This is a genomic window from Mesorhizobium sp. A623 (assembly GCF_054489405.1).
This window is the reverse complement of sequence record NZ_JBTMXB010000015.1, coordinates 54,769-109,341: the sequence shown is the minus strand read 5'-3', so window position 1 is coordinate 109,341 and position 54,573 is coordinate 54,769. Positions and strand designations below refer to the sequence as shown.

Sequence of the window (54,573 nt, the reverse complement as noted above, 5' to 3'; positions counted from 1 at the left end):
GAAAAGCAGGCCGCATGACGCCACAAATCAATCTCCGGATTCTCCAATAGGCTGGAGGAAACACGGGTCTCAGGTCAATCCCGATGGCGGCTTAACTAGGCAGAAACCCACTTAGCGATACCTCAGAAACTGTTCAAACAAACAGAGCCACCTCTGCTTGCGGCAGATCCGGTTCTCCGCAAATCCCTCCCAACCCGTTGGGGGGACGGGCGGGAGGGGCCGTCTTGAGGCCGGGGAGGGCCGGACGGATTGCTTTCGAGCAATGCCTATCGACGGGCGCGAACCCGTCAAAGCAGCATCAATTGCGCATTCTCCTTCACCGACGCGACGAACTGGTCGGTCCGCAGCGTTCGCCTTTCCACATTCAGGCCGAGCCGCTTGGCGGCAATCTCGAAGCGCCGGCCGATCTGCCAGGCATAGGGACCGGCGCCCTTCATGCGCTTGCCCCACTCCGAATCGTAATCCTTGCCGTCGCGCATCGAGCGGATCAGCGACATGACATGCCGGTAGCGATCCGGGTAATGGCGCAGCAGCCAATCCTTGAAGATCGGCGCCACTTCCAGCGGCAGGCGCAGCACGACATAGCCCGCCTCGCGCGCGCCGGCGGCCCGCGCCGAGTCCAGGATGCGCTCCATCTCCGGATCGGTAAGACCGGGGATGATCGGCGCGACCATCACAGAAGCCGGGATGCCCGCATCTGAAAGCTGCCTTATCGCTTCCAGCCGCTTGGTCGGGGTCGAGGCGCGCGGTTCCATCGTGCGCGCCAGCATGCGGTCCAGCGTCGTCACCGACAGCGCCACCTTGGCTAGTCCGCGCTCGGCCATGCGCGCCAGAATGTCGATGTCGCGGGTGACCATTGCCGACTTCGTCACGATGCCGACCGGGTGGCCGCGCGCCTCTAGCACTTCGAGGATTTCTCGCATGATGCGGTACTGTTTCTCGATCGGCTGGTAGGGATCGGTATTGGTGCCGATGGCGATGGTGCGCGGCTGGTAGCCTTCCTTCGACAATTCCTTGTCCAGCAGGCGCGCGGCGTCCGGTTTGGCGAACAGCTTCGATTCGAAATCCAGTCCCGGCGAAAGACCCATGAAGCTGTGCGTGGGCCGTGCGAAGCAATAGACGCAGCCATGTTCGCAACCGCGATAGGGATTGATCGAGCGGTCGAAGGAAATGTCGGGAGAGGAGTTGCGCGTGATGATGGTGCGCGGCTTTTCCACCTGAACCTCCGTCTTGAACGGCGGCAATTCCTCCAGCGATTCCCAGCCATCATCGAAGACATGACGGCTGACCGGCTCAAAGCGGCCCGACGGATTGATCCCGGCTGCACGGCCGCGATTGCGGTCCGGCCGCACCCGCATTCCGCTCTGTTCGATCATCGCATTGGCCATCTCTGCTCTTCCAACCCCAAAGGCTGCAATGTCCGCGCGCGCGATCTGTTCCATTTTCGCCCTCTCGAAAGGGTTGTCTTCTGTTTGGCGAATCGCTGTTATCATGAAATTATTCCTATCCCTGACATGAGAACAAATCAAGAACTTTAACTCGAAGCTAGCGCCGCGCACGCCCTTCGGCTATGCGGGACGCATGCTCAGTGTGATTATCGAGACGGAAAATGACGAGGAGGGGCTGGCGCGCACGCTTGCCTCGCTGGTCGGCGGCTCGGTCGAGGGCGTCGTGCGCAAGGTGATCGTTTGTGACAAGGGCTCGACGGACCGAACGCGCGAAATAGCCGATCATGCGGGCTGCGTCCTGGTGGCAGGCGGGCTTTCGGCGGGCCTGGACACGATAAGCGACGAATGGGTGCTGCTGCTTGAGCCGGGCGCACGGCTTGCCGAAGGCTGGACCGAAAGCGTGGTCGGGCATGCGGCAAGACTGAAGGCGAGCGCACGGTTTTCAAGGGCAAAGGGCAGCCGGGCACCGTTCTTGTCGCGCCGCTTCTGGCATCCGCATGCGCTCGCTCAAGGGCTTTTGATCCTCAAGCGGCAGGCAGTCGTATTGTCGAAGAGAGCCTCCACCGCAGAGGCCCTTGCGCGGGGGCTGGCCGTAAGGACGCTGCGGGCCGAAATCTGGCCGGCCGCGCCGAAGTAAAGCGGCGGACTATCCGCTTATCGCGGCTGCCTCACCAGGCCCACTCGCCTTTGCCCAGCACGGCGACCGCATCGGCGATGCGGCTGAAGCTTTCACGCGCCCGGCCCACGCTATGGCGCGCACGCAGATAGCCGTGAACCAGGCCGGGTTCTTCATGCCAGAAAGCCTTGCCGCCGGCGGCAAGCAGGCGCACGCCATAGGCTTCGCCATCGCTCGACAGCGGGTCGCATTGGGCTGTGATGATGACGGTCGGCGGTAGGTCGGCGAAATCCACATCCTTCAGCGGTGTATAGGTGATGTCGCGGGAGACATCGGCGCCGCCGGTGCGGGCGTCCTTGTAGAATTCAAGGTCTCGCAAGGTCAGCATTGGCGCTTCGGCGTGGGTCACATAAGAGCCCTTCGTCTGGTCGCCGCCAAGACCGGGATAGATCAGCACCTGTCCGATCGGAGGGCGGCGGTGCCCGCGCTTGGCGTGGGACACGGCAGCCGTCAGATTGCCGCCGGCGCTGTCGCCACACAAAAGGACCGGCTGCGTATATGTTGCCAGCGCCCATTGGAACGCCGCCAGCGCATCGTCGAAGGCGGCGGGATGCAGATGTTCCGGCGCGAGGCGGTAATCGACCGACACGACCTCATAGCCGGTGCGGGCGCAAAGCTCGGCGCAGACATCGTCATGGCTGTCGAGGCCACCGAGGATGAAGCCACCGCCGTGAAAATAGAGAACGATGGTCGCCGGTGATTGGCTGCTTTTATAGATGCGGATCGGAATTTCGTGCGCCGGCGTGGCAATGGAAGTCGTCTGCGCGCTGACGCCGTCCGGGTAGCCGGCGAAGAATTCCCGACACATGCGGTCGTAAATCTCGCGCTGCCGGGCAATCGTGTAGTCGACCGTGTCGGGCGGATAATAGGAATTGGTGCGCTCGATGAAGGCCCAGGTTTCCGCATCGATGAGTTTCTTATAGTCGGTCATGGTCGATAGATTTGCGCTCCGTCGCGCCCCCCTCTGGCCTGCCGGCCATCTCCCCCGCGAGGGGGGAGATCACCTGGCCGCGCCTCTTCCGTTCATTCTGCAACTTTGGAAGTTGGCGGGGACACCCGAGCGCATGATCTCCCCCCTCGCGGGGGAGATGGCCGGCAGGCCAGAGGGGCAACGTAGAGCGCTGTCATTTCCGCTGAAGCCCTACTTCCCCTTCCAAACCGGCTCGCGCTTTTCCGCGAAAGCGCGAAAACCTTCCATATTGTCGTCGGAGCCATAGAGCGCGTCCACCGTCGGCAGCTGCCTTCTCGTCACCTTGTTCATGGCGTCCTGGAAGGTCAGCGCTTCGGCCACGCGCGCCGTCTCCTTGATGGCGGCGAAGACCAGCGGTGGACCGCCTGCCAGCAGGCGCGCTATCTCCCAGACACGCTCCTCGAGCTTGTCGGCGGGCAGCACCTCGTTGACCAGACCCCAGCGATGCGCTTCCGCCACATCCATCCAGCGGCCCGTGAGCAGAAGGTCCATGGCGACGTGATAAGGAATGCGCTTGGGCAGCTTGATCGTCGCCGCGTCCGCCAGCGTGCCGGCTTTGATTTCCGGCAGCGCGAAGGACGAGTGGTCCGACGCGAAGATGAGGTCGCAGGACAGCGCTAGCTCAAAACCGCCGCCGACCGCCATGCCGTTGACGCAGGCGATGACCGGCTTGTTGAGATCGCGCAGTTCCTGCAGGCCGGCAAAGCCGCCGACGCCATAGTCACCATCGACCGCGTCGCCGCCGGCAGCCGCCTTCAAATCCCAGCCGGCGCAGAAGAATTTTTCTCCCGCCGTTTTCACGATGGCGACGCGCAACTCGGGATCGTCGCGGAAGGCGCGGAACGTCTCGCCCATCAGCCGCGAGGTTTTCAGGTCGATGGCGTTGGCCTTGGGCCGGTCGAGCGTGACTTCGAGGATCGAGCCCTCGCGGCGCGTGGTGATGACGTCAGACATTTTCTTTCTCCCCAAGAACCAGTAACGCGTCGGCGATCCAGGCGCCCTTGCCCTGCGCGCAGACGATGAGCGGGTTGATATCCAGTTCTTCCAGCGCGTCGGCATGCTTTCCGACGAACGCGGTGATGCCGGCAATGGCGTCGATGGCCGCCGCGAGATCGGCTTTTTCCCGGCCGCGATAGCCGTCGAGCAGCGGAAACAGTTTTAGGCCTAGCAATGCGCTCTCGATGTCGTCGCGCGTAGCTGGCAACAGCAGCGTGGCACTGTCCTTCAGCAGTTCGACCAGCACGCCGCCGCTGCCCAGCGTCATCGTTGGGCCGAAGACCGGATCGCGGGTAAAGCCGACGATCAGTTCGGCCACACCGCCCTGAACCATTCGCTCGACATAGAGGCCGGTACCGAGGCCGATCAGCCGATGTGCCGCCTCGCGCACCGCGCCTTCATCGCGCAGATTGAGCACGACCGCGCCGAGTTCGCTTTTATGCGCGACGCCAAGCGCCTTGAGCGCTACCGGGAAACCCAGCTCGTGCGCTGCCGCCACGGCCTCGTCGGTGGACGAAGCTTCCAGCCCATTCGGCACGGGCAGGCCGGCCTTGCGCAGCATGGCCTTGGCTGCGGCTTCATCGGGAGAGCTTCTTTCCTTGCCCCCCATCGGGGGGAGAGGTGTCGAGGGCGGTAGCCCGAGACGGAGAGGGGGAGAGCGATGGGGATCAGCCTTCTCTCTTTCCGCCTCGCTTCGCTCGACACTTCTCCCCCCCATGGGGGGCGAGGAGGGCCGAGCCCACGCAGCTCCGATAAACGCCGCCGCTTCCGCGGCATCGAAGGCCTCGACGATGCCGTGGATCGGCACGATGCCGCGCCGCAGCAGGTCGACCGAATGCGCTTCCGGCAGGTTTTCCAGCATGGAGGCGACGATGGCGCCCTTGGCCTTATTGACTTTCAGCGCCGCCTTGAAGGCATTCACCGTCGTCCACCAGTCGGCGTCTGAACAGCGGTCCGTGCGCGGAAAATCCAGCACCAGCAGGTTGAGGTCGAAACCGCCCGACGCCATCGCGCCAAAGGTCGCGGTCATCGCCGGTTCGTCGTTCCAGATGAAGGTGTTGTAGTCGAGCGGGTTGGCAACGGCCACCAGCGGCCCGAGCGACGCCTTCACACGGGCGCGGTGCGTTTCCGTGAGCGCGGGGAAGAAGACCGTGCGGCCTTCCGCCGTGTCGGCCATCACCGACGCCTCGCCGCCGGAACAGCTCATCGACGACAGTCTTCCGCCGTCAAGCGGGCCGATGGCGTGCAGGAGTTTCAGCGTTTCGAGGAAGGACGGGATGGAATTGACGCGGGCGATGCCCAACCGCTTGAGGAACGCTTCCGAGCCGGCATCGGAGCCGGCAAGGGATGCGGTATGCGAGATGGTGGCGGCGCGCGCCTGTTCGGAGCGGCCAACCTTCATGGCGACGATCGGTTTTTTCAGCGCCCGTGCGCGGGCGGCGAGTTTTTCGAAGCCGGCGACCGAGTCGAACCCTTCGATGTGCAGGCCAAGGGCGGTGACGCGTTCGTCCTCGATCAGCCCCAGCGCCATTTCCGACAAGCCGGTCTGCGCCTGGTTGCCGGCGGTCATCAGGAAGGCGACGGGCAGGCCACGCGTCTGCATGGTCAGGTTGCAGGCGATGTTGGACGACTGCGTGATGATGGCGACGCCGCGTTCGCCGGGCTCCAGCCGCTTGCCGCCATGTTGGTCAGGCCACAACAGTGCGCCGTCGGCATAGTTGATTAGGCCATAACAATTCGGCCCGATGATCGGCATCGCGCCCGCTGCCTCGACCAGTGCCATTTGCAGGTCTGCGCCCTCGGCGTCGTCATTGCCGGTTTCGAGGAAGCCGGCCGCAAAGCAGATCGCGCCGCCGGTGCCACGCTCAGCCAGTTGCCGGATGATGTCGATGGTAAGATTGCGATTGACCGCGACGAAGGCGGCGTCGGGTGCGCTGGGCAGGTCCGCGACCGACTTGAACGCGGGTACGCCATGTACGTCCGGGCGGCTCGGATGCACCGGCCAGATGTCGCCAGCATAGCCCATTTTCAGGCACTGCTCGACGACATTGGTGCCGAACGCGCCACCGCCGATGACGGCGATCGATTTCGGGCGCAGGAGACGGTCAAGACGATGCATGTCAGCCGCCCACCGCCCGCAGCAGCGACCGCGAAATGATGTGCCTCTGGATTTCGGAAGTCCCTTCCCAAATGCGCTCGACGCGGGCGTCGCGCCAGATGCGCTCCAGCGGCAGGTCGTCCATCAGGCCCATGCCGCCATGAATCTGGATCGCCTCGTCGGCGACGAAGGCCAGCATTTCGGTGGCCTTGAGCTTGGCCATCGACATGTCTTCCTCGGTGACGGTGCCCTGGTCGTATTTCCAGCCCGCCTCGAAGACGAGCAGATTGGCCGCCTTCAACTCCATCGCCATGTCGGCGAGCTTGAAGGAAACTCCCTGGAATTTGCCGATCTGCTGGCCGAATTGCTGGCGCTGGGCGGCGTATTCGATGGAGTGGCCAAGCGCGCGCTCGGCGCGGCCAAGGCAGGTCGCGCCGACTTGCAGGCGCGTCGCCCCTAGCCATGAATTGGCGACCTCAAAGCCCTTGTGGACTTCGCCCAGCACCTGTTCCTTCGGGATGCGGCAGTCGTCGAATTCGAGGATGGCGTTGGTGTAGCCGCGATGCGAGACGTTGCGATAACCGTCGCGCACGTTGAAGCCGGGCGTGCCCTTGTCGACGAAGAAGGCCGTGATCTTTTTTCTTTTTCCGCGAGAAGTCTCTTCCTCGCCGGTGGCCATGAAGCAGATGGCGAAATCGGCGATATCGGCATGGCTGATGAAATGCTTTGTGCCGTTGAGGATGAAATCGTCGCCGTCCTGGACGGCACTTGCCTTCATGCCGCGCAGGTCCGAACCGGCTCCCGGTTCGGTCATGGCGAGGCAGTCCCATTTCTCGCCGCGAATGCAGGGGAACAGATATTTCTCGCGCTGCTCCGGCGTGCCTGCTAGCAGGATGTTGGACGGGCGCGCCACGCAGGTCCAGTGCAGCGCGTAATTGGCGCGGCCAAGCTCCTTCTCGTAGAGCAGCCAGGTCAGTGTATCGAGGCCGGCACCACCGACATCTTCCGGCATGTTGGCGGCGTAAAGGCCGGCCGCAATAGCCTTGGCCTGCAACTCCTTGATGAGTTCCATCGGCAAATGGCCGCTGCGCTCCACCTTAAGTTCGTGCGGATAAAGCTCGTTCTCAACAAAGGCGCGCGTGGTGTCGACGATAAGCTGCTGTTCTTCCGAAAGACCGAAATCCATGGCTATTTCACCTGTAAGGTTGGTTGTGCGTCCTTCGAGGCTCGCTGCGCTCGCACCTCAGGATGAGGACTGTTTGCGCAAACCTCTCTGTCCCGATGTTGTACACAACCTCCCTCATCCTGAGGTGCGAGCGCAGCGAGCCTCGAAGGACGCACGACGGGGTTCATGGCCTCAGGCCTTCTTCTTACCCGCTGTCTTCTTCTTCGGCTTGTCAGCCTTGGCCTTTTCGGCTGCCTTCGACACCTTGCTGGCCGCCTGTTTGGCGAGTTGCTTGGTGTAGTCCTTGTGCAGCGCGCCGGCGCCCCAGCCCTTGCCTTTGTTCTGCTTCGACAGCGCGTCCATGATCGCAACGAGATTGTCGTCGCGGATCTTTTCCAGCTCGCGGATCGACCATTTGTCGGACTGCTCGTCCGACTGCGTGGCGATCAGATCGACCAGTTCGTCGTTGAACTCCGGCACGTCCATCAGCTTGGTCCACGGCCATTTCAGGCACGGCCCGAACTGCGCCATGAAGTGTCGCATGCCGGCTTCGCCGCCAGCGACGCGATAGACCTGGAACATGCCCATCTGTGCCCAGCGCAGGCCGAAGCCATAGCGCATGATGTCGTCCAGTTCCTCGACGGTGCAGATGCCGTCCTTGATCAGCCACAGCGCCTCGCGCCATGCCGCTTCCAGCAGGCGGTCGCCGACGAAGGCTTCGATTTCCTTGCGGATCACCACCGGCTTCATACCGATGGAAGCATACATTTCCTTGGCGACCTCGATGGCTTCCGGAAACGTCTGCTGGCCGCCGACGACCTCGACCAGCGGCAGCAGATAGACGGGGTTGAACGGATGGCCGACCACCAGCCGCTCGGGGTGCTTCTTCATCGCCACCTGCATGTCGCTCGGCTTGATGCCGGAAGTGGACGAGCCGATGATGGCGTTGGCCGGCGCATGCAGGTCGATCTCGGCCAGCACCTTGTGCTTGAGGTCGAGCCGCTCCGGCACGCTTTCCTGGATGAAATCAGCGTCGGCCACGGCTTCCGCGATGGTTTTTGCGAAGGTCAGCTTGCCTTCCTTCGGCAGGCCGCTCGGAACCATCTGCTTATAGGCGCGGCGCGCGCCCTTCATCACTTCCGAAACTTTTCGCGCGGCTTCCGGATCGGGGTCGAAGATCGAAACATCGATACCGTTGAGCAAAAGGCGTGCGGCCCAGCCCGCGCCGATAACGCCGCCACCGATGGTGGCCGCTTTGGTGATGAGTGTCATGCCGAGGCTCCGCTTCTTTGTTTGGCTGTTTCCGGATCAATGAGCGGCACGCGCTCGCCCGCGCGGATCACCGCCGGGTCGTAGGCCTTGCGCGCAAATACTTCGAGCGCAAACGGCGCGAAGAATTCGATCGGCAGCGTGTCGTAGTCGGGGTCGAAACTGGTCTGGTCCCAGCGTTCGCAAAACTGGTCGCAATCGTCGTAGTAGGCGTGACCGGCGAACTTGTCGCGCGCATGCGGATTGCCGCCGGTGTGCTGGGCGTAATAGAGGCGCTGGAAGTCGCCGTGCTTTTCAACCACCCAGGTGCACTGTTCGCGCACGAAGGGTTTGAGGATCGCGGCAGCGTACTCGTCGTGGTTGTAGGGCGCATAGATGTCGCCGATGTCGTGCAACAGCGCGCAGGCGATCCAGTCGGTGTCGGCACCGTCACGCCAGGCGCGCGTCGCCGCCTGCAGCGAGTGGCCGAGCCGGGTGATCTTGTAGCCGGACAGGCCCTGATCGAGTTTCACCAATGCGTCGAGCAGGCGTTCGCCGGTCTTGGCGGCAAAGTCGGTCTCATGCTCGGTCAGAAAGGCGTAATCCTCGCGGTCGCCATCCTTCATCGCGGTGAATTTTACGGTTTCCATCCTTGTTCCTCCCCGTTGTCCGCTGCGCTTACGCCGCGAGCGGCGCGCGTTTGGTCAGGTTCAGCTTCTTGCGCACTTCTTCCGGGCCGATCACGCGTGCGCCCATGTTCTCGATGATGCCGCCGGCGCGTTCGACCAGTTGCGCATTGGTGGCGAGAACGCCTTTTTCCAGCCACAGATTGTCCTCAAGGCCGACGCGAACATTGCCGCCGGCCAGCACCGAGGCGGCGACATAGGCCATCTGGTCGCGGCCGATGGTGAAGGCCGACCAGTTCCAGGTCGAGGGCACGTTGTTGACCATCGCCATGAAGGTGTTGAGGTCGTTCGGCGCGCCCCACGGCACGCCCATGCACAGCTGCACCAGTGCGTCGGCGTCGAGCACTTTTTCCTCGACCAACTGCTTGGCGAACCAAAGATGGCCGGTGTCGAACGCCTCGATCTCCGGCTTGACGCCAAGCTTGGTCATCATGCCGCCCATGGCGCGCAGCATGCCGGGCGTGTTGGTCATGACGTAATCGGCTTCGTTGAAATTCATGGTGCCGCAGTCGAGCGTGCAGATCTCGGGCAGGCACTGGCGCACATGCTCCATGCGGTTGGTCGCGCCGCCCATGTCGGTGCCCTTTTCGTTGAGCGGCAGCGGGTTCTCGACATCGCCGAACACCATGTCACCGCCCATGCCGGCGGTCAGGTTCAGCACCACGTCGACGTCTGCCGCGCGGATGCGCTCGGTCACTTCACGGTAGAGATGCACGTCGCGCCTAGGCTTGCCGGTCTCGGGATCGCGCACATGGCAATGGACGATGGCCGCACCGGCCTTGGCGGCCTCGATCGCCGAATCGGCAATCTGCTTGGGCGAACGCGGCACATGCGGGCTGCGGTCCTGCGACCCGCCGGAACCCGTCACGGCACAGGTAATGAAAACCTCACGGTTCATGGCCAGCGGCATTTTTCTCTCCCTATCCAATCAGAACACGATCATTGCGCCACTTGCGGCAAAGTGCTTTGCGATTTACGAAAGGCATATGGCCAAAAGCGAAAAGCCGACAATCTTTCGCACCGAGCATGCGCCGCTGAAGGTGACGCTGCTGGTATTTTCCGGTTCATCCATCATGTGCGTGGCGTCGGCGGTCGATCCGCTGCGCGCGGCCAACCGCATCGCGGGCGAGACGCTGTTCGATTTCAAGCTGGTTTCGGTGACGGGCGAAGCGCCGGTCACCACCTGCGGTTTGCCGGTGGCGGTCAGCGGACGCTTCGATGCCGCGGCGGCGACCGACATGCTGGTCGTGGTCGCCGGCTTCGGCACGCAGAACTACGCCACGGCGGCGCTGCTTGCCGGCATGCGGCGCGCCGCCCGCATGGCCCGTGCCTGCGGCGGGGTCGAGGCCGGCACCTGGCTGGTGGCGCGCGCCGGCCTGCTCGAAGGGCGCGCGGCCACCACGCACTGGGAGGACATGGAGGATTTTTCGGCGGCCTTTCCGGGCGTAGACGTGCGCCCTGACCGCTATGTCATCGACGGGCCAGTGTTCACCTCGGGCGGCGCATCGCCGACCTTCGACCTGATGTTGCACCTGATCCGCTCACGCCTCGGCATGGCGGTGGCGCTCGATGTGGCAAGCGTCTTCATCTACGATCAGGCGCGCGCCGCAACCGACGCGCAGCCGCTGGTGTCGCTCGGCCGCCTCGACGGCTACGATCCAAGGCTGGCGCAGGCGATCCGGCTGATGGAGGCGCATATCGACCAGCCGCTGACCATCGCCACCATTGCCAAGCGCACCGGCGTTACGCCGCGAACCCTCGAAAGCATCTTTCGAAAGTCCATCGGCGAGACGCCCGGCGCGTATTATCTGCGGCTGCGCCTGAACGCGGCGCGGCGGCTGGTGGTGGATACGCGCATCGCCATGGCCGACATCGCCGGGCGGACGGGATTTTCGTCCGCCGCGGGTTTTTCCAGGGCGTTTGCGCGGGCTTTCGGTGAAGCGCCGATCAGGTTACGGCGGGGGTAAGTGCAGGATTCAGGCGGCGCTGCGGTGAATTTCGCCGCCATCGATGGCCATACGCATCTGCTTTACGAGGTGGGTCTGGAAACGGCTTGCAACGGCCCGATCCCATTCGTTGCCGGTTTGGGTCTGTTCAGCGGGACGCGGCAGCGCCATCAACTTGTCGAAAATCGATCCGGCGTCGTCCTGCGAAAGCAGGGCGTCGATTTCGCGTTCGTTATGCATTATTCGCCTCCATCTTCCGGTTGATTTCATGGCCAGACTATACGAGGTCCGTGACGGCTGCATGAAGGCGAGACCTAGGCGATTGAGGGGCGGCCTGTGACAAAATTTTGCCCGGCCAAGCCTCGCGGCGAAACGCCGATTGCGTTGCCGTGTTTTCACACGCACCGGTTGATCCGGGGAGTGGCGAAACTCTCTCGCGATAATCCGATGCTTACGAGGCGACGCCTTTGATGGCGGGATAAAGCGCGCGGTAGCGCTGATAGGCGTCGGCATAGGCAGCGCCCAGAGCGGTATCCGGCTCAATCGTTTCATCGATTTCGGGCGCGGTGCAGACGCTTAGCGGATCGGCGCCGGTCGCCGCGATCAGGCCAAGGCGCGCGGCCCCGAAAGCCGCCCCGAAATCGCCGTCGGCGGGAATATCGACCGGGACGCCAAGTGCGGTGGCAATAGCCTTCAGCCAATAGCGTGAGCGCGAGCCGCCGCCGATAGCCGTCACGCGCTCAAGCTTTGTGCCGGCCGTTGCCAGCGCCTCAAGGCTGTCGCGGAAGGCGAAAGCGACACCCTCCAGCACGGCCTGCGTCAGCACCGCGCGGCTGGATTCATGGCCGAGCCCGGTGAAGGAGCCGCGAATGGCGGAATCGTTGTAGGGCGTTCGTTCGCCCGACAGATAGGGCAGGAACGAAACGCCTGTCGGTGCCTTCAGCGAAGGCCCGAGTTCGTCGGTAAGCGCGCCGGCGTCCTTGCCGGTGATCTCCGACAGCCAGTTCAGCGAATCCGTTGCCGACAGGATGACGCCCATCTGGTGCCATGTGTTTGGCAACGCATGACAGAAGGTGTGCACGGCGCTTGCCGGGTTGGGCAGGTAAGCGCCGTTGGCGGCAAACAGCACGCCCGACGTGCCCAGCGAAACGAAGGCGTGGCCTTCGCCGACCGTGCCCATGCCGCAGGCCGACGCCGCATTGTCGCCAGCCCCGCCAGCGATGGGAATGCCGGCCTTCATGCCCCATTTGGCGGCAAGCCCGGCGCGCAACGCACCGGCTTGTTGCGTGCCCTCGACCAGCTTCGGCATGTTGTCTTCGTCGAGCGAGGTCGCCGCCAGTATTTCGGGCGACCAGCGCCGCTTGCCCGTGTCGAACCACGCGGTGCCGGCGGCGTCTGACATTTCCGAAATATATTCGCCGGTCAGCCACAGCCGCAGGAAGTCTTTTGGCAGCAGCACTTTGGCCACCTTGGCGAAGATCGCCGGCTCGTTGTTTTTCACCCACAAAAGCTTGGGCGCGGTGAAGCCGGGGAAGACGATATTGCCGGTAATAGTGCGAAAGCGCGGATCGGCGTCGAGTTCGGCGGCCTCCTTGTGGCTGCGCGTATCGTTCCACAGGATGCAGGGCCGCAGCACCGTGTCGCTTGTGTCCAGCAGCGTCGCGCCGTGCATCTGCCCGGACAGGCCGATGCCTTCGACCGCCGCCAGTTCGCTGGCGTGCGCAGCCTTGAGTTCGGCAATTGCCGCCTCGCAGGCGTCGATCCAGTCGGACGGGTCCTGTTCCGACCAGCCGGGATGCGGGCGCGAGACTTCGAGCGATGCGTGGCCCGCGCCGACAATTTTTTGCGACGCGTCGATCAACAGCGCCTTGACGCCCGACGTGCCCAGATCGAGACCCAGATACATGCTTATTCCTTCCGATCACGACGCCCTGGTCCGAAGCGCCTAGCGCTCCGTCCATTCTCCATCGGCACGTTACCAGCAAAAGTGCGAGGCTGGTAACGTGCCGCAAGCGGATTTTTTCGAGACGCGTAAAAAATACCGCGCCCGGTCGTCAGTTTCCTGAACGGATGGCGACCGTGGCGATACCCGCGCCCACCAGCAGCGTGCCGCCGGTGCGGTTGAAGACGCGGATCGCCTTGTCGTTTCCGACCAGCCTGCGCGCCCGCGCCGCAACCAGCGCGTAGCCGAAGGCATTCGCAAAGGCGAGCGTCAGGAACGTCGTCTCGAAGATCAGCATCTGGATCCAGAAATCGCCGTGCCGGTCGAGGAACTGCGGCAGGAAGGCCACGAAGAAGGTGATGCTCTTCGGGTTGAGCGCCGTGACGAGCCACGCATGCGCCATCATTTTTCGGTGCGAGGCCGTATCGGTGCGCGGTTCCGCCCGCAGCGCCCCACCTGCTCGAAAAAGCTTGATGCCGAGATAGATCAGATAGGCTGCGCCAACCAGCTTCAATACGGTGAAGACGGTGGCGGAAGCGGACAGCAGCGCCCCGATCCCCAGCATCGACAGGGTCATCGCAGTGAAATCGCCGAGCGCCACGCCGATGGCCATCGGCAGGGCGATGCGCCAGCCCTGGCCAAGCGCGTAGGAGACGACAAGCAGGATGGTCGGCCCCGGAATAACGAGAAGGATTGCCGATGCGGCACAAAAGGCGGCCCAGGTTTCGATGGTCATGTCCGGCTCCTTGCTAAAAGAAAGGATAAATCCTCGACCGGGCCAAGATGTAAAGCCTAAAAAATACAGGCCGAACCACCTGTGGTTGCAGGGTTGCGGATGCATTCACGGTTTATCAACCATGATTGTCGAAAATACCCTAACCGGCCGGACTGTGCTTCCGTGCCGTAAGCTTAGGGTTTGGGCATGCGTGAGTTGCCGCAGCAGATTATTTCGCCGGAAACGGGCGATGCGAACGAAGCCGAAAGACATGTTTCGCGACGCGCCATTCTATCGGGTGCCGGCGCAATCGCCGTGCTCGCGGCCAGCGGTTGCACGCGCACGGTCGACATGGCCGCGCTGCAACTAGACAATATGAGCACCGGCTCGATCCGCCCGATGCGGCCGAGCATCAGCGTCGACAAGCACATTACCAGCCCTGACGTGATGTATGCCGGGCTGACCGATGGCGGTTTCGTCTTGCCGGCGGTGCCTTACCAGAAGGTCAAGCCGGAATTCCGCCGCCAGATCGTCGTCAACCCCACCGGCGAGCGGCCCGGGACCATCGTGGTGCATCTTGCCGAGCGGCATCTCTATCTGGTGCAGGAAGGCGGCGACGCCATCCGCTACGGCGTCGGCATCGGCAAGGACGGTTTTAGCTGGAACGGCCGCGCCAATGTCCAATATGGCCGCGAATGGCCGACCTGGACGCCACCGCGGGAAATGATCCAGCGCAAGCCCGAACTGGTGAAGTGGCAGGGCGGCCAGCCCGGCGGCCTTGAAAACCCGCTCGGCGCGCGCGCGCTGTACCTCTATCAGAACAACCAGGACACTGGCTATCGCATCCATGGTTCGCCGGAATGGTGGTCGATCGGCAAGGCGATGTCGTCTGGCTGCGTGCGGCTTATCAACCAGGACATCATCGACCTTTATAGCCGGGTATCGAAAAGGAACCCGGTCGTCGTCGTCTGATCTGCCGGCGACCCTGGCGGTCGCCTCTTGCCTCCCCGGTTGTGTGATGCCAAGACAGGCTGACCCGCCTGTTATTCCGCATCTGGAGGAGAGAAAATGTCCGGCACATTCGTCATCGCGCAGGGCGGCGGCCCAACCGCCGTCATCAACCAGACCATGGTCGGCGCGGCGCTGGAGGTCCGGCGCAAACATCCGGGCGCAAAAGTGCTTGGCTCCATCCATGGCGTTCGCGGCATTCGCGACGGCAATTATGTCGATCTCTCCGCCATTCCCGAAGACCGCCTGCGGCTGACCGCCGGCACGCCGAGCGCCGCACTGGGTTCCACCCGCGACAAGCCCGATGCCGCCTATTGCGAAGTCGTGCTGAAGGGTCTGCAGAAAGTCGGCGCCGACGCCTTCATCTATATCGGTGGCAACGATACGTCGGGCACACAGCAGATCCTGACCGAAGCGTCCGGCGGCAAGATGGCTTTCGTGCATGCGCCCAAGACCATCGACAACGATTTGGAAGAAAACGACCACGTACCGGGCTTCATCTCGGCGGCGGAGTTCGTGGCGGGAGCCTTCCTGTCGGTCGATCTCGATTTTCGCGCGCTGCCCGGCATTTATGTCGGCATCGTCATGGGCCGTCATGCAGGCTTCTTGACGGCGGCCGCCGCCGCCTGGCGGCTGGACGAGGACAGCGGCCCGCATCTCATCTACGTGCCGGAGCGCGCCTTCTCGGCCGCGCAGTTCATCGACGACGTGCGCGCCAAGCTGGACCGCCATGGCCGTTGCATCGTCGCGGTGTCGGAGGGCGTCTCGACCGCGGACGGCAAGGCGCTGGTGGAAAGCCTGGTGCCGCCGGAAAAGCTGGAACGCGACCAGCACGGCAATTTGAAATTGTCGGGCAGCGACCTGCCCGCAGCCTTGGAACATGCGCTGGCCGAAGGGCTGCCGGGCAAGCGTGCCCGGGTCGACGCGCTGGGCTACATGCCGCGCGGCTATGTCGGTGCGATCAACGCCGTGGACGCGCAGGAAGCTTTCGACGCGGGCGCCTTTGCCGTCACGGTCGCCGAACAGGGCGGCGGCTCGGTAGCGCTGAAATATGAGGGTGGCAAGACGGTGCTGAAGAAGGTGCCGCTTGAAAACGTGGCCGGCAAGACCCGCCATATGCCGGCCGATTTCATGCAGCCCGACGCCAACGCGCTTTCCGAAGCGGGGCTCGCCTATTTCAAGCGGCTCGTTCCTGAAAAGCACAAGGTAGGCAAGCCCTTCGTGTGAGCGGCATCGAAACGATGGACGACTGGTTCAGCAAGCATCCGGTGGACGGCCGCATGACGATGCTGACCGAGCCTTTCGTGCACGCCTATATGCGCGCCAACATCTGGCATGTGCGGGGCAGGGATGTCGATCTGCTGGTCGATACTGGCATGGGCATCTGCCCGCTGGCGCCGCAGATCGACACGCCGGCGGGAAAGCCGCTGCTGGTCGTGGCCACCCATATCCATCTCGATCATGTCGGCTCGCTGCATGAATTTGCCGAGCGCGCCGGGCCAGCGCAAAGTGCCGCCGCCTTCGCGACCATGCCCGACGCCGCCACCTATGCCGACGAATTCCGTACCCTGGAGGGTGCTGTCTCGAAGCTGCCGCGCCCCGGCTGGAAAGCGGCCGACTACCGCATCGAGCCGGCACCGCTGACCCGCATCTTGAACGAGAGCGACAGTGTCGATCTCGGCGACCGGCAATTCAGGGTGCTGCACCTGCCGGGCCATTCGCCGGACTCGATCGCCTTGTTCGACGAAAAGGACGGTACGTTCATCAGCGGCGACGCCATCTATGACGATACGCTGTTGGACGATCTGCCGGATTCCGACAGAGCCGTCTATCGCGGTACGATGCAGCGCCTGCTCGACCTGCCGATCCGCGTCGGCCACGGCGGTCACGGCCCCAGTTTTTCGCGCCAGCGCATGATCGAGATCGCGACCGATTACCTGCGCCACGCCGACCGAAACGGATAAATTGCCGGCATCATCGGTTGGTTTTGCAAATGATTCTGGCGCGGCCCACGGCACTCAAGCTGCGGATTTTGCTCGCGATCCTGCCTTTCAATAGTTTCGCCGGCTAGGATTTAGCCGATTTACGTCCCTATCTGTTGACGGTGTGTGCAGGACAGGGTGAACACCGGAGCGGAAACCATTTTCCTTTATTGATACAGCAATCCTTCAATCGATTGAAAAGGCACAAGAACATTGTGGCGGAGGGAGCCGGCCGCACAATTTCAACCACCAGACTCTTGGGCCAGGCGAAAATTTTTCGTGACTGGAAACGGCGCACCGGCCCCCCCACATCGGGGTGGTCCGAACGACGCGCTTTCCTCCCAAGACACGCCGTTTGACGGACAGGAATGAAAATCTGGAGTTTTTAAAATGAAGACCATTGCTCTCACCACCGCCGCTCTCCTCGTTGCCGCTGGCAGCGCTTTCGCAGCGAGCGACCATTTCAAGGCACCGTCGGCCCAGTCCTCGACCGTTGACAGCACCTACACGTCGTCGGTGAATTCAAACCCGGGCGTCTACGTCGGTCAGCCGGCTGCCGCTACGGCCCCTCAGGACCAGCGTACGAACTGGGGCAACAACTAACACCGAACTGGAACGGTGTTTCGTTTCCTTCGTCTTTTGATGCCCTGAAAATTCACTGGGTGTCGGGAGACTTCCTCACAGAGCGGCGGGCATGTCCCGCCGCTCTCTATTTTTATTGACCGTCCACCGCGCCCTATAGAAACGGCCCATCTATAGAAACGGCTTGGCCTTCATCGTTGCCGGTACCGGCACGCCAAGGCGCTTGAGGATCGTCGGCGCCAGTTGTAACTGGTCGAGCAGCACGTCCGGTTTCGGTCCCTTGCCCTGCCCGAAATAATAGAGCGCGAAATCCTGCATCTCGTCGTCATGGCCGCCATGATGGCCGCGATCCGTCTGGCCATGGTCGGCGGTGACGATCACCTCATAGCCGGCTTCGCGCCAGCGCGGCAGGAAGGCGGCAAGCATGGCGTCCACGGCGTAGACGGCATGATCCATTTCATGACAGTCGTGGCCGAAGCGATGACCCATGGAATCCAGCGTACAGGTATGCAGGATGCCGTAGTCGATGGAAAAACGCTTGGCCAGCATGGTCAGTGTGGCGAACAGGTCGACATCGCTCGGCGTCATCTGGTTGCGGGCGTTATAGCCGGTCATGGTGTGAAAGCGGCCATGGGTGATCGGTCCGCCCGGCTCGTCATATTCCATGTCTTCGACAAGATCGAACGGATAGCGGTTGAAGAATTCCGACCAGTAGGAATGCGTCACCGCGCCGGTCTTGCCGCCCGCTTTGGAAATTTCGGAGAAAAGGTCGGGTTGGCTTACGCGAAACCGGTCCTCGTTGGAGCGGATGCCGTGCACCTGCGGCGACACGCCGGTATGGATCGAGGCATAGCAGCACGCCGAGGTCGACGGCAGCACCGCGCGCATCTTCCACACGGCTGCCTCGCCCGATTGCACCCAGCCCTCCAGATTGCCCATCAGCCGCCGCCAGTTCCGATACGGCACGCCGTCGAGGATGATGAGGAGAAGTTTCGAATCGAGCGTCATTCAGGTATTCCTCAAGGATGGGCCACGCCTCATAGAATGGACGGAACGACTTTCGTCATTCCGTCCATTCTGTCAAAGGGCAGAAGGTGTCAGGCGTTCAGCCAGCACTCGGCAAGCGCGTAGCCGTCCATCATTTCGCCGATCGGGCTCTTGGCATAACCGCTGATCTTGTCGGTGGCGGCGGCATCGATGAACTGGTTGAAGAACGGCACGATCAGTCCGCCTTCGTCGCGCACCAGCATCGCCATGTCGCGATAGATCGCCTGGCGCTTGTCCTGGTCCAGTTCGCCGCGCGCGGCAAAAAGCATCTTGTCGAATCCAGGCTGCTTGAAGCGGGTATCGTTCCAGTCGGCGGTCGAGACATAGCCGGTGGAATACATCTGGTCCTGCGTGGCGCGGCCGCCCCAATAGGAAAGCGAGAAGGGCTTCTTGTTCCACACTTCCGACCAGTAGCCGTCGCCGGGCTCGCGCTTGATCTCGATCTTGATGCCGGCCTTGGCGCAGCTTTGCTGGTAAAGCTGGGCCGCATCGACAGCGCCGGGGAAGGCGACGTCCGAGGTTCGCAGAAGGACGGAGCCGGAGTGGCCGGACTTCTTATAGAGTTCCGCGGCCTTCTCCGGATCGAACTTGCGCTGTTCGATGTCGGTTGAAAACAGCGGGTAGGCCTCGTTGATCGGGAAGTCGTTGCCGACCGAGCCGTAGCCGCGCAGGATCTTCTCGAGCAGTTCGTCGCGGTCCATGGCGAGCTTGAGCGCCATGCGCAAATCGTTGTTGTCGAAGGGGACGGTGTCGCAGAACATATTGAACGGATAGTAGCCCTTGCCCGACACGTTCTCGATCGTCACGCCGGAAATGCGCTTGACCAGATCGACCACCTTCGGCTCGACCCGGTTGATCATATGCACCTGGCCACCTTGCAGGGCGGAAAGCCGGGCGGTGGCGTCGTTGATGACGACGATCTCGACCTGATCGGCATGGCCGGCCTTGTCGCCGAGCCAGTAATTGGCGAAGCGCTCGCCGCCGTGGCGTACGCCCGGCTGGTTGACGCTGACCTTGTAAGGACCGGCGCTGATGCCAGCATTCGGGTCGTCCCTGCCGCCATTGGGCTGGATCACGATGTGGTAGTCGGCCATCAGATAGGGGAAATCGGCATCTGCGTCGGCAAGCGTGACGATGACTTCCTTGCCGCTCGCCTTGACGCCCTTGATGTTCTTGAGAATGCCGAGCGCGCCCGATTTGGATTTCTCGTCGGCATGCCGCTCGATGGTCGCTGCGACATCCTCCGCGCTGACGGTCTTGCCATTGTGGAACTCGATGCCGTCGCGCACCTTGATCGTCCATGTCTTGGCGTCGGAAGACGCTCCGATCTCCTCGGCTATGAGGTTGACGAGTTTGTTGTCGGGCGTCAGCCGCACGAGATACTCGCCCCACAGCTTTCCGAAGCTGAAGGTAACCTGGCTGAGGTTCAGGGCGGGGTCGAGGCTGTTGGTCGATTCGCCGCCCTGAAGGCCAGCCTTGAGGATGCCGCCCCGGACCGGCGTTTGCGCGAAGGCCCGAGTGGCCAGCGAACCGGCAAGCGCCGCCGAGACGCCGAGCGCAGCGGCCCGGCCCAGAAAGGCCCGGCGCGTTATCCGGCCTGCCGCCGCGAGTTGCGAAAGATGATCGAGTTCGGTGGTCATGGTGTTCCCCCTTTTTGAAAAACCGTCGTTTATGGTCGAGGCTGCTTCTTGACGGACTATCATCACAGCAATTTGACGGTCTGCCTCCCGCCTGGAGCATCGGATCGAAAAGTGGGATCGGCTTTCGAGTCGCTCCGACGCTCAATCGCGGCTTTTGCCGTCGTTCGAACCTCGTCTTTTCACAAACCCCGAATCTCTCGTGCGCCGCTCAATAAATCCTGACCGCCGGGAATCCTAATTCCCGGCGCTCGCCATGCGGCGCCCGGCGATCGCCTTTTCCAGCCAGCCCATCTCCATTTCGGGCACGGAGGACAGCAAAAGGTCGGTATAGGCGTCGAAGGGCGGCTTCAGCACTTGCGATTTGGGCCCGTAGCGCACCACTTCGCCGCGATACATCACCGCGATGGAATCGGCGATTGACTTCACCGTCGCCAGATCATGCGTGATGAACAGATAGGCGACGTTTTCTTCCGCCTGCAGGTCGAGCAAAAGCTTGAGGATGCCATTGGCCACCAGCGGGTCGAGAGCCGAAGTCACCTCGTCGCAGATGATGAGCTTGGGCTTGGCCGCGAGCGAGCGGGCAATGCAGACGCGCTGTTTCTGCCCGCCAGAAAGCTCGGCCGGATAGCGGTCGAGAAAGCCCTTGCCCATCTCGATCTTGTCGAGCAGTTCGGCCACGCGCGCATCGCGTTCGCGCCCGCGCATGCCGAAATAGAACTCCAGCGGCCGCCCGATGATAGTGCCGACCGTCTGGCGCGGGTTCATGGCGACGTCCGCCATCTGGTAGATCATCTGCAACTGGCGCAGATCTTCCTTCGGCCGGTCGGCCAGCCGGTTGGCGAGCGGGCGTCCGTCGAAAGTGACGGTGCCTTGTTCTGGCGGCAGCAAGCCGGTGACGGCGCGCGCCAGCGTCGATTTGCCGGAACCGGATTCGCCGACGACGGCTAGCGTCTGGCCGGGGTAGATGTCGACCGAGACGTTCTTGAGAACCTTCACATGCCCGCCGCCATAGGCCGCCGTGACGTTCTTGACCGAAAGGAACGGTGCCGTGCCGGGCTTCTTTTCCTCGTGCTCGATCTCGTGCACGGAAACCAGCGCGTTGGTGTATTCCTGACGCGGCTCCTTGATGATCTGGCGGGTGCCGCCCCATTCGACCAGCCGCCCGTGGCGCAGCACCATGATCTCGTCCGACACCTGGGCGACGACGGCAAGATCGTGCGTGATGTAGAGGGCTGCCACGCCCGTCTCGCGGATGGCATTCTTGATCGCCGCCAGCACGTCGATCTGCGTGGTGACATCGAGCGCCGTGGTCGGTTCGTCGAACACGATCAGGTCCGGCTCGGAGCACAGCGCCATCGCCGTCATCACGCGCTGCAACTGGCCGCCCGAAACCTGGTGCGGGAAGCGCTCGCCGATATGCTCGGGGTCGGGCAGGCTGAGCGCCTTGAACAGCTTGATCGCGCGTTTCTCGGCCTCAGTGCGGCTGGCCCTGCCATGCAGAAGGGTCGCCTCGACGACCTGATCCATCAGCCGGTGGGCCGGGTTGAAGGCCGCCGCGGCCGACTGCGCGACATAACACACTTCATGCCCGCGCAATTTGCGCAAGCCATCCTTGCCACCCTTCAGGATGTCGCGGCCGTTGAGAAGAACCTGGCCGCCGGTGATGCGCACGCCACCGCGCCCGTAGCCCATGGAAGACAGGCCGATGGTGGATTTGCCCGCGCCCGATTCGCCGATCAGGCCAAGCACCTTGCCCTTTTCCAGCGTCAGCGAAACGTCGTGGACGATGACGATGTTCTTGGGCGGCTCGCCAGGCGGATAGACCGTCGCCTCGATGCGCAGATTGCGGATGTCGAGCAGGATGTCCGGCTTCGCTTCGGTCTTGTCCTTAGCCATTACCGCGCCCTCCCTTGAGATCCGACGTACGGTTGAGAACCCAGTCGGCGACGAGGTTGACGGAAATACCCAGGATGGCGATCGCGGCCGCGGGAATGAGGGCTGCAGCGATTCCGAAGACGATGCCGTCCTTGTTTTCCTTGACCATGCCGCCCCAATCGGCATCCGGCGGCTGAACGCCGAGGCCAAGGAAGGACAGCGCCGACAGGAACAGGATGGCGTAGATGAAGCGTAGGCCGAGTTCCGAGATCAGCGGCGACAGCGCATTGGGCAGGATTTCGCGGAAGATGATCCACAATAGGCCTTCGCCACGCAGCTTCGCTGCCTCGACGAAGTCCATCACCTCGATATCGACGGCGATGGCCCGCGAGAGGCGATAGACGCGTGTCGAGTCCAATATGCCCATGACCAGGATCAGCGTGACCAGCGTCGAGGGCAGCACCGACAGCACCACCAGCGCCATGATCAGGGTCGGGATCGCCATCAAGAGGTCGACGAGGCGCGACATCAGCGTGTCGAACCAGCCGCCCAGCACCGCGGCGCAAAAGCCGAGCGTGGCGCCGAGCGTGAAGGACAGCGCGGTGGCTAGCACCGCAATGAAGATGGTGATGCGCGCGCCGTAGATCATCCGGGACAAGAGGTCCCGACCGAGATTGTCGGTGCCGAACCAGAATTGCGACGACATCGGCTGCCAGACGTCGCCGACGATCTGCGCATTGCCGTAGGGCGCGATCCAGGGCGCGAAAATCGCCGCGAGGACAAACAGCGTTGTCATGATGATCCCGATCAGCGCCGGAAGCGGGATGCGTGTTAGGTTGATCATGGCGCCGCCCTATTTCGGATGTCTGAGACGCGGATTGGCGATGATCGACGCTATATCCGCAACGATGTTGAGCGTGATGTAGACGGCAGCGAAAATCAGCCCCACGGCCTGCACGACGGGCACGTCGCGCTTGGCGACATGGTCGACCAGATATTGCCCCATGCCCGGATAGACGAAGATGACCTCGATGACGACGACGCCGACGACGAGATAGGCAAGGTTGAGCATCACCACGTTGATGATCGGCGCGACCGCGTTGGGCAGGGCGTGCTTGCGGATGATGGCAAACGCCGACAGGCCCTTGAGTTCGGCCGTTTCGACGAAGGCCGACTGCATGATGTTGAGGATGGCCGCGCGCGTCATGCGCATCATCTGCGCCAGCACCACCAGGGTCAGCGCCGCCGTCGGCAACGCGATGGCCTCGAGCCGGGCGAGGAACGGCATGCCGTCATAGACGGTCGAGATGCCCGGGAAGATCTGCCAGTGCACGGCGAAGAAATAGACCAGCAAATAGCCGATGAAGAACTCGGGAAAGGAAGTCGACGCCAGCGCCAACCCTGAAATCAGCTTGTCCACCCAGCCATTGCGGTAGCGCACCGCAAGCAGGCCGAGAAGGATCGCCAGCGGCACCGCCACGACGGCAGCGCAGAAGGCGAGGAACAGCGTGTTCCACAGCCGCCCGCCGATCGATGTTGCGATGTCCTGCCCGCTCGAAAGCGCCGTGCCGAGGTCGCCGGTCAAGACGCCGCCCAGCCAGTGGAGATAGCGGATATAGGCCGGATCGTTCAGCCCCAGTTCCGCCCGCAGATTGGCAAGCGATTCCGGCGTTGCCGCCTGGCCCAGGATGGATTGCGCAACGTCGCCGGGAAGGATCTGGGTTCCGGCGAAGATCAGGACCGAGACGGCCAACAGCAGGACGATACCCAGCGCGATGCGCTGGGTAACGAGTTTCAGGATGGGTGAGGACATGCGCTCAAAGCCGGCTTAGGCTTCGAGCCAGCAGATCGACAAGGCGTAGCCGCCGCACATCTCTTGAGCGGGGTTGTTGACCCAGCCCTGCACGCCCTTTCCGGTGGCGTCGATATACTGGTTGAAGAACGGCACGATCAGCCCGCCCTCGTCGCGCATCACGGCGCCGATGTCGTGGTACATCTTCTTGCGCTTGTCCTGGTCGAGTTCGCCGCGCGCGTCGAGCACCATCTTGTCGAAATCGGGCCGCTTCCAGCGCGTGTCGTTCCAGTCGGCGCTCGAGACATAGGCCGTCGAATACATCTGGTCCTGCGTCGCACGTCCGCCCCAGTAGGAAAGCGAGAAGGGCTGCTTGTTCCACACTTCCGACCAGTAGCCGTCGCCCGGCTCGCGCTTGACCTCGATCTTGATGCCGGCCTTGGCGCAGCTCTGCTGGTAAAGCTGGGCGGCATCGACAGCGCCGGGGAAGGCGACATCGGAAGTGCGCAGCAGGATCGAACCGGTATGGCCCGACTTCTTGTAGAACTCGGCCGCCTTTTCGGGGTCGAACTTGCGCTGTTCCAGGTCGCTCGGGAACAGAGGATAGGCTTCGTTGACCGGGATGTCGTTGCCGACCTTGCCATAGCCGCGCAGGATCTTGTCGAGCAGTTCGTCGCGGTCCATGGCGAGCTTGAGCGCCATGCGCAGATCGTTGCTGTCGAAGGGCGCGGTGTCGCAGAACATGTTGAACGGGTAGAAGCCGCGGCCCGATACGTTCTGGATGGTCACGCCGGGAACGCGCTTGACCAGGTCGACCACTTTCGGCTCGACGCGGTTGACCATGTTGACCTGGCCGCCCTGCAGAGCCGCTGTACGCGCCGTCGCGTCGTTGATGACGATGATCTCGATCTGGGCGGCATGGCCGAGCTTGTCGCCCTGCCAGTAATTGGCGAACTTCTCGCCGCCATAGCGCACGCCCGGTTCGTTGATGGTCACCTTGTAGGGGCCGGCCGAGATGCCGGCATTCGGGTTGTCCTTGCCGCCGTTCGGCTGGATGACGAGATGGTAGTCGGCCATCAGGTAGGGGAAGTCGGCGTTGGCGTCCTTCAGCGTGATGACGACCTCGTCGCCATCGGCCTTCATCTTGTCGATGCCCTGCAGGATGCCGAGGGCCGCCGATTTCGACTTTTCGTCGCTGTGGCGTTCAAGGGTAGCGACCACGTCTTCGGGCGAAACGGTCTTGCCGTCGTGGAATTCGATGCCTTTGCGGATCTTCATCGTCCAGGTCTTGGCGTCGGGCGATGAGCCGATGGATTCGGCGATGCGGTTTTCCAGGCTGCCGTCGGGGTTCAGTTCGACCAGCAGTTCGCCCCATGCCTTGCCGAAGGAGAAGTTCACCTGGGAAAGGTTCAGCGCCGGGTCGAGCACGTTGGAGGATTCGCCGCCCTGCAGGCCGGCCTTCAGCATGCCGCCCTTGACCGGGCCTTCGGCGCGCGCGGCATCGGCAAGCAGCGTGTTGGCAAACGCCGCGCTGACTCCGAGCGCTGCCGCCCGACCCAGAAAATCACGGCGGTTCAGCTTGCCGGACGCAACACGCCGGCTAAGGAATTCGAGTTCTTTAGACATTTGGTTCCTCACTCTGATGGCACGACTAGATAGTCGCTTTCTTGCTTCTTGTTGGGCCAATAATGAAGGTAAGCCGGACCATTGCGCAAGACCGAATACGACATGGCGTGGCGTAAATCGCATGTCGCGTTCGAGACAGCAACCTATGCCGATAGCCAAAATGCGACATCGGCATCGCAACGAGGGAGAATCACCAGAGATTTGGAAGGAATTATCCGCGTGAAAAGGGACAGCGCGACGCGCTGCAGGGCTGGTCCTAGTTCAGCGGAATGTCGTTGTCGGCCTTGCTTTCCTGGTACTGCGTCGACAGTTCGTCGTAGCGGGCGGATACCTTACCGATGCGCGCCTCAAGCCTTGCGCGCTCCTTATCCGGCAAGGCGCGGACGAGCCTGCGGATGGAGAAGCTTTTCCAATAGGCGTTTTCCGCGTTGTAGCCGCCGGGGTCGAGGGTAAAGACCTCTTTCAGGATTTTCAGATCATGCGGGATGGCGAACGAATCGCGCGAATCCTCGTGTGAAAACAAATAGTAGAAATTGTCGAACCCGGCCCAGGTGATCGCCGACAGGCATAGTGAGCAAGGTTCGTGCGTGGCGAGGAAGATGGCGTCGCCGGTGTCGACGCGTTCGGCCTTGGGCATTTCATAAAAGCGTTTCAGGCAATGGACCTCGCCGTGCCAGAGCGGATTTTCGACCTCGTTGTTGGTTTCGGCCAGAACCAGCGAGCGGTCGCCCTTGCGCAGGATGGCCGCGCCGAACAGCTTGTTGCCCTCCGCCACGCCCTTGGCCGTCATCGGCACAATGTCGTTTTCGATCACGTCGAGCAGACGGTCGATCAGCGAAATATCGGTCATCAAGCAAACTCTTCGGGCAGGTGAATTTCGTAAGGGCGCGGGAAGTAGAATTCCTCGAGGTTCGAGCCGTCGCCGCCGCGATCGACCACGACGAAATCCTGCGGCTCGCCGATCGGGGTCAGCACGCCGTGCCACAGATTGCGCTTGTAGTTCACGCCCTGGCCGGGTGCGGTAAGAAAGGCGCTCGGCGTGCCGGGACCATCCGGCCCGTCATGGCAGACGATCACCAGGAAAGGCCGTGGCGACAACGGAATGAAGGCCTGGCTGCCGAGCGGATGCCGTTCCACCATCGAAACCGATAGCGGAAATGCATAGGGCGTCGCCTTGAACAAATTGATGATGACATGGCCGTTCGGCCCGCCGGCCTCCGCGCGCGCCAGCGCGTGGTAACGCTCGCACTTGCCGTCATTGATCGGATAGTGGGTGTCGCAGTCCGTATCGATGACCTCGCCGAACGGCGCAAACGCCTCACGGGTCAGTTTCTGGGCGACGATCCGTTCCATGGTCACCGCCCGAACCCGCCAAGCTTGGCGTGTCGGTTGACGTCCTTGTAGAGCAAATAGCGGAAATTGCCGGGGCCACCGGCATAGCAGGCCTGCGGACAGAAGGCGCGCAGCCACATAAAATCGCCGGCCTCGACCTCCACCCAGTTCTGGTTGAGATGATAGACCGCTTTGCCCTCCAGCACATAGAGCCCGTGCTCCATCACATGTGTCTCGGCAAAGGGGATGACGCCGCCGGGTTTCAGCGTCACGATGGTCATATGCATGTCGTGGCGCACATCGTTGGGATCGACGAAGCGCGTCGTCGCCCATGCGCCATCGGTGTCGGGCATGGCCAAGGGCGCTATATCCGCCTCGTCGGCGAAAAAAGCTTCCGGTACTTCGATGCCGTCGACAACTTCATAGGTCTTGCGGACCCAGTGGTAGCGGGCGGGGCCGCTGCCCTCGTTGCGCACCTGCCAGTTGCTGGACGGCGGGATGAAGGCGAAGCCGCCGGGCTTGAGGCTGTGCTTTTGCCCGTCCAGCGTGACGGTCAACTGGCCCTCGACCACGAATAGCGCACCTTCCGCGCCGGCGTCCGGCTCGGGGCGGTCCGAGCCGCCGCCGGGAAGCACTTCCATGATGTATTGGGAAAACGTCTCGGCAAAGCCCGACAAAGGCCGCGCCAGCACCCAGGCGCGGGTCTTGTCCCAATGCGGCAGCGGGCTGGCGACGATGTCGCTCATCACGCCCTTTGGGATGACGGCGTAGGCTTCGGTAAAAACGGCGCGATCCGTCAAAAGCTGGGTCTGCGGCGGCAGGCCGCCGGTTGGGGCATAATAGGTGCGGCCGGACATTGTCTTCCTATCCATCGTTTCGGGGCCTATTGCGGCAGCATGTCTTTGAGGCGGAACAGCGCGATGCGCTCCACCTGCTTGCAGGCGGTCTTGAGTTCCGTCTCGCGGGGGTTGCCGATGCGGGCTTCGAATTCGGCAAGGATTTCGTCCTTGCTGCGGCCTTTGGCGGCAATGATGAAGGGAAAGCCGAAGCTGGTGACATAGGCCGCGTTCAGCTTGGAAAACAACTCGCGTTCCTTGTCGGTCAGCGCATCGAGCCCGGCTGAGGCCTGCTCCTTTGTCGATTCCGGCGTCAGTTGCCTGGCCTGTGCGATCTTGCCGGCAAGGTCCGGATGCGCCTTGAGCACGCTGAGCCGTTCCGCTTCGCTGGCCGAGCGAAAGACGCGGCAAAGCGCGTTGTGCAGGCCGCCCGCGCTGTCATGGGCAGCGCCGAGTTCAAGTTCGTAAGCGCGTTCGGCCACCCAGGGCGAATGCTCGAACACGCCGCCGAAGCTTTTTACGAAATCGCTGCGGTCCATGCGCGAAGGCCGCAGTGCCGCCGCTTCATGGGGGTGATGCTCGTGCCAGTGCCGGGCAATGTCGATGCGTCGCGGCAGCCATACCTTGTCGTGGCTTTTGACATATTCGAGGAAGCGCTTCAGCGCGGCCGCCCGGCCTGGCCGGCCGATCAGGCGGCAGTGCAGACCGACGGTCATCATCTTCGGCCGCCCGGCCTTGCCTTCTTCATAGAGCGTGTCGAAACTGTCCTTCAGATAGGTGTAGAACTGCTCGCCGTTCGAAAAACCCGCCTGGATGCCGAAGCGCATGTCGTTGACGTCCAGCGTATAGGGGATGATGAGCAGCGGCTCCATGGCATGGCCGTGGCCGTCATGGTCGAGCCAGTAGGGCAGGTCGTCGTCATAGGTGTCGGAGCAGTAGGCGAAGCCTCCGGCCTCGGCAACCAGCCGCACCGTGTTTTCCGACGAGCGGCCGGTATACCAGCCGGTCGGGCGCTCGCCGGTTACTTCGGTGTGCAGCCGGATCGATTCCTCGATGTCGCGGCGCTCGTCTTCCGGCGAATGATCGCGGTAGTCGATCCATTTCAACCCGTGCGTGGCGATCTCCCAGCCGGCTTCCTGCATGGCCGCAAGCTGGTCGGGCGAGCGCGCCAGCGCGCTGGCCACGCCGTAGCAGGTGGCCGGCACGTTCGCCTCGGTAAACAGGCGATGGACCCGCCAGAAGCCGGCGCGCGCGCCATATTCGTAGATGGATTCCATGTTCCAGTGGCGCATGCCCTGCCAGGGGGCGGCACCGGTGATCTCGGACAGGAAGGCTTCGGAAGCCTTGTCGCCGTGCAGGATGCAGTTTTCGCCGCCTTCCTCGTAGTTGACCACGAACTGGACGGCGACATGCGCGCCACCCGGCCATTTCGGGTCCGGCGGATTGGCGCCGTAGCCGCGCATGTCTCTTTGATAATGCATCCGTCTATCTCCCCCGCAATGGAGCTGCCGTTTCAGGATAGTCCAAACTATGCCGTGGCATTCCCCCGAAAAATTTGAAAGTGTTTTTGGGGCAAGCCGCTCGACCACGTCTTATGCTACGCCGTTAAATGGCGCACAATATCAGCGATATAGGCAAGTGGCGGCCAAGGGGCGAGCCAAGGGAGGCGGTCATCATGGGAGCAGCATCATCCGGCGGGAGCCTGACCACGCATGTGCTGGACACGGCGGCGGGCAAGCCGGCGGCGGGCCTTTCCATCCGCCTGTTCAGCGTCTCTGGTGAAAGCCGTACCCATCTGAAAACCGTGGTGACCAATCAGGACGGGCGCTGCGACGCGCCGCTGCTCGCGGGCGAGGAGTTCAAGACCGGCGAATACGAACTGGTGTTCGCCGCCGGGGATTATCTGCGCCGGCAGGGCACCGAACTGCCGCAGCCCGCTTTCCTCGACAGCGTGCCGATCCGCTTCGGCATGGCCGAGGCCGTGCATTATCATGTGCCGTTGCTTGTTTCGCCCTACGGCTACTCCACATATAGGGGGAGCTGAACCATGCCAAATCCCACGATCCGCCATGAACTGCGCTTCATCCTCAATGGCGAGGACGTCGCCATCACCGATGTTGCGCCCGACGCGACGCTGCTCGACTGGCTACGGCTTAGCCGTTCGCTGCGCGGCACCAAGGAAGGCTGCGCCGAGGGCGATTGCGGCGCTTGCACTGTGCTGATCGGCAAGCTGACGGCAATCGGCCTCGTCTATGAAAGCGTCAACGCCTGCATCCGCTTCATGGGTTCGCTCGACGGCTGCCATGTGGTGACAGTGGAGCATCTGCACGGCGAGAGTGGGAAGTTGCATCCGGTGCAACAGGCGCTGGTGGATTTCCACGGCTCGCAATGCGGCTTTTGCACGCCCGGTTTCGTCATGTCGCTTTATGGGCTTTGGATGCGCGATTCCAGCCCGTCCAATGCGGCAATCGAAAAAGCCTTGCAGGGCAATCTGTGCCGCTGCACCGGTTATGAAGCGATCATGCGTGCGGCGCGTGCCATTTCCAGCTATGGCAAGGCCGAGAGCGATCCGCTGCGAGTCGAGCGCGAGGCGATCACCGCAAGGTTGAAATCGCTGCATGACGGCGCGCGCGTCGAGATCGGCTCCGGCAAGAAGCGCCTGATCGTCCCGGCCAATGCGGACGATTTTGCCGCTCTGCTCGAGGCCGAGCCAACTGCTACCGTCGTCGCCGGTTCCACCGATGTCGGCCTGTGGGTGACCAAGCAGATGCGCGATATTTCGCCCGCGATCTTCATCGGCAATCTCGACGGGCTAGGCGAAATCTCTGCAACGGGCGGTGTCGTCAGCATAGGCGCGGGCGTCACCTACACGGAAGCCTTCTTAACGCTTTCAAAGCATATTCCAGCACTTGGCCCGTTGGTTGATCGCATTGGTGGCGAGCAGGTGCGCAACATGGGCACCATCGGCGGCAACGTCGCCAATGGTTCGCCGATCGGCGACACGCCGCCACCCTTGATCGCGCTTGGCGCGACACTCACGCTGCGCAAGGGGAAGCAGCGGCGCACCATTCCGCTCGAAAAATACTTCATCGCCTATGGCAAGCAGGACCGCCAGCCGGGCGAGTTCGTCGAGAAGGTCACCGTGCCGGTGCCGACGGCTGATGAAAAATTCGCCGTCTACAAGATCACCAAGCGCCGCGACGAGGACATTACGGCCGCCCTTGGGGCGTTTTTCCTGCGCCTGGCTCCGGATGGAACGGTTGCCGAAGTTCGCATCGCCTATGGCGGCATGGCGGCGACGCCGAAGCGGGCCAGCGATGTCGAACAGGCCCTTATCGGCAAAGCGTGGACGGAAGCGACGGTCGAGGTTGCGATGACGGAATACGCCAACGACTTCTCGCCGCTCACCGACATGCGCGCCACCGCCGAATATCGGTCGATGGCCGCGCGCAATCTGCTGCTGCGGTTCTTTGCGGAAACCAGCGGCACCAAGGGGCCGATCCAGGTTTCCCGGCATGAGGCGGCATGATGACCAAGCACACTCCCAACCTGAAGGCCGTAAAGATCAGCGGCGGCGTCGCCACCGAGCGCAGCCATGATTCAGCCCACAAGCATGTCAGCGGTACGGCGGTCTATATCGACGATTTGCCGGAACCGGCCGGTACGCTTCATCTCGGCATGGGCCTCTCCACGGTCGCTCACGGCCTCATCAAGGCCATGGACCTTTCGGCGGTGAGCGCCGCGCCCGGCGTCGTGGATGTGCTGACCTGGAAGGATATTCCCGGGGACAACGACATTTCGCCCAGCGGCATGCACGACGATCCTGTTCTCGCGCAGGACAAGGTGTTGTTCCACGGCCAGCCCGTCTTCGTCGTTTTGGCAACGACGCGCGAACAGGCCCGTCGCGCTGCCCGCCTGGCAAAAATCGAATATGAGGAACTGCCCGCGACCATCGAAATCTGGGACCTGAACCCGGAAACGGACCGCCAGGTCACTACGCCGATGGTCCTTAAGCGCGGCGATGCGGCGGCGGCCCTTGCCACGGCCCCACGGCGCGTAAAGGGCCGCATGAAGCTTGGCGGGCAGGACCATTTCTATCTCGAAGGCCAGGTGTCGATGGCCGTGCCGGGCGAAGACGATGAAGTGACGGTCTATTGCTCGACGCAAGGGCCGACCGAAACGCAGCATATGATCGCGCATGCGCTGGGCGTGCCCAACCATGCGGTGACGGTGGAAGTGCGCCGCATGGGCGGCGGCTTCGGCGGCAAGGAAACACAGGCCAACCAGACCGCGGTGCTGGCGGCGATTGCCGCCAAGAAGCACAAGCGGGCGGTGAAGCTGCGCATGGACCGCGACGAGGACATGACCGCTACCGGCAAGCGGCACGATTTCGCCATCGATTACGACATCGGCTTCGACGACGAGGGCCGCATTCTCGGTATCGACTACATTTTCGCGCTGCGTTGCGGCTTTTCGGCCGATCTGTCGGGTCCGGTCGGCGACCGGGCGCTATTTCACTGCGACAACACCTATTTCTACCCGGCCGTTCACGCTATCTCGGCGCCCTTGTTCACCAATACGGTTTCCAACACCGCTTTTCGCGGCTTTGGCGGACCGCAAGGCATGGTCGGGGCTGAGCGTGTCATCGACGAGATCGCCTTCGCGGTCGGCAAGGACCCGCTCGAAATCCGAAAACTGAATTTCTACGATCCGATGGACAAGCGGGCCGGCCGCGACGTCACGCCCTATCACCAGAAGGTCGAGGACTGCATCATCCAGCGCATCGTGGCGGAACTGGAGGCAAGCGCCGACTATGCCGGGCGGCGGCGCGAGATCGCGGCCTTCAATGCCAACAGCCGCTTCATCAAGCGCGGCATCGCGCTTACCCCGGTCAAGTTCGGGATTTCGTTCACCCGCACCGATTCCAACCAGGCCGGCGCGCTGGTGCATGTCTACACCGATGGCTCGGTGCACATGAACCATGGCGGCACCGAAATGGGGCAGGGCCTGCACCTGAAGGTGGCGCAGGTGGTGGCCGAGGAATTCCAGATCGACATCGAGCGCGTCAAGATCACCGCCACGACCACGGCCAAGGTGCCGAATACCTCGCCGACCGCTGCCTCGTCGGGTGCGGATTTGAACGGCATGGCGGCGCAGAACGCGGCCCGCCAGATCAAGGAACGGCTGATCGACTTTGCCGCCGAAGCGCATCAGGTTCCAAAGGATCAGGTCGTTTTCCTTCCCAACCGGGTGCGGGTCGGCAACCAGGAGATTTCCTTCAACGATCTGGTCAAGCAGGCTTATACGGCGCGCATCCAGCTTTCGGCGGCGGGGTTTTATAAGACGCCGAAGATCCATTGGGATCGCGCCAAGGGCAAGGGGCATGCCTTCTACTATTTCGCCTATGGCGCGGCCTGTTCGGAGGTGTCGGTCGACACACTGACCGGCGAATATGTGGTCGAGCGCACCGATATATTGCACGATGCCGGCCGCTCGTTGAACCCGGCCATCGACCTTGGCCAGGTCGAGGGTGGTTTCATCCAGGGTATGGGCTGGCTGACCACGGAGGAACTGTGGTGGGACGGCAAGGGCCGGCTGCGCACGCATGCGCCGTCCACCTACAAGATTCCGCTGGCGTCTGACCGGCCGAAAATCTTCAACGTCGCGCTGACCGACTGGTCGGAAGCCTATGAGCCGACCATCCATCGCTCCAAGGCCGTCGGCGAGCCGCCCCTGCCGCTCGGCCTGTCGGTATTGCATGCGCTGTCGGACGCGGTGGCCAGCGTTGCCGACCACAAGATCTGTCCGCGCCTCGACGCGCCGGCAACGCCGGAGCGCGTGCTGATGACAATGGAAAGGCTGAAGCAGGAAGCCGGGAAATAGCGTCGGCGGGGGTGTGCCGGAGGTGAGTGTGCCGAAGAAGCCCGCCGTCCAAGCCATGGGAGGTCGCACATGACGTCGACCGTGCAGGAATTGAAGGATTTCCTTGGCTCTGCCGAGCTTCTTGCCCTTGTCGAGGTCGCGTCGGCGAAAGGCTCGACGCCGCGCGAAAAGGGCGCATCCATGCTGGTTTCCGCTTCGGCCATTCATGGCACCATCGGCGGCGGCCAGCTTGAATTCATGTCGATCGACAAGGCGCGGCAGATGCTGTCACCCAACGGGCACGATCTTCGCGCCACGCTCGATATTCCGCTCGGGCCGGAAATCGGCCAGTGCTGCGGCGGCAGGGTGGAAGTGCTGATCCGCCGGATCGACGACGCGCTTGCGGCGGAATTGATGGCGGCGGCGGAAGTCGAGGAAGCGGGCCTCCCACAGGTCTGCATTTTCGGTGGCGGTCATGTCGGGCAGGCGCTGGCGGCGGCGATTGCGCTGCTGCCGGTTCAGGCCATCGTGGTCGAAACACGCGCCGATGCGCTGGAAGGCATGCCGGAAGCGGTCGAGACGCGGTTGACGCCGATGCCGGAGGAAATCGTGCGGCAAGCCTTGCCCGGCGCTGCCTTCGTCGTGCTCACCCATGACCACGCGCTGGATTTCCTGATCGTCGCGGAAGCGTTGAAACGCGGAGACGCGGCCTATGTCGGCATGATCGGTTCGAAAACCAAGAAAGCGACTTTCAAAAGCTGGTTCCTGAAAACCGCCGGCGGCAACGAGGCGGAATTTGCCCGCCTCGTTTCACCGATCGGCGGCGACGCCGTCAAGGACAAGCGTCCGCGCGTTATCGCAGCGCTCGCCGCCGCCGAAATCATGACGGCGCTTGCGCAGAGCATCGCGCCGGTCGCGCCGCCAAAACGGCAGCGCGTAACCGGGTAAAATCGAAAAACTATTCTTTTTCCTGCGTGTGGGCTTCCAGGAACCACAGCGATTTGTCGAGCGAACGCGAATAGGCGGTGAGGATGTCGGCGGCATCGGCATCGCCCGCCTCGTCCGTATCGTCGATGGCTGCGCGGGCATTGTTTGCCGCCAGCGCATAGCGCTCGATCAGCGCCGCGAGGTGGTCCTTGGTCTTGTAGATGTCGGTCGGATAGGGCTTTAGCGGCGATGCCTTGACCACGGCCTGCGAGGTGCCGATGGCGGTGCCGCCCAACTGTACCGCACGTTCGGCGATCGTATCGACATGTACGTCGAGTTCGGCGCGAAAACCGTCCAGCATCTCGTGGATGGCGATGAACTGCGGCCCCTTGAGGTTCCAGTGCGCCTGCTTGGTGATGAGCGCCAGGTCAATCGCGTCGGCGAGACGGGCGTTGAGAATGTCGATCGAGACTTTCTTGGCGTTGGATTTGAGATCGTTGTGTGTGGGATGAGAGGCCATCGGGAACTCCATAGGGTTAGGTCGCGAAGGGCGGCCAGCGCCGGTCGCGCATTCCATTAATGTGCGAGGCGCGCACCGGTTCCTCAACTGCTTCTATTTGCCCGCCAGAAGGTCTTTTATCAGCCGCTGGCAGCGCTCGGCCATGAAGTCGAGCAGCAGCCGCACTTTGGGGTCCTGCAACTTCTTGTGCGGGTAGACCGCGGCGAACTGCACCGGTGTTGGCGGCGTGGCTGCCAGGATCACTTTCAGCCGCCCGTCGCGCAGATACGGCTCGACCTCGAAACGCGGCTTGTTGATGATGCCGCGCCCCGAAAGCGCCCAGCCGGTCAGCACATCGCCGTCATCGCTGTCGAACGGCCCGTGCACTTCGAATTTGTGCGGCCCGGTCGGCATTTGCAGCATCCAGTAGAACTCCCGGCTGCCGGGATAGCGCAGCATAAGGCAATCGTGCTTTCGATCCAGAAGGTCGCTCGGGTCGTTCGGCTCGCCATGCGTTTCGAGATAGGCGGGCGCCGCGACCAGCACGCGCTCGCAATCCATGATGCCGCGCATGCGCAGCGAGGAATCCTCGATGATCCCGAGCCGGAAGGCGACGTCGATGCCTTCCTTCATGATATCGACATTATGGTCGGAGAGCCGCAGCCGCACCTCGATATCGGGATATCTGTCGCGAAAATCGGGAATGCCCGAAGCGATCAGGCGGCGTCCGAGCCCCAGCGGCGCAGTGACCTTGATGGTCCCGCGCGGCTGGCCGGAAAGGGCGCTGACGGCGGCCTCGGCATGCGCGATTGCGTCCATTACCTGTTTTGCGCCTTCATAGAAAACCGTACCGTGTTCGGTCGGCATCAACTGCCGCGTCGTGCGGTTGAACAGGCGCACGCCCAGATGCTTTTCCAATTCCTTGATGCGGTTCGAGGCGACCGCTGGCGAGATGCGCATGTCGCGTCCCGCGGCCGACAGATTGCCCAGTTCGACGACGCGGACGAAAACGGAAATGTTGTCCAGATAGGCCATGTTGGGTTTCGATCCGTGGCTTTCAGGCGGCTGCGTGGGTGGACCGTAGTATTTTACAATTTTTTTTGAAAGTCCTCGTGCGCGCCACCCCTTTTCGTTTACGCGCCAGCCCGTAAAGTCGCAGGCTCTAGAGGAAGGACGATCATGCTCGATTTCGCGATATTCTGGGAGTGGCTCGCCTTCGCGGTGCGCTGGCTGCATGTCATCACCGCCATCGCCTGGATCGGCTCGTCCTTCTATTTCGTGGCGCTCGACCTCGGTCTGCGCCAGCGTCCCGGCCTGCCCGCCGGCGCTTATGGCGAGGAATGGCAGGTGCATGGCGGCGGCTTTTACCACATCCAGAAATACCTGGTCGCGCCGGCCGAGATGCCCGAGCACCTGACCTGGTTCAAATGGGAAAGCTACGCCACGCTGCTGTCGGGTTTCGCCCTGCTCGCCATCGTCTATTACGCGGGTGCGAGCCTGTTCCTGATCGACCCGAACGTGCTCGACGTATCGGTGCCGGTCGGCATCATGATCTCGATCGCCTGCCTCGCCTCGGGCTGGATCGTCTACGACGTGCTGTGCCGCTACCTGATCGGCAAGGCCGACACCGGCCTGATGCTGTTGCTCTACGTCATCCTGGTGTTCATGGCGTGGGGGCTGACGCATCTGTTCACCGGGCGCGCCGCCTTCCTGCATCTGGGCGCCATCACCGCCACCATCATGTCGGCCAACGTCTTCATGGCCATCATCCCCAACCAGAAGATCGTCGTCGCCGACCTGATCGCCGGGCGCAAACCCGATCCGAAATACGGCCAGATCGCCAAGCAGCGCTCACTGCACAACAATTACCTGACACTGCCCGTGCTGTTCCTGATGCTGTCGAACCACTATCCGTTGGCGTTCGGGACAGAGTTCAACTGGGTCATCGCCTCGCTGGTGTTCATGATCGGTGTGCTGATTCGGCACTATTTCAACACGCATCATGCCAGGAAGGGCAACCCGACCTGGACGTGGCTGATGGCCCTCCTCCTGTTCATCGTCATCATCTGGCTGTCGACGGTGCCGAAAGTGCTGACCGGTGAGCCTAAAGTGTCGTCCGCCGCTGAAATTTATGTGGCTTCCGCGCATTTTCCGGCGGTGCGCGACACGGTAATGGGCCGCTGCGCCATGTGCCATGCGGCGGAACCGTCTTATGAAGGCATCTATCATGCGCCGAATGGCGTGATACTGGATACGGATGCGGGCATTGCCGCGCATGCCAAGGAAATCTACCTGCAGGCCGGGCGCAGCCATGCCATGCCGCCGGCCAACGTCACGCAGGTCACCGACAAGGAACGCGCCCTGCTGGTAAGCTGGTATGAGGGCGCGGGGAAATAGCATGACGACAACACTTCTGCGCGGCCGCACGCTTTCCTTTCTGCGCTGGCCGGAAACCATCGATGACGCCGCCTCGTATCACTATGAGGAAGACGGTGGCCTGCTGATCCGCGCCGGCAAGATCGTCGCTGCCGGCCCCTACGCCCAAGTTGAAAAACAGGCGGGCGAGGGCGCGAAAAAGATCGACCACCGGCCGCACCTGCTGCTGCCCGGCTTCATCGACGCGCATGTTCATTTCCCGCAGATGCAGGTCATCGCCAGCTATGGCGCGGAGCTGCTCGACTGGCTGAACGTCTACACTTTCCCGGAAGAGACGAAATTCGCCAACGCGCAGCATGGCCGCCGCATCGCGCGCCTGTTCCTGGACGAGATGCTGCGCCACGGCACCACGACGGTCTCGGCCTATTGCTCGGTGCACAAGGCGTCGGCCGAGGCGTTTTTCGAGGAAAGCCACGCCCGCAACATGCTCAACATCGCCGGCAAGGTGATGATGGACCGCAACGCGCCGGAGGGCGTGCTGGACACGCCGCAATCCGGCTATGACGACACCAAGGCGCTGATCGGCGACTGGCACGGCAAGGGCCGCCAGCTCTATGCCATCACGCCGCGCTTCGCGATCACGTCGAGCCCTGAGCAGATGGAAATGGCGGGCACGCTGATGAAGGAATTCCCCGGCCTTCACATGCAGACGCATCTGTCGGAAAACCACGCCGAAATCGCCTTCACCCAGGAACTCTATCCGTGGGCGCGCGACTATACCGACGTCTACGAGCATTACGGATTGCTCGGCGCAAAAAGCCTGTTCGGCCATTCGATCCATCTGTCCGAGCGCGAGGCGGACGTGCTGTCCGACACCGGTTCGATCGCGGTATTCTGCCCGACCTCGAACCTGTTCCTTGGCTCCGGCCTGTTCGACTACCAGCGCTATCGCCGCCGCGAAAAGCCGCTGCGCATCGCCACCGCCACCGATGTCGGCGGCGGCACCAACTATTCCATGCTGCGCACCATGGACGAGGGCTACAAGGTGATCGCGCTGAACGGCGAGAAGCTGAACCCGTTCCAGTCCTTCTGGCAGATCACGCGCGGCAACGCCGAAGCGCTGTCGGTCGCGGAAAAAGTGGGCACGCTGGCGGAAGGCACCGACGCCGATATCGTCGTGCTGGATTCAAGCGCCACGCAGGGAATGAAGCTTCGCATGGAGACAATCGAAACGTTGGCGGAGGAATTGTTCCTGCTGCAGACGCTGGGTGACGACCGCGCCGTGCGCGAGGTCTATGTGGCCGGCAGAGCGGCCAAGAGCGACATGGCTGGGTAGTGCGCCCTTCGAGGCTCGCTTTGCGAGCACCTCAGGATGAGGACGGTGGTGCAACGGGATTTTAAAGCGGGGGTTCGAACGGCGGTGATCCTCATTCGCACCGTGGGAAATCATGCATCGGCTCAGCCACGCCTGAGCCAACTACTACCTCCCTCATCCTGAGGTGCGAGCAAAGCGAGCCTCGAAGGACGCACAGCGCTTGACCGGGCGATGCTTGTCGTACAAAGCGGACGATAAGTTTCAAGGGAAGAAAAATGACCGCAGCCGACGATATCGAGACGATCAGGCGGCAGGAGGCCACCCTCGTCTTCGACAGTTTCGACGAGGCGACCGCGTTCTCCATCGGCTCGGCGATCCGCGAGCGCGGCATGGCGGAAAACATGCCGATTGTCATCGATATCCGCACCTTCGACCGCCCGCTTTTCTATGCAGCACTGCCCGGTTCGAACGCCTCCAACCCCGATTGGGCGCGGCGCAAGATCAATGTGGTGAAGCGGTTTCTCAAAAGCACCTACCGCATGGTTCTGGAGCAGGACCGCCCCGACCGCACCTTCAAGCCGGGCGAGGGGCTGGATATCACCGACTATGTGCTGGCCGGCGGTGGCTTCCCCATTACCGTGAAAGGTGCCGGCGTCATTGGCGTCATTGCCGTTTCCGGCCTGCCAGAGCGCGACGACCACGGCGTCGTCGTGGATGCCCTGTGCGCGCATCTGGGCAAGGATGCCAAGGCGCTGGCGCTGCCGAAGGCAGGAGAGTGAAGTGGCGGTCATCGATCCCAAATCCTTCCTGACCTCCATCTTCGACATCGCCGTTGCCGCCGCCGATCCGGAAAGAACCATACGCAGCCATTTGCCGGGCAAGCCCAAGGGCCGCACCGTCATTGTCGGCGCAGGCAAGGGGGCGGCGCAGATGGCGGCCGCATTCGAGAAGGCGTGGGACGGACCGCTGGAGGGGCTGGTCGTCACCCGCTACGGCTATGGTGCGAAGACCGAGCGTATCGAAGTCATCGAGGCCGCCCATCCCGTTCCTGACCTGGCCGGGCTGGAAGCGTCGCGCCGGCTGCTGGACAAGGTTTCCGACCTGACCGAGGACGATCTGGTCGTGGCGCTGATCTGCGGTGGCGGTTCGGCCCTGCTGCCGTCGCCGGCACCCGGCTTGACGCTGGCCGACGAGATTGCTGTCAACGAGGCGCTGCTGGCTTCCGGCGCGCCGATTTCGGCGATGAACACGATCCGCAAGCATCTGTCCTGCATCAAGGGCGGTCGGCTTGCCGCCGCCGCATGGCCGGCGAAGGTTGTGTCGCTGGTGGTGTCCGACATTCCCGGCGACAACCCCGCGCTGGTCGCTTCCGGGCCGACGATTCCCGACGCCGCCACCCGCCAGGATGCGTTGGCCGCGATCGCCGCCTATGGCATGAAGCTGCCCGAGGCGGTGATGGCCCACATCGGCTCGCCCGTCGCCGATGCGCCGCGCCCGGATGACGAAAAATTCGCCCGCAACGAAGTGCACCTGATCGCCTCCGCCGCCGTATCGCTGGAAGCCGCCGCCGCGCAAGCCGCGCGTCATGGCATCGATGCGGTTATTCTGTCGGATTCCATCGAGGGCGAAGCGCGCGAAGTGGGCTCGGTCCATGCAGCCATCGCCCGTGAGGTCGCGGTGCGAAACCGGCCGTTCAACAAGCCGGTGCTGATCCTGTCGGGCGGCGAGACGACCGTGACGCTTAGAGCCAAGGGCAAAGGCGGCCGCAATTCCGAATTCCTGCTGGCCTTCGCCATCGGCATCGCCGGGGTCCACGGCATCCATGCGCTGGCCGCCGATACGGATGGCATCGACGGCTCGGAAGACAATGCCGGCGCGTTTGCCGATGGCTCGACGGTCCAGCGCATGCGCGCGGCAGGCGTCGACGCAAAAGCCATGCTGGCCGGCAACAATGCCTGGACCGCGTTCAATGCGGTGGACGATTTGTTCGTGCCCGGCCCGACCGGCACCAATGTCAACGATTTGCGGGCGGTTTTGGTGCGGTAGTGGCGAGGCAAATGCCACCTCCCTCATCCTGAGGTGCGAGCGGAGCGAGCCTCGAAGGACGCACCACGCTGCCATCACACCTCGTGCAAATAGAGGTGGTAGTCCAGTTCGCTGACGGTGCGCGCCACGCGCAGATATTCGGATTGCTTGATCGCCACGAAGGTGCGGTGCAGATCCTCCCCCAGGGCGCTTTTGAGAAACGTCGATGCCCGTGCCGCCTCGATTGCGGCGCGCCAGTCGACCGGCATCGTGGTGCGCGTTTCAGCCGCTTCGTAGCCGTTGCCGACGGTTTCGGGGCCGGGATCGAGGCCTTCGTCGAGCCCTTTGACGATGCCCGCCAAAACGGTCGCGGCGACCAGATAGGGATTGGCGTCGACGCCCGACGGCCGGTGCTCGATGCGCCTGCTTTTCTTGTCGCCCGCCGGCACGCGCAGCGCTACCGAGCGGTTGTTGACGCCCCAGGTCGGCGTTACCGGCGCGTAGGATTGCGAGACGAAACGCCGCCATGAATTGGCATGCGGCGCAAACACCAGCATCGATTCCGCCATGGTCTGGATAAGCCCGCCCAGACCTTGCAGGAGGGGCAGGGAGCGGGTTTCGCCATCCGTCTCCGTAAAGACGTTCCTGCCGTTCTCGTCGAGCAGCGAAACGTGGAAATGCATGCCGGAGCCGGCGTATTTCTCGATCGGCTTGGCCATGAAACAGGCGGTCACGCCGTGCCGGCGCGCCTGCGTCCGCACCAGCCGCTTCAGCATGACCAGATCGTCCGCTGCCCGCATCACGTCCTCGCGGTAGTTCAGCGTCAATTCGTACTGGCCCGGCGCATATTCCGAAATCACCGTCTCAGCCGGAATGCCCTGCAGCTTCGCGGCCTGGTAAATATCGGAAAACAGCGGCTCCATGCCGTGCAGGTGATCGACCGAATACACCTCTGTCTTGGCCGAATGGCGGCCGTCGAGCACCGCGCGCGCCGGCTGCACCTTGCCGTCGCCGTCGCGCTCATTGGCGAGGAGAAAAAATTCAAGTTCGAAGGCGCCGGCCGGATGAAGCCCCTTTTCGGCCAGGATTTCGACCTGACGGGCAAGCGCGTGGCGCGGATCGGAGGTCATCGGCGCGCCGTCGAGATGGTACATCGACATCATGACCTGCGCGCGCGGCGGCTGCGTGCCGTGCAGCGGCGCCAGCGTTCCGGGAATGGGCCAGGCGCGCAGGTCGCCGTCGCCGGTTGCCCAGATCAGGCCGGTTTCGTGGACGTCCTCGCCGGTGATATCGAGGCCGAGCACGGAAATCGGCATATGCCGTCCGCCCTCGAAAACCGCCGCCAGTTCATGCCGGCGGATGATCTTTCCGCGCCCGACACCGTTGGCGTCGATGAGGACGATATCCACCGCCTCGATTTCGGGATGGCGTTCAAGGAAGGCTTTCGCCTCGGTGGGCGTCGAACCCGAAGGTGAAGTCATGATGGCGCTCGGTTGAACCTTGTGCTTGTCTCATGCCGCACGCTTCCCCGCAACCGGGGCTTCAGGCGGAAATATCGATGACGCCGCAATCGCCGGTGGCGCTGCCGAAGACCACGCGCCGTTCGCTCTTGTCCCACATCATCGCGGTGATCGCGCCCTTGCCCGGCCGGCGCAGCAGCACTTCCTTGGCGTCTTGAAAACGCGCGGCGATGACCATGCCGTCGTCGTAGCCGATGGCGGTGACGTCTTCGCTGGGGTGGCAGGCCACACAGGTCACCATGGCGTTGCCGCGCGTGCCGAGTTCCAGCGGGGCCTTGCCCATCGGGCCGTCCTTGCCCGAAAACGGCCAGACGATGGCCGCCGGCGCGCCGGAGCTTGCCAGCCATTTGCCCTTGGCAGCCCACGACAGGCTCTTCACCTTGCCCGGATAGCCCGACATGCGCATGTGCTTGCCGTCGGCAAGCTTCCAGCCATGCAACGCGTTTTCCTGCATGGAGGTGACCAGGAAATTGCCGTCCGGCGAAAAGGTGATCCCTGTATGCGCGCCGGCCCATTCCAGTTCAGTCGGCTTGCCCTCGGCAGCGGGGAAATGCAGCGTTGCGCCATTATAACGAGCAACGCCGATGCGCATGCCCTTCGGCGAAAAGGCGACACCCTCGACCGAGCGCGGATGCGAAAATTCCTTCGACCTACCGTCGTTGAAACGCACGTAGGCCGTCTTGCCGGTGCCATAGGCGACCGCGCCTTGCGGGCCGGCTGCGACGTTGGCGATCCATTTCCTGCCCGCGCTCGCCAGTTCGGTGGCTTTTCCGTCAGCCTCGACGGCAAACACCTTGCCGTCTTCGCCGCCGGTGATCAGCCGGTCGCTGGCCGGGTCATGGACGGCGCAGAGCAGGCCGTCATTGGCCTGCATGGTTTTCTGGCCGTGATCGAGCCGATGGATCGAGCCATCCGCCATGGCGAAATGCGGCACGTCGTTGAGGAACACGGCGGCGATGCAATGACCGTCGAGGTCGAGAGGCGCAACTGTCGGCATGTGTCAGGCTGCTGCCTGGCAGGCATCGAAGCTGTTTTTCAGCCTCTCGGCGTCGAGTTCGCGGCCGATGAACACCAGCCGGCTTTCGTGCTTTTCGCCGTCTTTCCACGCGCGCTGGTGGTCGCCTTCGATGATCATGTGCACGCCCTGGATGACGTAGCGCTCGTCGTCGCCCTTGAGCGCAATGATGCCTTTCAGCCGCAGGATGTTGGGGCCTTCCATCTGGGTGATTTTTTCGATCCACGGGAAGAACTTTTTAGGGTCCATCTCGCCGCCGCGCAGCGAAACCGACTGCACCGTCACGTCATGAATGGCGGACGGATGCGCATGGTCGTGATCATGATGATCGTGGCCGTGATGGTCGTGGTCATGATGATGGTGATCGTGATCGTGGTCGTGGTCGCAATCCGGGCCGCACTCATGGTCGTGGTCATGCTCGTCATGCGCTTCGAGGAAATGCGGGTCGTTCTCCAGCGCGCGGCTGAGATCAAACGCGCCGCGATCTAGAACGTCGGTCAGCGGCAGGCTGGCGCGGGTGGTTCGGTGGATTTTCGCGGCCGGGTTGATGGCGCGGATCGTTGCTTCGACGGCGCGCAACTCTTCCGGCGTCACCAGGTCGGTCTTGTTGAGCACGATGACGTCGGCAAAGGCGATCTGGTCCTCTGCCTCTTTCGAATCCTTCAGGCGCAGCGGCAGATGCTTGGCATCGACCAGCGCCACCACGGCGTCTAGCTTGGTCTTGGAGCGCACATCGTCGTCCATGAAGAAGGTCTGCGCCACCGGCACCGGATCGGCGAGGCCAGTCGTCTCGATGACGATGGCGTCGAAGCGGCCTGGCCTGCGCATCAGGCCCTCGACCACGCGGATCAGGTCGCCGCGCACCGTGCAGCAGACGCAGCCATTGTTCATCTCGTAGATTTCCTCGTCGGATTCCACGATCAGCTCGTTGTCGATGCCGATCTCGCCGAACTCGTTGACGATCACAGCGTAGCGCTTGCCGTGGTTTTCCGAGAGAATCCGGTTGAGCAGCGTGGTCTTGCCGGAACCGAGATAGCCGGTAAGCACGGTCACGGGAATTTGCGTCTGGGTGTCGCTCATGTCTGAACCTCGAAGGGGATTTGTTGCCTCCATATAGGATGACGCGCCGCGTTTTGCACGACCAATCCCGCCTGTTTCGCATTGGGCCAGATCGCAGCCATTTGTGCTGAAAATTGCGATGCAAAGCACCGATCACAGGCTATAGAGGGCTTTTGGTCTCGGGGACGCCGGTTTGGATTTTTTCGATGTCGTGATCGTAGGCGCGGGCGCTGCCGGCATGATGTGCGCCATCGAGGCGGGCAAACGCGGCCGCACCGTGCTAGTCATCGACCATGCGCGGACCGCCGGCGAAAAGATCCGCATCTCCGGCGGCGGCCGCTGCAACTTCACCAACATCCACGCCGGTCCGAAGAACTTCCTGTCGCAGAACCCGCATTTCTGCATCTCGGCGTTGAAGCGCTACACGCAGCATGATTTCATTGCACTGGTGAAAAGCTACGGCATCGCCTTCCACGAAAAGACGCTGGGGCAGTTGTTCTGCGACGGCTCGGCCACGCAGATCATCGCTCTACTGCTGGAAGAAATGAAGCGCCACGGTGCGGTGCTGCGGCTGAACACACGCGCGGAAAAAGTCGAAAAGAGCGCAGATGGTTTCGTCGTCGGGCTTGAGGACGGACCAGTGCGCTGCGCCTCGCTGGTGGTGGCGAGCGGCGGAAAGTCGATCCCCAAGATGGGCGCTTCGGGCTGGGGCTACGACCTTGCCGCGCAGTTCGGCGTGGCGGTGGTCGAAACACGCCCGGCTCTGGTGCCGCTGACCTTCGAGCCGAATACGCTGGAGCGCTTGAAGCCGCTGGCCGGCATCGCGGTGGATGCCGTGGTGTCGTGCAACAAGATAAAATTCTCGGAAGCCATGCTGTTCACGCATCGCGGCATCAGCGGGCCTTCCATCCTGCAGATCTCGTCCTATTGGCGCGAGGGCGACGAGATCGGCATCGCCATGCTGCCGGGCGTCGATGTGTTCGAGGCGTTGCGCGCGGCGCGCGCTGAAAACGGCAAGCAGGCGGTGCAGACGGTGCTGGCCGCCTTCCTGCCGAAAAAACTGGCGCAGACCATCGCGGAGCAGCTCGGCGCATCGAAACATCTGGCCGACATGCCGGACAAGGAGTTTCGCCGCGTCGAGGCGGCCGTCAACGACTGGCGCATCAAGCCCGCAGGTTCGGAAGGCTATCGCACGGCCGAGGTGACGCTGGGCGGCGTCGATACGCGCGATCTGGATTCGAAGACCATGGCCGCCAGAGCGGTGCCGGGCCTCTATTTCATCGGCGAGGTGGTGGATGTCACCGGCTGGCTCGGCGGCTACAATTTCCAGTGGGCGTGGTCCTCCGGCTGGTGCGCCGGGCAGGCGGTTTGAGGCTCGCCAGACAGGGGCGAACGATAAAGCAGAGCCGGATAACGACTGTCATCTAACTGTAATCTGGCTCTGCCATAAGCATGTCGCTGCGGTTTCGCTTGCCGGCAAAGGGCTTTTCGCGGGCGAAAGACGGGGCGATTGCAAGCGGGGCATGATTATCTTGCCCGCCTATCACGGACCCGAGAGGAAGACATGGCCAAGCCAGACAGAACCGCGACGATGAACCGGCTGCATTCGGCGGCAAGACTGGCGCGCACGGCGCTCGCCGCTCGCCTTCTGGCGCACGGCTTTTATGCCGGCCAGGACCAGATCATGCTGTCGCTGGAGGAAGAGGACGGCCAGACGCCCGGCAAGCTCGCCGCTCGCCTCGGCGTCCGTCCGCCGACCATCACCAAGACCATCAACCGCCTGCAGGCACAGGGTTTTCTGGACAAGCGCGCTTCCGATGCCGATGCGCGCCAGGCGCATATCTTCCTGACCGATCTTGGCCGCGGCACCATCCGCGCCATCGAGAAATCGGTGAAGAAGACCGAAAAGCAGGCGCTGAAGGGCCTCGACAAGAAAGAGCAAAAAGTGCTGTTCAAGATGCTGGCCCGCATCGAGGCGAACTTGTTGGACGAAGAACTGGACCTTGCCGAAGAGAGCCCTGAGATCGAAGGCAAACACGACGCTGAAGAGTAGGCACGACGCTGAAGAGTAGGCCGTTTCATTCTATTGCGGCCGCCGAACGCGCCGGCGGCTGGCCTGCCTGCGCAAAGCCTGTAGGCCAGGGCGGCCTTTGGCCTTGCCGCCGCGTGTCAATTCACGCACAAGGCTGATGTCCGAATGAAACGGTCTTGTCTTGCCACACCCTTCCTCAAAATCAGAACAAGCGACACCGCCAACTGCGATCATCTACATGATCGTCACCTATATCGGTTTCACTTTTTTGGACTCGTCCAGCAAGTTTCTCGTGCTCGCCGGCATCGCCCCGTTCTTCATCGCCTGGTGTCGTTTTGCCGGCCATGTCGTGCTGGTGGCCCTCTTGTTTCGCGGCTGGAAAGATAGCCGGCGGTTCTTGGCCAAAAACCTGCCCGCCCATGTCTTGCGCGGCGCGTTCCTTGCCAGTTCGACCGTCTTCAACGTCATGGCGCTGCGCTATCTGCAACTGGCGGAAACGACCTCGATCTATTTCTTCGCACCGATGGTCATCACAGCCCTTGCCGGCCCCATGCTTGGCGAATGGGCGGGCTGGCGCCGTTGGCTTGCCATCTGGATCGGCTTTGCCGGCGTGCTCGTCATCACCCGGCCGGGCGTCGGCGTTTTCGGCATCGGCCACGCCTTTGCCCTGGCGGCCATGCTGGCGAACTGTTTCTATGTCATCATGACCCGGCGCATGTCCGCCACCGAAACGCCGGAAAGCCTAATCCTGTTTGCCGCCCTTGCCCCCGTCATCCTGCTTTTGCCGATGCTGCCCTTCTCGCTGACGCTTCCGGCCACGCCCCTGCAATGGCTCATCCTGGCGATGCTGGGCGTCTTCGGCGGCGTCAGCCACTGGTTTCTGATCAAGGCCTACAGCCTTGCCACCGCCACCGCGCTCGCGCCCTATCCCTATTCGCAGATGATTTGGATGATTGCCTTCGGCTGGCTCATCTTCCACCAGTTCCCCGACAACTGGACCCTTGCGGGTGCCGCCATCATCGTCGCCAGCGGTCTCTACATCGTCCACCGCGAGCATCGGCTGCGCGTGCGCAATCGCGCAGCACCCGGCGCCGAGACGGAAGTGCTGGCGAAAACGCTTTGACTCACTGAAAATCGGTGGCATAAGCCGCGTTTAAATTGTTTAAACAAACGGTTTAAACCGGGGGCCACTCCACTGGCACAAAAGATCAAGCTATCGACCATCGCCGACGCGCTCGGCGTGTCGACCGCCACCGTCTCGCTGGCGCTGCGCGACAGTCCGCTGGTTGCCGCCTCGACGCGCGAGCGCATCAAGGACCATGCGCGCGCCATCGGCTATATCTACAACCGTCGCGCCGCTAGCTTGCGCACCTCGCGCTCGGGCATTGTCGGCGTCGTCGTCCACGACATCATGAACCCGTTCTATGCGGAAATCCTGCGCTCCATCGAAAGCGAACTCGACCGCAGCCGCCAGACCTTCATCCTGTCCAACCACTATGACCAGCTTGAAAAGCAGCGCCTCTTCATCGACACGCTGCTGCAACTCGGTGCGGACGGCGTCATCATGTCGCCGGCCATCGGTACGCCGGCTTCCGATATCCTGATGGCCGAGGAAAACGGCCTGCCGGCGGTGCTCATCGCCCGCGATGTCGAGGACGCGCATGTGCCGGTGTTTCGCGGCGACGACGCCTACGGCACCGCACTTGCCACCAACCATCTGATCTCGCTCGGCCACAAGCGCATCGTCATGATCGGCGGGACCGAGCAGACCTCGACCGGCCACGACCGTTATCAGGGCTATGTCAACGCGATGGAAGCGGCGGGGCTGGAGGTCAAGCCGTCCTGGCGCATTTCCGGCCCGCGCACCAAGCAGGCCGGCTTCGAGGCGGCCAGCCAGTTCCTGGCGCTGAAGGACAAGCCGACCGCCGCCTGCTGCTGGAACGACCTCGTCGCCATCGGCCTGATGAACGGCATCGCGCGCGCCGGCCTGGTTCCGGGCGTCGACGTTTCCGTCACCGGCTATGACGATCTGGAGGAAGCTTCGATCGCAACGCCGGCCCTCACTACGGTGTGGAACGGCCAGCGCGAGGTCGGCCGCCGCGCCGCAAGCGCGCTGCTCGACAAGCTCAACGGGCAGACGGTTCGCCCGTCGCAGGAACTCATCAAGCCCGAACTGCATGTGCGCCAGTCCACCGGAAAGCCGGTGGAGCGCAGTTAGATCGCCGTGCGTCCTATCGGACGCACAAAGGACGATCTAACGCTTTGATTGAGCATCGGAATAATCCGAAAACCGGATTCCACTTTTCGGTCCGATGCTCTAAGCTCGACCTTCACCACAGGAAAACGCCATGGCCGCCGACCTTCGCTCGATACCAATCCTGGTGCCCGGAAAGTTGTATGAGCATGCCGTCTCGCGCATCGGCGAGGAATTTCACCTGGTTTCCATCGAGCGCATCGACCCAGTGCTGGTAACAGTCGAACTGCGCGATACGGTGCGCGGCATCGCGGCTTCGCCGGCCATCGACAAGGCATTCCTCGGCGCGGATTTCCTGAACGCGCTGCCCAATGTCGAGATCATCGCCAATTTCGGCGTCGGCTATGACGGCGTCGATGCCGCCTATGCCGGGCAGCACGGCATCATGGTCACCAATACGCCGGACGTGTTGACGGAAGAGGTGGCCGACACGGCGGTCGGCTTGCTGATCTCCACCATCCGCGAGTTTTCGCGCGCGGAAAGCTGGCTGCGCGCCGGAAACTGGGTGGCCAAGGGGAATTATCGCCTGTCGCCGCTCACCCTGCGCGGCCGGTCCATCGGCATCTTCGGTCTTGGCCGTATCGGGCTTGCCGTTGCACGCCGGTTGGAAGCGTTCGGCCTGAAGATTGCCTATCACAACCGGCGGCCGGTCGAGGGCGTCGCCTACGCCTATCATCCGACCCTGAAGGGTCTGGCCGCGGCGGTCGATACGCTGATCTGCATTGCGCCGGGCGGCGCCGCCACCGAAAATGCCATCAACGCCAAAGTTCTTTCAGCGCTGGGCAGCAATGGCGTGCTCGTCAATATCGGGCGTGGCTCGACCGTGGATGCCGACGCGCTCGCCGACGCGCTCACCAACGGCACCATCGCCGCCGCCGGATTGGACGTTTTCGCCGACGAGCCGAACGTGCCGCAAGCCTTGCTCGATGCGCCCAACACGGTGCTTTTGCCGCATATCGCTTCGGCATCGGTCCACACGCGCCGCGCCATGGCCGACCTTTGCGCCAACAACCTGGTTTCGTGGTTCCAGGATGGCAAGGCGCTGACGCCGGTGCCCGAAACGGTCAATGTGAAGGCGAAGTAGGGGGTTCCCAAGAGGGAGGATTACTGGGGCTGAATTACCCCCACCCGAAAGGAGCGGCCTCCCCAAATTCTACTCCGCTGCCGTCCGCGCGGCGGTTTTCGCGGTAGCATGCGCGCGCACGGCGTCGCCGAAGGCCTGAAAAATCCGGGCCGACGCGTCGTCCGACTTCACCCAGTATTCCGGGTGCCATTGGACGCCGACTGCGAAACTGCGTGAATTGCGGACCGAGACGGCTTCGACTGTACCGTCCTGCGCCACCGCCTCTATCTGCAGGTTCGGACCCAGCCGGTCGACGCCCTGGCGGTGAACCGAATTGACCAGGATGTCGCCCGCGCCGAATACGCCGGCCAGGCAGCTTCCCGGCTTGATCGAAACGCTCTGGCGGATCGCGAAGCGCTCGTCCTGTTTGTCGCTGACGGGCGCGCGGTGGTCGAGCGCGCCTTCGCGTTCCTGTATTTCGGTTCCGAGCGAGCCGCCGAGCGCGACGTTCAGTTCCTGAATGCCGCGGCAGATGGCCAGCAGCGGCACTCCGCGCTCAATAGCGCGGCGGATGAGCGGCAGCGTCGTGGCGTCGCGCGCCGGATCGTAAGGGCCGTTGGCCTCGCTGGCGTCGCCGCCATAAAGTGATGGATGAACGTTGGATTTGGAGCCGGTCAGCATCACGCCGTCGACGCGGGAAAGCAATTCGTCCAGGTCGAGCCGGTCGCCGAAGGAAGGCACCAGCACCGGAAACACGCCGGCAGCGGAAATCACCGCTTCCAGATATTGCTGCGGGGCGGCATGCCAGATGTAGTTCTCGAACTGTTTGACATCGGTCGAGACGGCGACGAGAGGCTGGGACATTCGGGTGGCTGTTCCTGTGGTCGGGTGTATTGCCTGATATCAAAATAGGCGATCCGCCGTCGTATTTCCATGGCAAGTTTTATCGCGTGCCAGGACGTGCATGCCGCGCGAAAGCCTCCGCTGGACACTGGTTCTTCGGCGTGTATTGTTTCGTCGCGCCTGCTCGCAAGACCAACGCTTCTGGAGGGGCGGCGTCACTATTGCCAACAGGGAGGAATTCATGGATCGTCGCTCATTCATTCGCAAGGCTGGCGTTACCGGCGCAGGGGCGGCTGCGGCCGTTGCAACGCTTGCCGCGCCGGCCATCGCCCAATCCAACCCCAAGGTAACGTGGCGGCTGACCTCGTCCTTCCCGAAGTCGCTGGATACCATCTATGGCGGCGCGGAAGTTTTCTCCAAGATGCTCAAGGAAGCCACCGACGGCAATTTCGAGGTTCAGGTCTTCGCTGCCGGCGAACTGGTTCCGGGCCTTCAGGCGGCCGACGCCGCCACGGCGGGCACCGTCGAGGCGTGCCATACGGTCGGCTATTACTATTGGGGCAAGGACCCGGTGTGGGCGCTTGGCTCGGCGGTGCCCTTCGCGCTCAACGCGCGCGGCATGAATGCCTGGCTCTACCATGGCGGCGGCAACGAACTGTACAACGAATTCCTGGCCACGCAGGGGTTGGTCGGCTTTCCGGGCGGCAACACCGGCACGCAGATGGGCGGCTGGTTCCGCAAGGAGATCAACACCGTCGGCGACCTGTCGGGGCTGAAGATGCGCATCGGCGGCTTTGCCGGCAAGGTGGTGGAAAGGCTTGGCGTCGTGCCGCAGCAACTCGCCGGCGGCGACATCTATCCGGCGCTGGAAAAAGGCACCATCGACGCAGCCGAATGGGTCGGTCCCTATGACGACGAAAAACTCGGCTTCCAGAAGGTCGCGCCCTATTACTACTACCCTGGCTGGTGGGAAGGCGGCCCGACCGTCCATCTGATGTTCAACAAGGCCAAGTTCGACGAATTGTCGCCCGTCTACAAGTCGCTGGTACAGACGGCGGCGCGCGCGACCGATGCCGACATGCTCCAGAAGTACGATTATCTCAATCCGGCGGCGGTGAAGTCGCTGGTGGCGAACGGTGCGCAGCTTCGTCCGTTCAGCCAGGAGATCATGTCGGCCTGTTTCGACAAGTCCAACGAGGTCTATGCCGAGATGATGGCGTCCAACCCGACCTTCAAGAAGATCTGGGAATCCATCACTGCCTTCCGCAAGGAGCATTATCTGTGGCAGCAGGTTGCCGAGTATAATTTCGACACCTTCATGATGGTCCAGCAGCGCGCCGGCAAGCTGTAAACGCCTGAGCCTGAAAGTCGAAAAAAGAGTCCCGGAGCGATGCTTCGGGGCTCTTTTTATTAGAGCATCGGACCGAAAAGTTGAACCCGATTTTCGGATTATTCCGATGCTTAATCAAGGTGTTAGAGCGTCCTTTGTGCGTCCAATTGGACGCACGGCGCTCTAGTTGAAGCTGGGCGGGGTCGACAGGTCCGGCGCGGCTGGGGCCGCAGGTGCGGGTGCCGGCGCGCCAAAGCTTGGCGGCTGCGACAGGTCGGGCGTCGATGGCGAGGGAGTGCCTATCGGTGCGCCGAGGCCCGGCATTTCCGGCAGTTTGAATTCGATCGTGCCTGGGTCCACCACCGGGCCTTTGTAATGCATGACCATCTGCGGGAAGGCGATGGTCAGGCCGATCATCAGCACCTGGATGAAGACGAACGGCACCGCCCCCCAATAGATCTGCCCGGTCGTCACCGGCTCGATGCGCTTGCCCGTTATGCGATCGAGATAGGGCACGCGCGCCGCAACCGAACGCAGGTAGAACAGCGCGAAGCCAAAGGGCGGGTGCATGAAGCTGGTCTGCATGTTGACGCCCAGAAGTACGCCGAACCAGATCAGGTCGATGCCGAGCTTTTCGGCGGCCGGGGCCAGCAGCGGCACGATGATGAAGGCCAGTTCGAAGAAGTCGAGGAAGAAGGCGAGGAAGAACACCAGTATATTGACGAAGATCAGGAAGCCGACCTCGCCGCCGGGCAACGACACCAGCAGGTGCTCCACCCACAAATGGCCATTGACGCCGTAGAAGGTCAGCGAAAACACCCGCGCGCCGATCAGGATGAACAGCACGAAGGCTGACAGCCGTGTCGTCGAGGTCAGCGCCTGCCGGATGACGTCGATGGTCAGCCGCCGTTTCGCCGCCGCCATGGCGAGCGCGCCGACCGCCCCCATTGCGCCGCCTTCGGTCGGTGTGGCGATGCCGAGGAAGATCGTGCCCAACACCAGGAAGATCAGCGCTAGCGGCGGGATCAGCACGATGACGACCTGCTGCGCCAGCCGCGACATCATGTTGAAGTTGAACGCCTTGTCGGCCAGCGCGACGCAATAGATGAAAATGATGCCTACCGTTGCGCCCAGAATGTCGGCATTCTCGCCCTGGGTCGGTGCCAGATAGCGATAGGCCGCATAGGCCACCGCGACGGTGGCCACGAGCGCCGCGATCAGCGACAGCACGCCATGGCCGAGCGTTCGCGCCTCGGGGGGCAGCGCCGGCACCATTTTGGGCCGCACGATCGAGACGATCAGAACGTAGCTCATATAGAGGCCGGTCAGCACGAGGCCGGGGATCAGCGCTCCGGCATACATGTCGCCGACCGAGCGGCCCAACTGGTCCGCCAAAACGATGAGAACGAGCGATGGCGGGATGATCTGCGCCAGTGTGCCGGACGCTGCGATGACGCCGGTGGCGAGCCGCCGGTCATAGCCGTAGCGCAGCATGATCGGCAGCGAGATCAGCCCCATGGCGATGACGGAGGCGGCAACCACGCCCGTGGTGGCGGCAAGCAGCGCGCCGACGATGACGACCGCATAGGCGAGCCCGCCGCGGATCGGCCCGAACAATTGCCCGATCGTATCGAGCAGATCTTCGGCCATGCCGGAGCGTTCGAGCACGATGCCCATGAAGGTGAAGAACGGGATCGCCAGCAGCGTCTCGTTGGCCATGACGCCGCCATAGAAGCGGTCGGGCAGGGCATGCAGCAGCGGCCAGGCGAGATTGATCGAGCCGTTGGAATAGGGCGCGAGTTCCACGCCGATGAAAAAGAAAAGCAGCCCGTTGGCTGCAAGCGAGAAGGCGACCGGATAACCGACCAACATGAAGACAATCAGCGAGCAGAACATAATCGGCGCCATGTTCTGGGCGATGAATTCCATCATGTGCGCACCTCGCCGGCCAGCGCCTTGGCTTCGAGTTCCGCCTGCTCGTGGGCCGAAATGAACGGGTTCGGGTCATCCATGTGGCCGCGCAGGATGGCGATCTTCTTGATGATTTCCGAAACGCCCTGCATGGCAAGCAGGAAAAACCCGGCCAGCAGCATTGCCTTTGCCGGCCAGATGATCAGGCCGCCGGAATTGGTCGACATTTCGCCGCTGCGGATCGAGCGGAGTGTGTAGGGGCCAAGATAGACCACCATCAACACCGCGAAGGGCATCAGGAAGAAGACGTGGCCGAACAGGTCGATCCAGTGCTGCACGCGGCGCGAAAACATGCCGTAGACGATGTCGATGCGGATGTGCTCGTTCTGCTTTAGCGTATAGGCGGCGGCAAGCAGGAAGGCCGCGCCGAACAGATACCATTGCAGTTCGAGCCAGGCATTCGACGACATGTCGAAAACCTTGCGGATGACGGCGTTGCCGGCGCTGACCAGGATCGAAACCAGGATCAGCAGCGACACCGCCTTGCCAATGAATTCGTTGATGCGGTCGATGCCGCGCGAGACGGAAAGAAGCACGGACATCTGCCGGTCCAGCACGATGCCCGCCAGCACGAACAGGACGATTGCCAGCAAAACGAGAAGGGCCGGCGACAAATAGATGGCGATGAAAAATCCCACCGGCGTTCCTCCCTGTCTGCGGACGCCGCCGGGGGTAACCCCTGTTTTCGACGCCATAAACGGTATGCCGGGTAGCCCGCCCGGTCAATATCCTGGGAACCAGCCTTGGGATTCCAGGAAGCGGCCTGGGGAAGAACCTAAACCGCCTTGACGCGGTCGCGCGTTGCGCCGACCAGCACCAGCATGGCGACCAGAAGGCCGTACATCCAGGCGTCGCGCCATTCGATGGAAAAG

The 54,573-nt window shown here is 62.8% G+C and carries 50 protein-coding genes (1 of these 50 only partly in view); 20 read left to right on the top strand and 30 right to left on the bottom strand.

The window, feature by feature from the left end; translation table 11 throughout:
* Window positions 1-287: 287 nt before the first annotated feature.
* Window positions 288-1,442, bottom strand: coding sequence for a PA0069 family radical SAM protein (locus ACX3P1_RS16895; protein ID WP_459080755.1), 1,155 nt, complete (start codon window positions 1,440-1,442; stop codon window positions 288-290).
* A 139-nt stretch (window positions 1,443-1,581) separates the two neighbouring features.
* On the opposite strand from ACX3P1_RS16895, the gene ACX3P1_RS16890 reads away from it, so the two are divergent.
* Complete coding sequence (locus ACX3P1_RS16890; RefSeq protein WP_459080754.1) at window positions 1,582-2,085, top strand: glycosyltransferase; 504 nt, start codon at window positions 1,582-1,584, stop codon at window positions 2,083-2,085.
* A 31-nt stretch (window positions 2,086-2,116) separates the two neighbouring features.
* Here the strand turns inward: ACX3P1_RS16890 and ACX3P1_RS16885 are convergent, their stop codons facing one another.
* From ACX3P1_RS16885 to ACX3P1_RS16855, 7 genes are all read right to left on the bottom strand, one after another.
* The gene (locus ACX3P1_RS16885; protein ID WP_459080753.1) at window positions 2,117-3,055 is read right to left on the bottom strand and encodes an alpha/beta hydrolase; all 939 of its coding nucleotides are present in this window, start codon (window positions 3,053-3,055) and stop codon (window positions 2,117-2,119) included.
* 210 nt (window positions 3,056-3,265) lie between these two features.
* Window positions 3,266-4,048 (bottom strand): carnitinyl-CoA dehydratase, encoded by a 783-nt coding sequence (locus tag ACX3P1_RS16880; RefSeq protein ID WP_459080752.1) that lies wholly within the window; start codon window positions 4,046-4,048, stop codon window positions 3,266-3,268.
* On the bottom strand, window positions 4,041-6,209 hold the full coding sequence (locus tag ACX3P1_RS16875; RefSeq protein WP_459080751.1) for an acetate--CoA ligase family protein: 2,169 nt from the start codon (window positions 6,207-6,209) through the stop codon (window positions 4,041-4,043). The genes ACX3P1_RS16880 and ACX3P1_RS16875 overlap by 8 nt, the downstream gene beginning before the upstream one ends.
* Before the next feature lies 1 nt (window position 6,210).
* Window positions 6,211-7,374, bottom strand: a complete 1,164-nt coding sequence (locus tag ACX3P1_RS16870) for an acyl-CoA dehydrogenase family protein (RefSeq protein ID WP_459080750.1) — start codon at window positions 7,372-7,374, stop codon at window positions 6,211-6,213.
* Window positions 7,375-7,545: 171 nt separating this feature from the next.
* Window positions 7,546-8,625 (bottom strand): carnitine 3-dehydrogenase, encoded by a 1,080-nt coding sequence (locus ACX3P1_RS16865; RefSeq protein ID WP_459080749.1) that lies wholly within the window; start codon window positions 8,623-8,625, stop codon window positions 7,546-7,548.
* Entirely contained in the window at window positions 8,622-9,251 is a 630-nt protein-coding gene (locus tag ACX3P1_RS16860) for an HD domain-containing protein (protein WP_459080748.1), read from the bottom strand. Before ACX3P1_RS16860 ends, ACX3P1_RS16865 begins: the two co-directional genes overlap by 4 nt.
* A gap of 28 nt (window positions 9,252-9,279) precedes the next feature.
* Window positions 9,280-10,197, bottom strand: coding sequence for a beta-keto acid cleavage family enzyme (locus ACX3P1_RS16855; protein ID WP_459080747.1), 918 nt, complete (start codon window positions 10,195-10,197; stop codon window positions 9,280-9,282).
* Between the two features lie 76 nt (window positions 10,198-10,273).
* On the opposite strand from ACX3P1_RS16855, the gene ACX3P1_RS16850 reads away from it, so the two are divergent.
* Entirely contained in the window at window positions 10,274-11,254 is a 981-nt protein-coding gene (locus ACX3P1_RS16850) for a GlxA family transcriptional regulator (protein WP_459080746.1), read from the top strand.
* A 9-nt stretch (window positions 11,255-11,263) separates the two neighbouring features.
* Here the strand turns inward: ACX3P1_RS16850 and ACX3P1_RS16845 are convergent, their stop codons facing one another.
* From ACX3P1_RS16845 to ACX3P1_RS16835, 3 genes are all read right to left on the bottom strand, one after another.
* Window positions 11,264-11,473 carry a hypothetical protein gene (locus ACX3P1_RS16845; RefSeq protein ID WP_459080745.1) on the bottom strand — a complete coding sequence of 70 codons (210 nt, stop codon included), beginning with the start codon at window positions 11,471-11,473 and terminating at the stop codon, window positions 11,264-11,266.
* Window positions 11,474-11,684: 211 nt separating this feature from the next.
* Window positions 11,685-13,139 carry a xylulokinase gene (gene xylB, locus ACX3P1_RS16840; RefSeq protein WP_459080744.1) on the bottom strand — a complete coding sequence of 485 codons (1,455 nt, stop codon included), beginning with the start codon at window positions 13,137-13,139 and terminating at the stop codon, window positions 11,685-11,687.
* A 148-nt stretch (window positions 13,140-13,287) separates the two neighbouring features.
* A complete protein-coding gene (locus ACX3P1_RS16835) occupies window positions 13,288-13,911 on the bottom strand; it encodes a LysE family translocator (RefSeq protein WP_459080743.1) in 624 nt (207 codons plus the stop codon).
* 186 nt (window positions 13,912-14,097) lie between these two features.
* On the opposite strand from ACX3P1_RS16835, the gene ACX3P1_RS16830 reads away from it, so the two are divergent.
* The 4 genes from ACX3P1_RS16830 (at window position 14,098) to ACX3P1_RS16815 (ending at window position 17,483) form a co-directional block, all read left to right on the top strand.
* Complete coding sequence (locus ACX3P1_RS16830; RefSeq protein ID WP_459080742.1) at window positions 14,098-14,862, top strand: L,D-transpeptidase; 765 nt, start codon at window positions 14,098-14,100, stop codon at window positions 14,860-14,862.
* 96 nt (window positions 14,863-14,958) lie between these two features.
* Window positions 14,959-16,125 carry a diphosphate--fructose-6-phosphate 1-phosphotransferase gene (locus ACX3P1_RS16825; RefSeq protein ID WP_459080741.1) on the top strand — a complete coding sequence of 389 codons (1,167 nt, stop codon included), beginning with the start codon at window positions 14,959-14,961 and terminating at the stop codon, window positions 16,123-16,125.
* Between the two features lie 14 nt (window positions 16,126-16,139).
* Window positions 16,140-16,862, top strand: coding sequence for an MBL fold metallo-hydrolase (locus ACX3P1_RS16820; protein ID WP_459080762.1), 723 nt, complete (start codon window positions 16,140-16,142; stop codon window positions 16,860-16,862).
* A 408-nt stretch (window positions 16,863-17,270) separates the two neighbouring features.
* Complete coding sequence (locus tag ACX3P1_RS16815; protein ID WP_459080740.1) at window positions 17,271-17,483, top strand: DUF680 domain-containing protein; 213 nt, start codon at window positions 17,271-17,273, stop codon at window positions 17,481-17,483.
* 150 nt (window positions 17,484-17,633) lie between these two features.
* Here the strand turns inward: ACX3P1_RS16815 and ACX3P1_RS16810 are convergent, their stop codons facing one another.
* The 10 genes from ACX3P1_RS16810 to puuE form a co-directional block, all read right to left on the bottom strand.
* The gene (locus ACX3P1_RS16810) at window positions 17,634-18,470 is read right to left on the bottom strand and encodes an alkaline phosphatase family protein (protein WP_459080739.1); all 837 of its coding nucleotides are present in this window, start codon (window positions 18,468-18,470) and stop codon (window positions 17,634-17,636) included.
* Between the two features lie 89 nt (window positions 18,471-18,559).
* A complete protein-coding gene (locus ACX3P1_RS16805; protein ID WP_459080738.1) occupies window positions 18,560-20,149 on the bottom strand; it encodes an ABC transporter substrate-binding protein in 1,590 nt (529 codons plus the stop codon).
* Between the two features lie 234 nt (window positions 20,150-20,383).
* On the bottom strand, window positions 20,384-22,045 hold the full coding sequence (locus ACX3P1_RS16800; RefSeq protein ID WP_459080737.1) for an ABC transporter ATP-binding protein: 1,662 nt from the start codon (window positions 22,043-22,045) through the stop codon (window positions 20,384-20,386).
* A complete protein-coding gene (locus tag ACX3P1_RS16795; protein ID WP_459080736.1) occupies window positions 22,038-22,868 on the bottom strand; it encodes an ABC transporter permease in 831 nt (276 codons plus the stop codon). The genes ACX3P1_RS16800 and ACX3P1_RS16795 overlap by 8 nt, the downstream gene beginning before the upstream one ends.
* 9 nt (window positions 22,869-22,877) lie before the next feature.
* Window positions 22,878-23,837 carry an ABC transporter permease gene (locus tag ACX3P1_RS16790; RefSeq protein WP_459080735.1) on the bottom strand — a complete coding sequence of 320 codons (960 nt, stop codon included), beginning with the start codon at window positions 23,835-23,837 and terminating at the stop codon, window positions 22,878-22,880.
* Window positions 23,838-23,852: 15 nt separating this feature from the next.
* Window positions 23,853-25,442 (bottom strand): ABC transporter substrate-binding protein, encoded by a 1,590-nt coding sequence (locus ACX3P1_RS16785; protein WP_459080734.1) that lies wholly within the window; start codon window positions 25,440-25,442, stop codon window positions 23,853-23,855.
* Window positions 25,443-25,698: 256 nt separating this feature from the next.
* Complete coding sequence (locus ACX3P1_RS16780; protein ID WP_459080733.1) at window positions 25,699-26,292, bottom strand: nucleoside deaminase; 594 nt, start codon at window positions 26,290-26,292, stop codon at window positions 25,699-25,701.
* Entirely contained in the window at window positions 26,292-26,795 is a 504-nt protein-coding gene (locus ACX3P1_RS16775; protein WP_459080732.1) for an ureidoglycolate lyase, read from the bottom strand. The genes ACX3P1_RS16780 and ACX3P1_RS16775 overlap by 1 nt, the downstream gene beginning before the upstream one ends.
* A gap of 2 nt (window positions 26,796-26,797) precedes the next feature.
* Complete coding sequence (locus tag ACX3P1_RS16770) at window positions 26,798-27,631, bottom strand: bifunctional allantoicase/(S)-ureidoglycine aminohydrolase (protein ID WP_459080731.1); 834 nt, start codon at window positions 27,629-27,631, stop codon at window positions 26,798-26,800.
* 26 nt (window positions 27,632-27,657) lie between these two features.
* Window positions 27,658-29,091, bottom strand: coding sequence for an allantoinase PuuE (puuE, locus tag ACX3P1_RS16765; protein ID WP_459080730.1), 1,434 nt, complete (start codon window positions 29,089-29,091; stop codon window positions 27,658-27,660).
* Window positions 29,092-29,285: 194 nt separating this feature from the next.
* On the opposite strand from puuE, the gene uraH reads away from it, so the two are divergent.
* From uraH to xdhC, 4 genes are all read left to right on the top strand, one after another.
* A complete protein-coding gene (gene uraH / locus ACX3P1_RS16760) occupies window positions 29,286-29,654 on the top strand; it encodes a hydroxyisourate hydrolase (protein ID WP_459080729.1) in 369 nt (122 codons plus the stop codon).
* A 3-nt stretch (window positions 29,655-29,657) separates the two neighbouring features.
* Window positions 29,658-31,139 carry a xanthine dehydrogenase small subunit gene (gene xdhA, locus ACX3P1_RS16755; RefSeq protein ID WP_459080728.1) on the top strand — a complete coding sequence of 494 codons (1,482 nt, stop codon included), beginning with the start codon at window positions 29,658-29,660 and terminating at the stop codon, window positions 31,137-31,139.
* Window positions 31,139-33,493: a xanthine dehydrogenase molybdopterin binding subunit gene (gene xdhB / locus ACX3P1_RS16750; RefSeq protein ID WP_459080761.1), complete on the top strand. Its 2,355-nt coding sequence runs from the start codon at window positions 31,139-31,141 to the stop codon at window positions 33,491-33,493. Before xdhA ends, xdhB begins: the two co-directional genes overlap by 1 nt.
* A 69-nt stretch (window positions 33,494-33,562) precedes the next feature.
* Window positions 33,563-34,420, top strand: a complete 858-nt coding sequence (xdhC, locus tag ACX3P1_RS16745; protein ID WP_459080727.1) for a xanthine dehydrogenase accessory protein XdhC — start codon at window positions 33,563-33,565, stop codon at window positions 34,418-34,420.
* A 10-nt stretch (window positions 34,421-34,430) separates the two neighbouring features.
* On the opposite strand, the gene dps is transcribed toward xdhC, so the two are convergent.
* Both dps and ACX3P1_RS16735 read right to left on the bottom strand, forming a co-directional pair.
* Window positions 34,431-34,919, bottom strand: a complete 489-nt coding sequence (dps, locus tag ACX3P1_RS16740) for a DNA starvation/stationary phase protection protein Dps (RefSeq protein WP_459080726.1) — start codon at window positions 34,917-34,919, stop codon at window positions 34,431-34,433.
* A 93-nt stretch (window positions 34,920-35,012) separates the two neighbouring features.
* The gene (locus tag ACX3P1_RS16735; RefSeq protein ID WP_459080725.1) at window positions 35,013-35,933 is read right to left on the bottom strand and encodes a LysR family transcriptional regulator; all 921 of its coding nucleotides are present in this window, start codon (window positions 35,931-35,933) and stop codon (window positions 35,013-35,015) included.
* A gap of 144 nt (window positions 35,934-36,077) precedes the next feature.
* Here ACX3P1_RS16735 and ACX3P1_RS16730 point away from each other — a divergent pair, with 144 nt between their 5' ends.
* The 4 genes from ACX3P1_RS16730 (at window position 36,078) to ACX3P1_RS16715 (ending at window position 40,635) form a co-directional block, all read left to right on the top strand.
* Complete coding sequence (locus tag ACX3P1_RS16730; RefSeq protein ID WP_459080724.1) at window positions 36,078-37,295, top strand: urate hydroxylase PuuD; 1,218 nt, start codon at window positions 36,078-36,080, stop codon at window positions 37,293-37,295.
* A gap of 1 nt (window position 37,296) precedes the next feature.
* Complete coding sequence (gene guaD, locus ACX3P1_RS16725; RefSeq protein WP_459080723.1) at window positions 37,297-38,610, top strand: guanine deaminase; 1,314 nt, start codon at window positions 37,297-37,299, stop codon at window positions 38,608-38,610.
* Window positions 38,611-38,864: 254 nt separating this feature from the next.
* The gene (locus ACX3P1_RS16720; RefSeq protein ID WP_459080722.1) at window positions 38,865-39,368 is read left to right on the top strand and encodes a heme-degrading domain-containing protein; all 504 of its coding nucleotides are present in this window, start codon (window positions 38,865-38,867) and stop codon (window positions 39,366-39,368) included.
* A gap of 1 nt (window position 39,369) precedes the next feature.
* Window positions 39,370-40,635: a glycerate kinase type-2 family protein gene (locus ACX3P1_RS16715; protein WP_459080721.1), complete on the top strand. Its 1,266-nt coding sequence runs from the start codon at window positions 39,370-39,372 to the stop codon at window positions 40,633-40,635.
* 74 nt (window positions 40,636-40,709) lie between these two features.
* On the opposite strand, the gene ACX3P1_RS16710 is transcribed toward ACX3P1_RS16715, so the two are convergent.
* From ACX3P1_RS16710 to ACX3P1_RS16700, 3 genes are all read right to left on the bottom strand, one after another.
* On the bottom strand, window positions 40,710-42,095 hold the full coding sequence (locus ACX3P1_RS16710; protein ID WP_459080720.1) for a glutamine synthetase family protein: 1,386 nt from the start codon (window positions 42,093-42,095) through the stop codon (window positions 40,710-40,712).
* Between the two features lie 61 nt (window positions 42,096-42,156).
* Window positions 42,157-43,131, bottom strand: coding sequence for a WD40 repeat domain-containing protein (locus tag ACX3P1_RS16705; RefSeq protein WP_459080719.1), 975 nt, complete (start codon window positions 43,129-43,131; stop codon window positions 42,157-42,159).
* 3 nt (window positions 43,132-43,134) lie between these two features.
* Window positions 43,135-44,229: a CobW family GTP-binding protein gene (locus tag ACX3P1_RS16700; RefSeq protein WP_459080718.1), complete on the bottom strand. Its 1,095-nt coding sequence runs from the start codon at window positions 44,227-44,229 to the stop codon at window positions 43,135-43,137.
* A 172-nt stretch (window positions 44,230-44,401) separates the two neighbouring features.
* On the opposite strand from ACX3P1_RS16700, the gene ACX3P1_RS16695 reads away from it, so the two are divergent.
* The 5 genes from ACX3P1_RS16695 (at window position 44,402) to ACX3P1_RS16675 (ending at window position 49,578) form a co-directional block, all read left to right on the top strand.
* Window positions 44,402-45,580, top strand: a complete 1,179-nt coding sequence (locus tag ACX3P1_RS16695) for a BaiN/RdsA family NAD(P)/FAD-dependent oxidoreductase (protein ID WP_459080717.1) — start codon at window positions 44,402-44,404, stop codon at window positions 45,578-45,580.
* A gap of 192 nt (window positions 45,581-45,772) precedes the next feature.
* Entirely contained in the window at window positions 45,773-46,261 is a 489-nt protein-coding gene (locus ACX3P1_RS16690; RefSeq protein ID WP_459080716.1) for a MarR family winged helix-turn-helix transcriptional regulator, read from the top strand.
* A gap of 217 nt (window positions 46,262-46,478) precedes the next feature.
* Window positions 46,479-47,363 (top strand): DMT family transporter, encoded by an 885-nt coding sequence (locus ACX3P1_RS16685; RefSeq protein WP_459080715.1) that lies wholly within the window; start codon window positions 46,479-46,481, stop codon window positions 47,361-47,363.
* Window positions 47,364-47,435: 72 nt separating this feature from the next.
* Window positions 47,436-48,458 carry a LacI family DNA-binding transcriptional regulator gene (locus tag ACX3P1_RS16680; protein WP_459080760.1) on the top strand — a complete coding sequence of 341 codons (1,023 nt, stop codon included), beginning with the start codon at window positions 47,436-47,438 and terminating at the stop codon, window positions 48,456-48,458.
* 130 nt (window positions 48,459-48,588) lie between these two features.
* Window positions 48,589-49,578 (top strand): 2-hydroxyacid dehydrogenase, encoded by a 990-nt coding sequence (locus ACX3P1_RS16675; protein WP_459080714.1) that lies wholly within the window; start codon window positions 48,589-48,591, stop codon window positions 49,576-49,578.
* Window positions 49,579-49,647: 69 nt separating this feature from the next.
* On the opposite strand, the gene ACX3P1_RS16670 is transcribed toward ACX3P1_RS16675, so the two are convergent.
* Entirely contained in the window at window positions 49,648-50,421 is a 774-nt protein-coding gene (locus tag ACX3P1_RS16670) for a gamma-glutamyl-gamma-aminobutyrate hydrolase family protein (protein ID WP_459080713.1), read from the bottom strand.
* Window positions 50,422-50,641: 220 nt separating this feature from the next.
* Here ACX3P1_RS16670 and ACX3P1_RS16665 point away from each other — a divergent pair, with 220 nt between their 5' ends.
* Entirely contained in the window at window positions 50,642-51,751 is a 1,110-nt protein-coding gene (locus ACX3P1_RS16665) for a TRAP transporter substrate-binding protein (protein ID WP_459080712.1), read from the top strand.
* 162 nt (window positions 51,752-51,913) lie between these two features.
* On the opposite strand, the gene ACX3P1_RS16660 is transcribed toward ACX3P1_RS16665, so the two are convergent.
* The 3 genes from ACX3P1_RS16660 to ACX3P1_RS16650 all read right to left on the bottom strand — a co-directional run.
* A complete protein-coding gene (locus ACX3P1_RS16660; RefSeq protein ID WP_459080759.1) occupies window positions 51,914-53,659 on the bottom strand; it encodes a TRAP transporter large permease in 1,746 nt (581 codons plus the stop codon).
* Window positions 53,659-54,243, bottom strand: a complete 585-nt coding sequence (locus ACX3P1_RS16655; RefSeq protein WP_459080758.1) for a TRAP transporter small permease subunit — start codon at window positions 54,241-54,243, stop codon at window positions 53,659-53,661. The genes ACX3P1_RS16660 and ACX3P1_RS16655 overlap by 1 nt, the downstream gene beginning before the upstream one ends.
* 233 nt (window positions 54,244-54,476) lie before the next feature.
* Window positions 54,477-54,573, bottom strand: partial view of a branched-chain amino acid ABC transporter permease gene (locus ACX3P1_RS16650; RefSeq protein ID WP_459080711.1) — the end only. The gene runs 809 nt beyond the window's last position; only the last 97 of its 906 coding nucleotides appear in the window; its start codon lies off the right edge, out of view; the stop codon is at window positions 54,477-54,479.

Bases quoted from the DNA above. Each gene is read 5' to 3' on its own strand.
- ACX3P1_RS16895 (WP_459080755.1), bottom strand. From the start codon at position 1,442: ATGGAACAGATCGCGCGCGCGGACATTGCAGCCTTTGGGGTTGGAAGA.
- ACX3P1_RS16890 (WP_459080754.1), top strand. From the start codon at position 1,582: ATGCTCAGTGTGATTATCGAGACGGAAAATGACGAGGAGGGGCTGGCG.
- ACX3P1_RS16885 (WP_459080753.1), bottom strand. From the start codon at position 3,055: ATGACCGACTATAAGAAACTCATCGATGCGGAAACCTGGGCCTTCATC.
- ACX3P1_RS16880 (WP_459080752.1), bottom strand. From the start codon at position 4,048: ATGTCTGACGTCATCACCACGCGCCGCGAGGGCTCGATCCTCGAAGTC.
- ACX3P1_RS16875 (WP_459080751.1), bottom strand. From the start codon at position 6,209: ATGCATCGTCTTGACCGTCTCCTGCGCCCGAAATCGATCGCCGTCATC.
- ACX3P1_RS16870 (WP_459080750.1), bottom strand. From the start codon at position 7,374: ATGGATTTCGGTCTTTCGGAAGAACAGCAGCTTATCGTCGACACCACG.
- ACX3P1_RS16865 (WP_459080749.1), bottom strand. From the start codon at position 8,625: ATGACACTCATCACCAAAGCGGCCACCATCGGTGGCGGCGTTATCGGC.
- ACX3P1_RS16860 (WP_459080748.1), bottom strand. From the start codon at position 9,251: ATGGAAACCGTAAAATTCACCGCGATGAAGGATGGCGACCGCGAGGAT.
- ACX3P1_RS16855 (WP_459080747.1), bottom strand. From the start codon at position 10,197: ATGCCGCTGGCCATGAACCGTGAGGTTTTCATTACCTGTGCCGTGACG.
- ACX3P1_RS16850 (WP_459080746.1), top strand. From the start codon at position 10,274: ATGGCCAAAAGCGAAAAGCCGACAATCTTTCGCACCGAGCATGCGCCG.
- ACX3P1_RS16845 (WP_459080745.1), bottom strand. From the start codon at position 11,473: ATGCATAACGAACGCGAAATCGACGCCCTGCTTTCGCAGGACGACGCC.
- xylB (WP_459080744.1), bottom strand. From the start codon at position 13,139: ATGTATCTGGGTCTCGATCTGGGCACGTCGGGCGTCAAGGCGCTGTTG.
- ACX3P1_RS16835 (WP_459080743.1), bottom strand. From the start codon at position 13,911: ATGACCATCGAAACCTGGGCCGCCTTTTGTGCCGCATCGGCAATCCTT.
- ACX3P1_RS16830 (WP_459080742.1), top strand. From the start codon at position 14,098: ATGCGTGAGTTGCCGCAGCAGATTATTTCGCCGGAAACGGGCGATGCG.
- ACX3P1_RS16825 (WP_459080741.1), top strand. From the start codon at position 14,959: ATGTCCGGCACATTCGTCATCGCGCAGGGCGGCGGCCCAACCGCCGTC.
- ACX3P1_RS16820 (WP_459080762.1), top strand. From the start codon at position 16,140: ATGGACGACTGGTTCAGCAAGCATCCGGTGGACGGCCGCATGACGATG.
- ACX3P1_RS16815 (WP_459080740.1), top strand. From the start codon at position 17,271: ATGAAGACCATTGCTCTCACCACCGCCGCTCTCCTCGTTGCCGCTGGC.
- ACX3P1_RS16810 (WP_459080739.1), bottom strand. From the start codon at position 18,470: ATGACGCTCGATTCGAAACTTCTCCTCATCATCCTCGACGGCGTGCCG.
- ACX3P1_RS16805 (WP_459080738.1), bottom strand. From the start codon at position 20,149: ATGACCACCGAACTCGATCATCTTTCGCAACTCGCGGCGGCAGGCCGG.
- ACX3P1_RS16800 (WP_459080737.1), bottom strand. From the start codon at position 22,045: ATGGCTAAGGACAAGACCGAAGCGAAGCCGGACATCCTGCTCGACATC.
- ACX3P1_RS16795 (WP_459080736.1), bottom strand. From the start codon at position 22,868: ATGATCAACCTAACACGCATCCCGCTTCCGGCGCTGATCGGGATCATC.
- ACX3P1_RS16790 (WP_459080735.1), bottom strand. From the start codon at position 23,837: ATGTCCTCACCCATCCTGAAACTCGTTACCCAGCGCATCGCGCTGGGT.
- ACX3P1_RS16785 (WP_459080734.1), bottom strand. From the start codon at position 25,442: ATGTCTAAAGAACTCGAATTCCTTAGCCGGCGTGTTGCGTCCGGCAAG.
- ACX3P1_RS16780 (WP_459080733.1), bottom strand. From the start codon at position 26,292: ATGACCGATATTTCGCTGATCGACCGTCTGCTCGACGTGATCGAAAAC.
- ACX3P1_RS16775 (WP_459080732.1), bottom strand. From the start codon at position 26,795: ATGGAACGGATCGTCGCCCAGAAACTGACCCGTGAGGCGTTTGCGCCG.
- ACX3P1_RS16770 (WP_459080731.1), bottom strand. From the start codon at position 27,631: ATGTCCGGCCGCACCTATTATGCCCCAACCGGCGGCCTGCCGCCGCAG.
- puuE (WP_459080730.1), bottom strand. From the start codon at position 29,091: ATGCATTATCAAAGAGACATGCGCGGCTACGGCGCCAATCCGCCGGAC.
- uraH (WP_459080729.1), top strand. From the start codon at position 29,286: ATGGGAGCAGCATCATCCGGCGGGAGCCTGACCACGCATGTGCTGGAC.
- xdhA (WP_459080728.1), top strand. From the start codon at position 29,658: ATGCCAAATCCCACGATCCGCCATGAACTGCGCTTCATCCTCAATGGC.
- xdhB (WP_459080761.1), top strand. From the start codon at position 31,139: ATGACCAAGCACACTCCCAACCTGAAGGCCGTAAAGATCAGCGGCGGC.
- xdhC (WP_459080727.1), top strand. From the start codon at position 33,563: ATGACGTCGACCGTGCAGGAATTGAAGGATTTCCTTGGCTCTGCCGAG.
- dps (WP_459080726.1), bottom strand. From the start codon at position 34,919: ATGGCCTCTCATCCCACACACAACGATCTCAAATCCAACGCCAAGAAA.
- ACX3P1_RS16735 (WP_459080725.1), bottom strand. From the start codon at position 35,933: ATGGCCTATCTGGACAACATTTCCGTTTTCGTCCGCGTCGTCGAACTG.
- ACX3P1_RS16730 (WP_459080724.1), top strand. From the start codon at position 36,078: ATGCTCGATTTCGCGATATTCTGGGAGTGGCTCGCCTTCGCGGTGCGC.
- guaD (WP_459080723.1), top strand. From the start codon at position 37,297: ATGACGACAACACTTCTGCGCGGCCGCACGCTTTCCTTTCTGCGCTGG.
- ACX3P1_RS16720 (WP_459080722.1), top strand. From the start codon at position 38,865: ATGACCGCAGCCGACGATATCGAGACGATCAGGCGGCAGGAGGCCACC.
- ACX3P1_RS16710 (WP_459080720.1), bottom strand. From the start codon at position 42,095: ATGACTTCACCTTCGGGTTCGACGCCCACCGAGGCGAAAGCCTTCCTT.
- ACX3P1_RS16705 (WP_459080719.1), bottom strand. From the start codon at position 43,131: ATGCCGACAGTTGCGCCTCTCGACCTCGACGGTCATTGCATCGCCGCC.
- ACX3P1_RS16700 (WP_459080718.1), bottom strand. From the start codon at position 44,229: ATGAGCGACACCCAGACGCAAATTCCCGTGACCGTGCTTACCGGCTAT.
- ACX3P1_RS16690 (WP_459080716.1), top strand. From the start codon at position 45,773: ATGGCCAAGCCAGACAGAACCGCGACGATGAACCGGCTGCATTCGGCG.
- ACX3P1_RS16685 (WP_459080715.1), top strand. From the start codon at position 46,479: ATGATCGTCACCTATATCGGTTTCACTTTTTTGGACTCGTCCAGCAAG.
- ACX3P1_RS16675 (WP_459080714.1), top strand. From the start codon at position 48,589: ATGGCCGCCGACCTTCGCTCGATACCAATCCTGGTGCCCGGAAAGTTG.
- ACX3P1_RS16670 (WP_459080713.1), bottom strand. From the start codon at position 50,421: ATGTCCCAGCCTCTCGTCGCCGTCTCGACCGATGTCAAACAGTTCGAG.
- ACX3P1_RS16665 (WP_459080712.1), top strand. From the start codon at position 50,642: ATGGATCGTCGCTCATTCATTCGCAAGGCTGGCGTTACCGGCGCAGGG.
- ACX3P1_RS16660 (WP_459080759.1), bottom strand. From the start codon at position 53,659: ATGGAATTCATCGCCCAGAACATGGCGCCGATTATGTTCTGCTCGCTG.
- ACX3P1_RS16655 (WP_459080758.1), bottom strand. From the start codon at position 54,243: ATGTCCGTGCTTCTTTCCGTCTCGCGCGGCATCGACCGCATCAACGAA.